The following is a 57,671-nucleotide window of genomic DNA, read 5'->3' on the forward strand; positions in this document are numbered from 1 at the left end:
CCTGCCGTAGTGGTCATAAACAGTGCAAGCCTTCAGGGGCTTGATTTGCCAACGACCCGGCAAGACCTGATCGCCATGCTGCGCGATAACCCGGAGCGGTTTGTTGGGCGTATTGGAACCTATGACGTTCGCAATAGCGGGCTGGGCTATCTGTTTGCCACCCAAGAGGACCGCTCGACCGATGCCTTCTGGCGTTTGAATGAAGTGATGGGGCGGCTTGATACCCGGCTGTATTGCTGTTCTTCGGACATGATAGAGGATGTGGCCGCAGGTCGGCTGGCCTTGGCGTATAACGTGCTGGGCAGCTATGCCGCCGAAGAACTGGCCCTTGGGTCTGGCGGGAATATGCAGGTGATCCGAATGCAGGATTTTTCCAATGTGATGCTGCGCACCATGTTCATTCCCGCCACGGTGCAGGATGCAGAGGGCGCAGGGGCGATGATCGACCTGCTGAGCAGGCTTGCTTTGCGCTCTGAACCCGGACCTTGGGGGCTGCCGTCCTTGAACGAAGCGGGGGAAAGGGCGTCGCTCGGGTTTGGGCCTATTCGCTTGGGTCCGGCACTTCTGACCTATCTGGACCCGTTAAACCGGCGTTCGTTTCTGCTCGAATGGAACAACGCAATGATCCAATGACGGCAGGCGCATTGACGGTCCGCCCCGGCCACCAAGACGCCGACACCCACCGTCGTTGGGCGGGAATGCTGAATGGGGCGAATGACGGATTTCAGAAGGGGGGTTGTGCAAATCTGGCACTAGACGGCTCAGGCAATGGGCCTAAACACCCTGCCAGCGCCAAGTACGAAACCTGCGTTAGTATGAGGTGGAACGCAACCTGCCCGCGTGATTTGCCATTCTATCCAAACACTTTCTTGGGATAAATGGTGCCCAGGAGAGGACTCGAACCTCCACGCCCGTACGGGCACTAGCACCTGAAGCTAGCGCGTCTACCAGTTCCGCCACCTGGGCAGGTTGCGTAGCGCAGCTTTTAGAATTGGCGTGCGGCACTGTCAACGGCTGAAATGCGGAAATTCGTGTGCCCTTTGAAAAAAGCGCAGCACCCTTGCCGCGCCTGCTCTGCGGCTGTATTCACAGGGCGCAACACAGGCGGAGGTCGGCATGTCGAAACTGGTCACGATCTATGGCGGCTCGGGGTTTGTCGGGCGCTATATTGCGCGGCGCATGGCCAAGGCCGGCTGGCGTGTGCGCGTCGCCGTTCGCCGCCCGAACGAAGCGCTGCATGTCAAACCTTACGGCGCGCCCGGACAGGTCGAACCCGTGTTCTGCAATATTCGCGACGATGCATCCGTTCGCGCGGTGCTGCAAGGGGCCGATGCGGTCGTCAATTGCGTGGGCATTCTGGGCGAAGTGGGCAAGAACCGTTTCGACGCCGTGCAGGCCGACGGCGCTGGGCGGATCGCGCGGATCGCGGCAGAGCAGGGGATTGCCACGATGGTGCATATCTCTGCCATCGGTGCGGATGCCAAATCCGACAGCCTGTATCAGCGCAGCAAGGCAGAGGGCGAGGCGCTGGTGCAAGCTGCGATGCCGGGTGCGGTTATCCTGCGTCCTTCGGTCGTGTTCGGAACCGAGGATCAGTTTTTCAACCGGTTCGCAGGGATGGCGCGGTTCAGCCCGTTCCTGCCCGTGGTGGGGGCCAAGACGCGCTTCCAGCCCGTCTATGTCGATGACGTGGCCGCCGCTGCCGAGTTGGCGCTGACACAGGGCGCTGCGCCGGGCATCTACGAATTGGGTGGCCCGGATGTGGCCAGCTTCCGCGATCTGATGGTGCAGATGCTGGCCGAGATCCGGCGCAAACGCGTTTTGGTCCATGTGCCGTTCTTTGCGGCAAAGATCATGGGCACCATCTTCGACATTCTGCAAAAGATCAGCTTTGGACTGTTCACCAACGGGGTGCTGACCCGCGATCAAGTGCGCAATCTGGCGCGGGACAATGTGGTCAGTAAGGACGCGCGTGGCTTTGTAGAACTGGGCCTGACACCGACGCCAATGTCGGCGATCCTGCCGGATTACCTGTATGTCTACCGGGTTGGTGGCCAATACAAGGCGATCCACGAATCCGCAGAGCGTTTGCGCAAAGGTTAGGACGGCGCGCCCAAATAGGCGCGCCGCAAGTGGTTTAGCGCGGCACCAGCACGCTATCGACCACATGGATCACGCCGTTCGACTGGTTCACATCGCTGATGGTCACCCGGCCAGCGTTGCCTGATTCGTCGTAGATCCAAAGGGTGCTGCCGCGCATCTGGGCGCTAAGTGCATCACCCGACAGGGTTTCCATGTGGAAGAACCCGTCTGCGCTGTTGCGCGCGCGGCGCATCAGGTCTTCGCCGGACAGCTTGCCCGCGACGACATGCGCCGTCAGCACTTTTTGCAGCATCCCCTTGTTTTCCGGCATCAGCAGCGTGTCGACCGTGCCAGCGGGCAGGGCATCGAAAGCGGCATTGACCGGGGCAAAGACGGTCATCGGGCCGGGGCCTTGCAGCGCATCGACCAGATCGGCGGCCTGCACGGCAGCAACCAAAGTTGTGTGATCTTCAGAGTTGACCGCGTTTTCCACGATATTGCGGGTTTCCAGCATCGGCGCGCCGCCGACCATGGGGTTGGCGAAAGCGGCGCCGGCGGCCAGCGCGATGGTGGCGGTCAGTGTTGCAAGTTTCATTGTCTCTCTCTCCTGTTATGGCAGATTGCCGGGCGCGTTTCGCGCCCATGCCACGGAAACGAAAGAGACTTCGGCCAAGTTTCAGGATTGCGCAGAACGCAGGTCGTGTCTCGGAGTTGGTGGAAATTCGAGGGCGGCGTAATCTCCGGGTGAACTGACACCCACCCAACCGGCGGCTGCAACCGCCAGGGAGATCACGCCATGAACCAGATTACCGACACTGCGAGCTTTGCGCTACTGGCCCATGAGGCCGGGTTTGACCCGATCGAGGATCGGTTGCGGGCGAACGTCCGTGCGACCATCGAAGCCGTGTTCGAGGAGGAGCTTGCCAGCTTCCTCGGCCGTCTTCGCTATGACCTGGGCGATGGAGTCACGAAAGGGTATCGCCACGGGCACCGAGAACGGCAACTCACCGGCACCTTCGGGACTGAGACGGTCATCGTGCCTCGCGCCCGCGTTGCAGATGAGACAGGCAAGGTAACGGAGTGGCGGTCGAAAGCGCTGCCCCGATACCAGCGGCTGACGAAGAAGGCCGAGGCCCTCATCGCAGCGGTCTATCTCGCAGGTACGAACACCCGGCGCGTCAAGCGAGCGCTGTTCGGGCTGTTCGAGGGTGCCGTCAGCAAGGACGTGGTCAGCCGTGCCTGGCGCAAGGTGAAGGTCGACTGGGACGCCTGGTCCGCGCGTAACTTGGCCGACGAGGATATCGTCCGGCTGATCCTCGATGGCACCGTGATCAAGACCCGGCTGGACCGGAAAGCCACGAACATCTCGGTGCTGGCCGCAATCGGGGTGCGCCGCGATGGTCAGAAGGTGCTGCTTTCCATCAGGAATATGGGCGGGGAGAGCAAGGCCGCATGGCGGCAGTTCCTCGATGACCTCGATGCACGGGGCTTGAAGCGGCCCGAATTCGTGATCGTCGACGGCGCCCCGGGACTGGAGGCCACCCTCGTGGCGCTGTGGGGCGAGGACCTGCCGATCCAGCGCTGCACGGTTCACAAGCATCGCAACCTCCTGGCCCATGCCCCGAAGCACCTCCACGACGAGTTGACCGAGGACTACCGCGACATGATCTATGCCGACACCGCGGCCGAGATTGAGACGCGCCGAAAGGCCTTCCTGCGCAAATGGCGGCTAAAGTGCCGTGCGGTCGCTGACAGTCTGGAGGAAGCCGGAGATCGGCTCTTCACCTTCACCCGCCTCGACCCGTCACAATGGAAATCGGCCCGGACCACCAACGCCATCGAGCGCCTGAACGGGGAATTCCGCCGCCGCATCAAGACCCAGACCGTGCTGCCCTGCGCAGAGACCGTGCCCATGCTGCTCTGGGCGCTGCTCGCCTCCGGCCAGATCCAGATGCGCAAGGTCGATGGCTGGGAAACCTTGTCTCAGCCCCTCGAACCCATGCCTCTTGACCTCGCCGCCTGAGAAACCGAAAGATCACATGCCCGGAGATGGCCGCCAGGAAATTTCCACAGCATTCGCGACACGACCAGAACGCAGATCACAGACGCGTTACCCGCCTCGCAACTCTGCCGTTGCCAAGACCGGCCCTGTGGGCGCGCCGGTGGTTGACCCGCCTGCCGGTTCAAGACTGACGGCCAGAACCTGACCCGCTTGAAGCGCGGCCTCTCGGGTCAGAACGCCATCCTGCAACAGCCCCAAAGAGGACGGCACGCCATCCGCTCCGATCACCCATAGCTCGTAATCCTGCCCCTCTCCGGCAGGCGGTCCTTCGGCGTTTAGGCTTAGCTGCGTGCCATCAAAACGTGCGGCCAGAACCAAGGCGCGATCCTCTGCCACCAGTTCGGCGGTCAGCAGGGGCGCAGGCGGGGTGCGCAATACGGGCGACAGCACCACCAGCCCCAAAGCCAACGCGCCAACAAGCGACCCCGCCCCCAGCCAGCGCCACAGATTGCGGCGGCGCGTCGGGGCCGGAAACAGCCGTGCCTCTATCTGGGGCAACAGGTTGGGGGCGGACAGTTCGGGGAATTCGGCGTTCAAGGGGGCCAGCCGCACTTCCCATGCGCGCACGCGCGCAGCGAATGCCCCGTCGGTGGCAGCACGCTGGTCGGCCGCGCGCCATTCTTCTCGGCCCAGCAAGCCCAGCACATATTCTGCGGCCAGCAGGTCGTCATCATCTTTGGGGGCTGTGGTCATCGGTCCAGACACTCCCGCAGACTGATAAGCGCCCGACGCAGCCATGTGCGCATGGTATTTAGCGGCACGTCAAATTGCGTGGCCAGATCCTGATACGACAAGCCCATCAGATAGGCCCCCTTGACCGCGCGGGCGCGGTCCTCGGGCAATTCGCCGAAACAGGCCAGTACCGCCTGCATCCGGGCGCGCAGCATGGTTGTGTCCTCGACGCCCATTGCTGGGTCGGCGATTGTGTCAAGGATATCGCTATCCTCGCCGCCACTGACCATGCGACGGCCCCGCGCGGCGGGGCGCGCGCGCAGACGGTCCAATGCATGATTGCGGGCTATGGCGCAAATCCAACCCAAGCCAGTGCCTTTCTGCGGATCATAGCTGGCGGCGCGTTGCCATAGGCGAATCATCACCTCTTGCAGGGCATCTTCCGCTTCGGCCCTGTCCCCTAGCATACGCGTCAACAGCCCCATGAGTTTCGGGGCGACCAAAGGATAAAGCGACCGAAGTGCGGACCGGTCCTGCGTGGCAAGCCGTTGCAGCAAGATTGATATGTCATCTGTCACGTGTCGCCCCGCTTGTCTGACGCGAAGGGTAGCACGGCACTGTGGTGAGGCAACTCATTCCCCTTCCAGCCGAAGCCGGATTTCACGCAGAACCGGAATGGTTTGGCGCACCCGCGCGTCGCCCAGCGACTGCGCGATATCGTCAATCAGGGGGCTGATGGCCGCCAAGGCCGCATCGCGCGCCGCCTTTCCCGAGGGGCTGATCGACACCAGCTTGCGGCGGGCATCGTCCCAATCGGGGCGGATATGGACATAGCCGGCCCATTCCAGCTTGGTCAGCGTATTGGTCATGGCCCCGCGGGTGACATGGAATGCGCGCGCCAGTTCGGCGGGGGTGCGTTCGGTTTGCAGGCGCGCCAGCAGGTTCAGCACCCCGAAATGCGACAGTTCCATGCCCTTGGGCAGCACCTTGGATAGCCGGTTGCGCACCAGTTGATCGGCCATCAGCAATTCGCTGAACAACGCATTTCCAACGTCAGAGGTCACGACACCTCCGGTGGTAGAAAGTCGCGGTCATGCTCCAGCGAGGGAACGCGGGCGCGCGCATCCTGGACGCGCGCAAGGTCCAGATCAACCAACGCGACACCGGGGTCGCGCCCCATGTCCAGCAAAACCTCGCCCCATGGCGCGATGACCATGCCATGCCCATGGGTGCGCCGCTCGCGGCCATCGCGGGCCTTGTGCAGCCCGGTTTGCGCAGGGGCCAGAACGAATGCGCCGTTTTCAATGGCGCGGGCGCGCAGCAGGCTTAGCCAATGGGCGGCCCCGGTCACCGGGCTGAACGCGGCGGGAACGCAGATGACCTCTGCGCCGGCTTGTGCCAGGGACCGGTAAAGCATCGGAAAACGCAGGTCGTAGCAGATGCTCAGCCCCAGCCGCGCGAAAGGTGTGTCTACCACCACCGCCCGGTCGCCGGGCCGAAACGCGGCGGATTCGTGGTAGGTTTCGGTTTCCGACACCTGCACGTCGAACATATGAATCTTGTCATATCGCGCTGTGATCGCGCCATCTGGGCCAATCAGGAAGCACCGGTTGGCAAAACGCCCGTCCGCGTCGCCGGTTTTCAGCGCAAGCGACCCGATCAGCACCCACAGCCCCAGTTCTGCGGCCAATGTGCGGATGGCGGCAAGGGTCTGGTCATCCTCCTCTGTCTGCAACACCGCGTTTTGCCCCGCGCGCGATGTCGAGACGCAATTCGTCACCTCGGGCGTCAGCGCGATTTGTGCGCCGTCCGCTTGCGCTTGTCGCAACAGGGCGATGGTGTTGGGCAGGTTCGCAGCCGGATCATCGCTGGAACAAAGTTGCAATAGCGCCGCACGCAGGGTCATGACGGGTCAGCCTTTCAGCAGCGCATCTAGCTTGCCGGCGCGCTCCAGCGCGTAAAGTTCGTCGCAACCGCCAACATGGGTCGCGCCGATGAAAATCTGCGGCACAGTATGCTTGCCGCCTGCACGTTTCATCATCTCGGGGCGGCGGTCGGGGTCGCGGGCAATGTCGATCTCAGAAAAGCTGGCACCCTTCTGGGTTAGCAACCGCTTGGCGGCGTGGCAAAAACCACAAAGAGGCGACGTATAGATTTCAATCGGTTGCATGGCGACCCTTTGTCAGCGCGTGTGTTCTGCGCACTATAGAGGATCATTCCGCTCGTGCAACGCGTGCCAATGCCACAACCCGCACCGATGCCGCACCATGGGCCAGACAACATTCGGCAGCGGCGGCAAAAGTGGCACCGGCGGTCATCACATCATCGACCAGCAGAATATCGCGCCCGCCCAAACGCGGCCCTTGTCGGGGGTGCGGGGCGAAAGCGTCCTGCATGTTGCTGAAGCGCCCCAGCCGCCCGCGTCCGTCCTGCGTGCCGGTGGCGCGGGTGCGGCGCAACAGGTCGGGGCAATGCTCCAGCCCATGCATCCGCGCCAGTGCGCGGCTAAGTTCAGCCGCCTGATTGTAGCGCCGTTTCAAAAACCGTGTCCAATGCAGCGGAATCGGGGCGACCAACATGCCCGGGCGCAACAGCGGGCGCGCGGCGCGCGCCATCCAGCGCGCGGCGGCGGGCACATGGTCCAGCCGGTCGTAATATTTCAGCCCCAGCAGCAGTTTGCGCGCTTTGTCGCCATATAGCAGCGCGGCGCGCCCCTGTTCCCATGGGCGGGCGAGGGTCAGGCATTCGTCGCAATGCACCGGGGTTCCGGGGTCGGTGCCCGGCAGCGGCAGGCCGCAGGCATCGCAACACAGCCCGTCTATGAAGGGCATTTCGCGCCAGCAGGCTGGGCAAAGCATCCCTTCTTCTGCGACCAACATCTCGCAGGTCACGCATTGTGGCGGGTAAAGCACACGCAGCGCCGCACGTCCGGCTTGGTGCAGCGCCTGCCCGGTTGCGTTTTGCATTTTGCCCATTCCCGACCTACATCCCCTGCACCATTAGGATAACGCCGCCATGACCACCCCCCGCCTGACCGACCGCGCGGCATTGCTGCGCAACCGTGCCCGTGCCAAGGGCCCGATGTTTCTGCACGATCTGGCCCGCGAGGAGCTTCAGGATAGGCTGTCGGTGGTTAACAGAACCTTTACCGCGCCAGCCATCGTGACCGGGTTTCCGGGCCATTGGGGGGATCTGTTACCGGGCGCGCGCGTTGTGCCCGATACGCCCGTGCTGGACTTGGTCGAGGGGGCGCATGATCTGGTCATCCACGCCATGGCCTTGCATTGGGCCGACGACCCGATCGGGCAGTTGGTGCAGGCGCGCCGCGCCTTGCAGCCCGATGGGCTGTTTCTGGGGGTTCTGTTCGGTGGGCAGACATTGGCAGAGTTGCGCGCCGTTCTGGCGCAGGCGGAATCGGAATTGCGCGGCGGGCTTAGCGCGCGCATTCTACCCATGGCCGAAATCCGCGATTTGGGCGCGGCTTTGCAGCGGGCGGGCTTTGCCCTGCCCGTCGCAGATTCGTTGCGCCAAAACGTCGCATACCGCGACCTGAATACGCTATTTTCCGATTTGCGCGCGATGGGAGAGCGCAATGCGCTGGCCGCGCGGCCCCGCCAATTGACCCCGCGCGCGCTGTTTTCCAAAGCGCGCAGGCTGTATGCAGGCAGCTTCGCAACCCCCGATGGGGCATGTATGGCAGGGTTCGAGCTGATCTTTCTGTCAGGCTGGGCACCCTCTGCCGACCAGCCCAAACCGTTGCGTCCCGGTTCCGCGACATCACGACTTGCCGATGCGTTGGGAGCCACGGAAGTGCCCTTGCCGGATGCCGTGAAAATTCCGCCGAAAGATTGAATCCGTGCGAAAATCCGCTATGTCCGACACAGTGTTCAGGAGACGGTGAGATGAAAGACGAAGCCATGCTAGATGCAAAGCCCGTTCCGACCATGGCGAAATGCCCGGTCCATATGGACCAGCCCGGCACCGGGCGGCTTGCCCATGCAGAGGCCGACCATCCCGCTGTGCCGCAAGCCAAGATCGGGGTATTGGTTGCCAATCTGGGCACGCCCGACAATTATGACTACTGGTCGATGCGGCGCTACCTGAACGAATTCCTGTCCGACAAGCGTGTGGTCGATTACCCCGCATGGCTGTGGCAACCCCTGTTGCAACTGGTAATCCTGACCAAGCGGCCGTTCACCTCTGGGGCGAATTACAAATCCATCTGGAACATGGACAAGAATGAAAGCCCGCTTCTGACCATCACCAAGGACCAGACCGCCAAGATCGCCGAAGCCGTTGCCGAAAAATATGGCGACAATGTTATGGTTGATTTTTGTATGCGCTATGGCAACCCGTCCACGCCTTCTAAAGTGGATGAAATGGTCAAAGCCGGGTGTGAGAAGATCCTGTTCTTCCCGCTATATCCACATTATGCCGGGGCAACCTCTGCCACGGCCTGCGACCAGTTTTTCCGCGCGCTGATGACGCAGAAATGGCAACCCGCCGTGCGCACCGTTGCGCCCTATTTCGAACACCCGTCCTACATCAAGGCGCTCGCGGCATCGGTGCAGCGGGCTTATGACGCGATGGAGGAAAAGCCCGAAGTGCTGGTGGCATCCTATCACGGAATGCCGAAACGCTACCTGATGGAAGGTGACCCCTACCATTGTCAGTGCCAGAAAACCACGCGCCTGCTGCGCGAGGAACTGGGCTGGCCCGAAGGGTCCATCCAGACCACGTTCCAGTCGGTGTTCGGTCCCGAAGGCTGGCTGCGTCCCTACACGGTCGACCATGTGGCCGATCTGGCCAAGCAAGGGGTGAAGCGGTTGGCGGTGATCGCACCGGCGTTTTCGGCGGATTGCATCGAGACTTTGGAAGAGATCAACGAGGAGATCTGCGAAAGCTTCGAGGAAGCGGGCGGCGAGCACTTCACCTATATTCCGTGCCTGAACGATGATGCGATGCATATTGCCGCGCTGGCAGAGGTGATTGACGAAAACCTGTCGGGCTGGTCGTAAACGTCGCGGCCAGTTGCCGCGCCCGATGTCATAGGTGGAAATAAAAAATGGCGGGCCAAGGCCCGCCATTTTTCACATGTTGTTTCGCAGTGCTTAGCGCGAAGCAGCGGCAGCAGCGACAACCAGCAGCAGCATCAGCGGAACGATGATGCCGGAAGCCGAGGACGACTTCACGTCTTCGACGACAACAGCAGGTTCGATAACCGGCTCTTTGTACTTGCCGCCCATGCCGCCAGCGAAAGCGGTCGTTGCGGCCATCGACAGAGCAGCTGCGAGTGCGATCTTCTTCATAGTAACCTCCAGAATGCGCCGACACATACCATTTGTGCCGACTCCCAAGACGAAATGTCGTATCTTGGGAAAAACCATTTTCTGCTGTCGAACGCAACGTGCCGCTTGTGCCCCTTACCTTAGATTTCGGCTGCGTCGTCAATTTCGCAACACTTTCCGACCATAAGCCTAACCCAAAGCCCGCCCAACGCCATGTTCACGCCGAGTTGTGTTTGAATCGGCGCGTTTAAACCGCTAAGGGTCGGTCGGTCGCCACCCGGAAAGTTCTTATGATGCGTTTTCTTGCTCCGTTGTTGCTAGTTGTTCTTGGTCTGAGCGCCTGCACCACCACGAACACCCCGATGCGGATGGGTCCGGATGGCAAGCCGATTCCCGTGGTCTACCGGATTGGACCAAATGACGCGCCGCGCGTGCGCCAGCGTATGCAGGACGGCATCAACACCATGCGCGCGCAAAACGGACTGCCCACGCTGACCAGCAGTCTGGAATTAGCCAGTGCCGGGGCGACCCACGCGCAGGACATGTCGTTCCAGCAGCGCCCGTGGCATTGGGGCTCGGACGGGTCCAGCCCGATTCAGCGCGCGCAGCGCGCGGGCTATCAAGGCGCGTTCGTGGGCGAATTGATTTCCGAAACCTTCGAGACAGAGATCGAAACCGTCAACGCCTGGATGATCGAGCCGGAAACCCGGCAGGTCATCCTTGACCCACGCGCGACAGAGCTGGGTGTCGGCTGGCATCAGGACGAAAACGGGAAACTGTGGTGGGCCGTGGTCTTGGGCGAAGGGCAGAGTATCATGTCGGTGGTCGATCGATAGGCTTTGTAGCCTATCGGTTCCGCGCTTTGCTTTGGCAGATCAGGAACCATGCGAAACCATGCACTGGTTTCGCATAGTGTGCTTGTGGGTCATTTAGCCCCGGTGCGCGCCTTCGGCCAACGCCGCGACATAGGCCATAACCTCGTCCAGTGGCTTGCCGTCTGCAATCTGCTTGACGATGGCAGATCCGACCACGCAGCCATCGGCCACGCTGGCAATGTCCTGCGCTGTTTCCGGTGTCGAAATGCCAAAACCCACGATCACCGGCAGGTCCGTCGCGGCCTTGATTCGCGCCACCTCTGGCCCGACATTCGCGGCTTGTGCGGTCGCGGCCCCGGTTATTCCGGTGATAGATACATAATAGACAAAGCCAGACGTGTTTTGCAGCACCTTGGGCAGGCGCGCGGCATCCGTGGTGGGCGTGGCCAGCCGGATAAAGTTTAGCCCCGCAGCCTGTGCGGGCAGGCACAATTCGCTGTCTTCCTCTGGCGGCAGATCGACCACGATCAGCCCGTCCACGCCCGCGGTCTTGGCATCGGACAAGAACCGGTCCACCCCACGCGAATAGATCGGGTTGTAATACCCCATCAGCACAATGGGGGTGGTGTCGTTTTCGGCGCGGAAATCGCGCACCATCTGCAAGGTCTTTTCCAGCGTCTGTCCGCCTTCCAGCGCGCGCTGGCCTGCAAGCTGAATGGTGGGGCCGTCTGCCATAGGGTCGGTGAACGGCACACCCAGTTCAATGATGTCCACGCCCGCGCCCGGCAAGCCGCGCATGATATCAAGAGAGGTCGCGGTATCGGGGTCCCCCGCCATGATATAGGCAACAAAGGCCTTGCGGCCTTCGGATTTCAAATTGGCAAAGGTGGTGTCGATTCGGGTCATGGCGTCTCTCTGGTTTTTTACGGGTTTGGTCTAAATCGCGGGCAGAATCAATCGCCAGGCCAAGCAGCGTGTCGGGCTTGTGTCCAAGCGGGTCACACCCTAGAAGCGGGCAAAACGCAGCCTTGGGGGATAGCATGGGCTTTCGCATGGGAATCGTTGGTCTGCCCAATGTTGGCAAATCGACCCTGTTCAACGCGCTGACCAAAACTGCCGCCGCGCAGGCGGCGAATTTCCCGTTCTGCACCATCGAACCCAATGTGGGCGATGTGGCTGTGCCCGATGCGCGACTGTTCAAGCTGGCCGAGATCGGCAAATCGAAAGAGATCATCCCAACGCGGATGACCTTCGTGGACATTGCCGGTCTGGTGCGCGGGGCCAGCAAGGGCGAGGGCTTGGGCAACCAGTTCTTGGCCAATATCCGCGAAGTCGATGCCATCGCCCATGTGCTGCGCTGTTTTGAAGATGACGATGTCACCCATGTCGAAGGCAAGATCGACCCGGTTGCCGATGCCGAAACCATCGAGACCGAGTTGATGATCGCCGATATGGATTCGATTGAAAAGCGTTTGGCCAACCTGACCCGCAAGATTCGCGGTGGCGACAAGGATGCGGTCGAACAAGACGCGCTGTTGCGCCGCGCCCTGACTGCGCTGGAAGATGGTCGGCCCGCCCGCACGGTCGAGGTGGCGGCAGACGAGCGCAAGGCATGGCGCATGTTACAGCTTCTGACCTCGAAACCGGTGCTGTATGTCTGCAACGTGGAAGAAAGCGCGGCCGCCAATGGCAACACCCAATCCGCCCGCGTGGCAGAGATGGCAGCGGCCCAAGGTGCGGGCCATGTGGTGATTTCCGCCCAGATCGAGGAAGAAATCAGCCAATTGGCGGCGGACGAGGCCGAGATGTTCCTGTCCGAAATGGGGCTGGAAGAACCCGGCCTAGACCGGCTGATCCGCGCAGGCTATGCGCTGTTGGATCTGCAAACCTATTTCACCGTCGGCCCCAAGGAAGCGCGCGCATGGACCATCCCGCGCGGCACGTTGGCGCCGCAGGCGGCGGGCGTCATCCATGGCGATTTTGAACGCGGCTTCATCCGCGCCGAAACCGTGGCCTATGACGATTACGTCACCCATGGCGGCGAAGCGGGCGCGAAAGATGCGGGCAAATTCCGGGTAGAGGGCAAGACCTACACGGTGCAGGATGGCGATGTGCTGCATTTCCTGTTCAACGCCTGACAGTTTGACAAGAGCCGCTCTTCAGGTGTCTTGTTAGGGTGTGACAGATCGGGGCGGCAGATGGCCTTGCGATACCAGCGATTGTTATGGGCGTTGGGCGCATTTGCGCTGCTGCTGGCCATCGGGGCCAGCCGCCTTGCCTATGATCGCGCGCTGAAAGCCCAATTCGCCGAACTGAACGAACGGGGGTCCAGCACGCTGACATTGGCGGCATCCAGCCTGTCAGGGTTGTTGTCGCGCTTTGAACGGCTGCCGGGGCTTTTGGCCGAACAGCCGCCCCTGCGCGCCTTGTTGCGCTACCCCGATGACCCGGCCCATCTCGATGCGGCCAATCAGCATCTGCGCGAAAATGCCGAGCGGTCGGGCGCATCGGTGATTTACGTCATGAATAGCGAAGGCGTGACGCTGGCCTCTAGCAATTACGACCAGCCCAGCAGTTTTGTCGGCGGGGATTTCAGCTTCCGCCCCTATTTCCAAGAGGCCATGGCAGGGGGCTTGGGGCGCTTTTACGCGCTGGGCACCACTTCGAACAGGCGTGGCTATTACTTTGGTGCCCCGGTTGAATTCGGGCGCGACCGTCTGGGCGTGGTGGTCATAAAGATTGATCTTGAACAGATCGAACGCGCTTGGGCCTATGAGGATCTGCGCATTATCGTGACCGATACCGAAGGTATCGTGTTCCTGTCCTATCGGCCTGATTGGTTGTTTCATACATTTGGTGCGCTGACACCGGACAACTTGGCCCGCACGCGCGAAACCCGCCGCTATGCTGGCGCCCAGATTGGCCAGATTGACCACACCACCGGAACCGTTCCCGGCGGGCATGCTGTGTTGCGCACAACTGCCGATGATGGCGCGCGCGAAGAGTTTCTGGCCCTGCAAACCCATATGCCGCGCGCGGGCTGGACCATGCAGGTGCTGTTGCCCACCGGTGCCGCCTATGCCCAAGCCCTGACGCTGGTCAGCACCGGCGCGCTGGGGCTGGGCCTGTTGGGGCTGGCGGCCCTTGCCCTGTGGCAGCGCCGGCGGCAATTGGCGGAACGGCTGGCGGTGCAAAGCCGCGCCGCCATAGAGCTGGAAGCCCGCGTTGCCCAGCGCACTTCGGAATTGAAGCGCACCAATATCGCATTGCAAGAGGAAGTGGCCGAACGCCGCATGGCCGAGAACCGCTTGCGCCAGACCCAAGCTGAACTGGTGCAGGCCGGCAAGCTGGCCGCGCTGGGCCAGATGTCGGCTGCACTCAGCCATGAATTCAACCAGCCGCTGGCCGCCGCGCGCAATTACGCGGAAAACGCCGCCGCCTTTCTGGACCGCAACCGCGGGCCAGAGGCGCGCGACGCAATCCACCAGATCCTTGGCATGATCGACCGGATGACCCGAATCAGCCGCCACTTGCGCAATTTCGCCCGCAAACCGAATGAACAGCTTCGCCCGGTGCCCTTGGCAGAGGCCGTTGCGGGCGCGCGCGATGTGCTGGCATGGCGGCTGGACAAGGCGGGCGTCATGCTGGAACTGGCTTTGGGCGATCCGCCACCAATGGTCACGGGCGGGCTGGTGCGTTTGCAGCAGGTGCTGGTGAACCTGATCTCGAACGCGCTGGACGTGACAGAGGGTTCCAACGATCGCCGTTTGCATCTGAGCGCGGCGGCGCGCGGAGAGATGGTCGAAATCTCGTTGCGCGACCACGGCCCCGGCGTGCCCGAAGCCTTGCAAGCGCGTATTTTCGACCCGTTCTTTTCCACCAAGGAGGTGGGCAAGGGGTTGGGGCTGGGCCTGTCGATTACCTATAACATCGTGCGCGATTTCGGTGGCAGCCTGAGCGTGGCAAACCACCCCGAGGGCGGCGCGGTCTTTACGCTGGTGCTGCGCGCAGCCGACCATCCCGCATTGGACGCCGCGGAATGAGTTCCGCGACGGTGTTCCTGATCGACGATGATGCCGATCTGCGTCACTCGACCGAACAGGCTTTGGACCTTGCCGGTTTGACCGCCCAAGGCTTTGCCAGCGCCGAACCGGTTCTTGACCGCATGACCGCAGGGTTTGCGGGCGTGGTCATTACCGATATTCGTATGCCGGGGTTGGACGGGCTAAGCCTGATGACCCGCATTCATGAAATCGACCCCGACATTCCGGTCATCCTGATCACCGGGCATGGCGATGTGCCGCTGGCGGTGCGCGCCATGCGCGAGGGTGCGCATGATTTCATCGAGAAACCCTTTTCCGGTGCGCAGCTTGCCAGCATTGCCGCGCGTGCGCTGGACTACCGCAAGCTGGTGCTGGACAACCGCCGCCTGCGCGCGGTCGCCGGGCAGGCGGACGATCTGGAAGCGCGGCTTGTGGGCCGCTCGAATGCGATGATTGCGCTGCGCCGTCAGATCCGCACCATCGGGCCGTCAGATGCGGATGTGCTGATCGTGGGCGAAACCGGCACCGGCAAGGAAGTGGTCGCCCGCGCGCTGCATGACATGTCGGCGCGCGCGGCGCGGCCTTTCGTGGCGATCACCTGTAGCGCATTGCCCGAAACGCTGATCGAATCAGAGCTGTTCGGGCACGAGGCAGGGGCCTTTCCCGGCGCATTGCGATCACGGTCGGGCAAGTTCGATCATGCCCGCGGCGGCACGATTCTGCTGGACGATATCGGCGCCATGCCGCCCGACCTGCAAGCCAAGTTCCTGCGCGTGGTGGAAGATCGCGTGATCTCTCCGCTTGGGTCGAACGACCTGCGTGAGTTGGATGTGCGTTTCATAGCCACCAGCCGTGTGCCGTTGGAAGCATTGGTCGCCGAGGGCCGGTTTCGGTCGGACCTGCTGTATCGGCTGAACGCGGTCAGCCTGACTGTGCCGCCCCTGCGCGACCGGGCAGAGGATATTCCCGCGCTGTTCACCCAGCTTTTGGCCAGCGCGCAGGCCCGCCACAGCCTAAGCGCGCGACGCCCGAACCCCGCCATGCTGGCGCAGCTTTCCGGGCTGGATTGGCCCGGAAATGTCCGCGAATTGCGCAATGTGGCCGAACGGCATGCGCTTGGCGTGGCCGATCTGGACGCGCCCGCCGCCGATACCGGCACGGGGCGGCTGTCCGATATGATGGCCGCGCATGAACGCAAATTGCTGGTCGATGCGTTGATTCGCCATCGTGGCGCGCTGAAACCCGTCTACGAATCGCTCGGGCTGTCGCGCAAGGCGCTGTATGACAAGCTGATGCGCCACGGCATTGACAAGGCGCAGTTTCAGGACCCGTCCTTGGATGAGTAGCATTCGACACATGACATGCGCGTGATGGGTAGATTTCTACACATCGGCTGTATTTGATTGCGCTAACGTCATTTCCGCCCTTCGCCACGCTTGCAATGGCCCGTGCTGCCCTGTCCTGTTGCCGCGTGCTCTGCGGCCCAAGTGAGGGGGCGGCAGGGACGGCGAAAATACGCATATCCATGGGAGGATCTTCATGCGTTACACCAAATTCACGGCTTTGGCCGCTGCTGCTCTTGTGACCGCATCCATGGCGCAGGCGCAGGACCGTTCCGACTGGCCTGCCAGCTTCACCGTTGGCACGGCAAGCCAGGGCGGCACCTTCTTCGCTTATGGCGCTGGCTGGGCGAACCTTGTGGCCGAAGAACTGGGCATGTCCGGCGGCGCCGAAGTGACCGGTGGCCCAATGCAGAACATGGCGCTGGTCCACACGGGCGACGCGGCATTCGGTATGACCACGATGGGCCCGGCAGCAGAATCGCTGGCTGGCACCAACCCGATTGCCCCCGGTCTGGCAATGGACAAGGCTTGCGCCATGTTCCCGATGTATCAGACGCCGTTCAGCGTGACGGCGCTGTCGTCCTCGGGTATCACCTCGATCTCCGAAATCCCGGATGGCGCGCGCATCGGCTTTGGCCCGGCAGGGTCCACCTCTGACACCTATTTCCCGCGTATGCTGGAAACGCTGGGCGTGAATTTCGAGCGCCGCAATGGCGGCTGGTCCGACTTGGGCGGCCAGTTGCAGGACGGCTTGCTGGATGTGATCGCCTTCGCTGCTGGTGTGCCGGTTCCCGCTGTCAGCCAGTTGGAAGTGCAGACCGACGTGAACATCATCGAGTTCACCGAGGAAGAGCAAGCGGCGATCATTGCGGAATACCCCGTGTCGGCGTTCGAGATCGCGGCAGACACCTACACCACGCTGGAAGCCCCTGCGCGCTCTGTGTCGATGTGGAACTTCGCTGTGGCCAATTGCGACCTGCCGGAAAGCTTTGTCTATGAAGCAACCAATGTCGTGATGTCCGACAACGAGCGGATGGTGAACATTCACCGCGCCGCACGCTCCACGCTGCCCGAGCATTGGGACAAAAACAACGTCCTGAAATGGCACCCCGGTGCGGCTCGTTGGTTCCAGGAAAATGCCGGTGCGGATATTCCCGCCGACATGATCTACGGCGGCTAATAATCTGACCTTAGTGGGCCATCCCTGTTTGCGGGGGTGGCCTTCGTCCGGGGCCCTACAAGGCCCTTTTCCAACTTTGCCAGCAGGTGCTGACCGTGTCTGATAAATCCTCTGACCAGATTACCCCGATTGTCGCCGAAGGTGTCGATGAAGAACCCCTTGTCGGCAACGCCCGTCAGTTCAGCGGCAAGGTGCTGATCGTCGCCAGTCTGCTGTCGGCCTTTTACGCGGCCTTTCACATGGCGGCTTTGAACGGGCTGTCCATTCGGGACTGGACCGGTATGACCATCCCGTTTTTGCCGCGCTTCCCGATGGAGACGTGGAATTTCCGCATTGTCCATGTCGCGGGCGCGCTGCTGCTGGGGTTCATGCTGTTTGCTTCCGTGCGCTTTGCCGAGGATGATGCCAATATTCGTCCCAACCTCTTTATTCGCGGCCTGTCATGGCTGTTGCTGCTGCCCGCGCTCTTTTCGCTTGGCGCTGCCGTCTGGTTCGGCACGTTGATAGAAGGCGGCGTCATGTGGAACGGCATGGATGCCACGCTGAAATTCCGCGAGGTCTACCTGTTCGGCATTCCGTTGATGGTGGCGACCGTGGGCGCGATTGGCTTGTCATGGGTAGAACGCTTGCCGCGCCACGCGTTTTCTGTGACCGACCTTGTCTTGGGCATTTGCGGGATTTCCGTGGCGGTCTACCTGATTGTCATATTCGGCACGCTAATGCGCAATTCCACCGGCACGCCTTTCGCGCCCATCGGCATTTCGATTGCCGCGCTGGCTGGCACGTTGCTGATCCTTGAACTGACACGTCGGGTGGCAGGTCTGGCGCTTGTCATCATTTCGGTCGTGTTTCTGATCTACGTGTTCACAGGCCAATACTTGCCCGGCTTCCTGAATTCGCCCGCAATCTCTTGGGAGCGGTTCTTCAGCCAAGTCTATACCGATGCTGGCATTCTGGGGGCGACCACGTCGGTGTCTTCGACCTACATCATCCTGTTCATCATCTTCGCGGCATTCTTGTCGGCGTCGAAAGTTGGGGATTACTTCGTGAACTTCGCTTTCGCAACTGCGGGGCGCGCGCGGGGTGGCCCGGCCAAGGTGGCGGTTTTTGCGTCGGGGCTGATGGGCATGATTAACGGCACCAGCGCAGGCAACGTGGTGGCGACCGGGTCACTGACCATTCCGCTGATGAAGAAGGTGGGCTATTCCAAGAAAACCGCAGGCGCGGTCGAGGCGGCGGCCAGCACAGGCGGGCAGATCATGCCGCCGATCATGGGCGCAGGCGCCTTCATCATGGCGGAAATCACCGGCATTCCCTATCAGGAAATCGCCATTGCCGCGATCATCCCGGCAGTGCTGTATTTCGCCTGTGTCTACCTGATGGTCGATTTCGAGGCCGCGAAGCTGGGCATGCGCGGCATGCGCAAGGACGAGCTGCCGAAATTGCCCGATCTGATGAAGAAAGTGTTCTTGTTCCTGCCCATCATCATCCTGATCGTGGCGCTGTTCCAAGGCTATTCGGTGATCCGTGCAGGCACTTTGGCCACGATTTCGGCCGCGGTCGTCAGTTGGTTGACGCCCTACCGGATGGACCTGAAAGCGCTTTACAAAGCGTTCGAGAATGCCGGGCAGATGTCGATCCAGATCATCGTGGTTTGTGCCTGCGCAGGTATCATCGTGGGCGTCATCTCACTCACCGGGGTCGGTGCGCGCTTCTCGAACCTGCTGCTGGGTCTGGCGGCAACTTCGCAACTGCTGGCGCTGTTCTTCGCCATGTGTATCGCGATTCTGCTGGGGATGGGTATGCCGACGACGGCCGCCTATGCGGTGGCGGCGTCGGTTGTGGCACCGGGCTTGGTGAACCTTGGCATCCCGCAACTGACGGCGCATTTCTTCGTGTTCTATTACGCGGTGCTGTCAGCCATCACACCGCCGGTGGCACTGGCATCCTTCGCGGCAGCCGGCATTTCGGGCGCAAACCCGATGGAGACCTCTGTGACCTCGTTCAAGATCGGCCTTGCGGCCTTCGTGGTGCCATTCATGTTCTTCTACAACAGCGCGCTCTTGATGCAAGGCACATGGCTGGAAGTGGCACATGTTTTCGTCACCGCATCGCTGGGTGTGTATCTGCTGGCGGCTGCGGTGCAGGGTTGGTTGTTCGGCAAGGTAAACCCGATTCTGCGGTTGGTCATCGGGATCGGGGCGCTTGCCATGATCTCTGGCGGGTGGATCTCGGATGTCATCGGTCTGGGCATCATGGCGCTGGCCTTCGCTATTCAGCGCGGCTTCCTGACGCCCAAGAACGCGGCGCGCGGCGCGGATTGATCCGCGTAAGCAAGCCCCGGCAATACCAAAGGGCCGCCCGGTTGGGCGGCCCTTTGCATTTGTTTCGACGGGCAAGATGCAATCAGCCGAACGCGTCGGGTTCCGACGCCTTGCGCCGCGCGACGTAATCGGCCAGCGCTTCGTTCACGGCGGGGTCAAGGGCGGGTTGCTGGTAGTCGCCCAGCATCTTGTCTACCCGCGCGCTGGCCAGCGCTTGCGTATCGCGCGCGCCTTCTTCGTCCCACGTCTCGAAGGGTTTGTAATCCAGCAGGTCGGAGCGCCAGAACGCATCCTTGAAATTGGCCTGTGTGTGGGCACATCCCAAGAAATGCCCGCCCGGTCCGACCTCGCGCAGGGCATCCATGGCTTGTCCGTTTTCCGACATGTCCACGCCGCGTGCCAGATGGTGCAGCGTGCCAAGCTGGTCGGCATCCATCACGAATTTCTCGTAAGAGGAAACAAGTCCCCCTTCCAGCCACCCGCAGGCGTGAAGCATGAAATTCACGCCCGACAAAAGCGCCATGTTCAGGCTGTTGGCGGTTTCGTAGGCGGCCTGCGCGTCGGGCAGTTTTGACCCGCAAAATGACCCGCCAGAGCGGTAGGGCAAGCCCAGCCGCCGCGCCAATTGCCCCGCGCCATAGGTGATCAGCGACGCTTCTGGAGTGCCAAATGTGGGCGCGCCGCTATTCATGTCAATCGAGGTGACGAAGGCCCCGAAGATCACGGGTGCGCCGGGGCGCACCAACTGGCTATACGCTACGCCCGCCAGCACCTCGGCCAGCACCTGTGTGAGCGTGCCCGCGACAGTGGTCGGCGCCATCGCGCCGCCGACGATAAAGGGTGAAATGATGCAGGCTTGGTTGGCGCGGGCATACACCTCTAGCGCGCCCATCATCACCGAATCGAAGGTCAACGGGCTGTTGATGTTGATGAGCGAGGTCATCACCGTGTTCTGGTCCACGAAATCGGCCCCGAACAGCAGTTTGGACATCTCGACCGAATCCTCGGCGCGCACGGGTTCCGTGACCGACCCCATATAGGGTTTGTCCGACAGGGTCATATGCGCTTGCAACATGTCCAGATGGCGCTTGTTCACGGCCACATCGGTCGGCTCGCACACCGTGCCGCCGGAATGGTGCAGCCATTTCGACATGTAACCCAGTTTCACGAAATTGCGGAAATCTTCCATCGTCGCGTAGCGGCGCCCGCCGCTGGCAGAGCGCACGAAGGGGGGGCCATAGACCGGGGCCATGACCAGGTTGCGACCGCCGATTTCGACGTTGCGGGCAGAGTTGCGGGCGTGCTGGGTGAAGGTTGCCGGTGCCGTGGCGCAAAGCTGGCGTGCCAATCCGCGCGGGATGCGGACGCGTTCCCCCTCGACCTCTGCCCCGGCCTCGCGCCAGCGGTCCAGCGCGGCAGGGTTGTCGACGAAATTCACGCCAATTTCTGCCAGAACGGTTTCGGCATTGGCTTCGATGATCTGAAGCGCTTCCTCGTTCAGAACGTCCAGATTGGGAATGTTGCGTTCAATATATTTCGCGGTTTCCAGACTGACCGCAGAGCGCGCCGCACGCCGGGCCGCGCCGCCGCCCCCACTGCGCCCGCGCCGTCCGCCTGCCCCGCTGCTCATGTCCATCGCCGGTTCTGCCATGTCGCACACTCCCTTGCGCCCGTCCTGAGGGGTCAGGCGGGTATCATGTCCGTTTTACAAAGGGGCACGGCGCTTGCATCGCCAAATTGCGGCGCTTCACGGTGCAAAGCGACATCTGCCTGTTCCAGTGGCTGGACAGAACTGGCTCTAGCGCATAAACGCCCGGTATAGAGGTGGCCTGTGCCACGGGGCGCGACGGTTCGTCCCTTGTTCTGCTGGGGGAAGTCCCCATATGCTAGCCCCCGCCCGGTCGTCATGGCCTTGGGCAAAGTGACAGGAGCCATGCCATGCTGGACATGCCCAATATTCGCGACACGTTGCGCGCGGAATATGACCTTGCCCCGAACCCCGACCTTGCCGCGAACATGCAGGACGAATACGCCCGCATGGCGCGGGTCGTTTCGCCTGCCGATTGGGCGATTCACGCGCCCTATGTCGCCGCGATCAATGCGCTGAAACGGAAGCGCAACGCGACCATCCTTGCGCATAACTATATGACGCCCGAAATATACCATGGCATTGGCGACGTGGTGGGCGACAGCCTGCAACTGGCCATCGCCGCGACCCAGACGGATGCCGATGTGATCGTGCAATGCGGCGTGCATTTCATGGCCGAGACGTCGAAAATCCTGAACCCCGGCAAGACAGTGCTGATGCCCGACATGCAAGCTGGCTGTTCGCTGGCGGAATCGATCACGCCCGCGGGCATTGCCGAAATGCGCGCGCGCTATCCCGGTGCGCCGGTCGTGACCTATGTCAACACCACAGCCGATGTGAAGGCAGCAAGCGATATATGCTGCACATCCGCAAACGCGGTGCAGATCATCCGCGCGTTGGATGCCGACACCATCATCATGACGCCCGATCAATACTTGGCGCAGAATGTCGCCGCGCAGGTGCCTGAAAAACGCATCGTCTGGTGGGAAGGGTCGTGCATTGTGCATGAACAATACACCGCGCAGGACATCCGCGAGTTCCGCGAGTGGAACCCCGGAACCCGCATTATCGCGCACCCGGAATGCCCGCCAGATGTGGTTGCAGAATCCGATTTCTCGGGTTCGACCAAGGGCATTCTGGATTATGTCAGTGCCGAACGGCCCGAACGCGCCATGCTGGTGACAGAATGTTCCATGGCGTCGAATATTTCCGACGCGCACCCCGATGTCGAATTCATCGGCCCGTGCAACATGTGCCCCTACATGAAGAAAATCACGCTGGAAAAGGTGCTGTGGTCGCTGCATTCCATGACGACTGAAATTACCGTGCCCAAGGACGTGGCCGACAAGGCGCGGCTGGCAGTGCAGCGCATGATCGACCTTGGTTCGAAGGGCTAACGGCTTGGAGACGTCGCGCATTGTGATTGTCGGCGCGGGGCTTGGGGGGCTTTATGCCGCGCTCGCCTTGGCGCCGCGCCCGGTCTTGGTCATTTCGCCCGAAACCTTGGGCGAGGGCGCGTCTTCGGCTTGGGCGCAGGGCGGGATTGCCGCGGCCATGGCTGCGCCCGACACGCCCGAAGCCCATGCCGCCGACACGTTGCGCGCAGGCGCGGGCACGGTGGACCCGGACGTGGCGCGCATGGTCACACAAGCCGCGCGCGACCATATTCTGGATCTTGCCCGCCATGGCACCCCGTTTGATCGCGATGCCCAAGGCGGTTTCGTGATGAACCACGAAGCCGCGCATTCCACCGCCCGCGTGGTGCGCGTGCAGGGCGACCAAGCGGGCCGCAAGATCATGGAAACGCTGATTGCCGTGGTGCGGGCCACGCCTTCGGTGCAGGTCATGGAAGGGGTGATCGCGCAGGGGCTTTTGACCGATGGCGACCGCGTTATCGGCCTGCGAATGGCGCAGCTTGCCGGTGAGAGTGTCAGCGCACCCGTCGCGTTGCGCGCGCCTGCCGTGCTGCTGGCGGGTGGCGGGTCTGGCGGGTTATACGCGCTGACCACGAACCCCGCGCGCATTCGCGGGCAGGTGATGGGCATGGCCGCCCGGGCAGGCGCGCGTATGGCCGATATGGAATTCGTGCAGTTCCATCCGACCGCGATGGATGTGGGGCTGGACCCTGCGCCCTTGGCGACCGAAGCGCTGCGCGGGGCAGGGGCGGTGCTGGTCAATTCAGATGGCAGCCGCTTCCTGCAAGGCGAACACCCCGATGCCGAACTCGCGCCGCGCGACATCGTGGCGCGGGCCGTTTTTGCGCAGTCGCAAGCGGGCAAGCGCCCCGCGCTGGATACGCGCGCGGCCTTGGGCGCGCGGGTTCTTACCGACTTTCCATTCGTTGCCTTGGCTTGCCAGCGCGCCGGTTTGGACCCGGTTGCGCAACCGATTCCGGTGGCGGCCGCCGCGCATTACCACATGGGCGGCGTGGCGGTGGACCGGCACGGGCGCAGCTCGCTTGCCGGGCTGTGGGTGTGTGGTGAGGCGGCCTCGACCGGGTTGCACGGCGCGAACCGGCTGGCTTCGAACGGGGTGTTGGAAGCGCTGGTTTTTGCGCGGGCCTGCGCGGAGGATATGCAGCGCATATCCGGCCCAGATAACGCCCCGCCGGTGCAACCAGATTTCGCGGGCGACGGCACGGCGCCGGACCCTGACGCTGTCGCAACCCTGCGCCAGACCATGACCGCGCATGTCGGCGTGCGGCGCACGGGTGCGGGCCTGCAACAGGCGCTTGATACCATCGACCGGCTGGAGCGGGCGCAAGCCGACAGCCCCGATTTTGCCAATATGTGCGCCACTGCCCGGCTTATCGCGGCCAGTGCACTGGCGCGGCGCGAAAGCCGCGGCGCGCATTGGCGCGACGATTTCCCGACATTAGATCCCGCGCAAGCCGCGCGCAGTTTCATCACCCTAGCCCACGCCACGGAGCGCGCATGACCCAACCCTTGCCCGAGTTGTTGTTGGAACCCTTGGTGCGCGCTGCCCTGATCGAAGACCTTGGTCCCAATGGCGACGCCACCACCCGTGCGGTCATTGCCCCCGATCTGACCTATCGCGCGCGGCTGAATGCGCGCGCCTCGGGCGTTGTGTCTGGCGTGCAGGCGGCGGAACTTGCGTTCCGGCTGGTGGACCCGGCCTTGCGCGTGACCGTGCTGCGCGGCGATGGTGCGCAAGTTGCGGCAGGTGATACGATTCTGGCCATTGACGGGGCGGCGGCATCTATTCTGAGCGCCGAACGCGTGGCGCTGAATTTTATGGGGCGCTTGACCGGCATCGCCACCTTGACGGCGGCGTTCGTGGCCGAAACCAGCGGGCACAAGGCGCGCATTACCTGCACGCGCAAGACCACGCCGGGGCTGCGGCTGGTGGAAAAGCAGGCGGTTTTGCATGGCGGCGGCAGCCCACATCGCTACAGCCTGTCAGACGCGATCCTGATAAAAGACAACCATATCGCGGCAGCGGGGGGCGTGCCCCAAGTGCTGCGCGCCGCACGCGACCGTGCAGGCCATATGATGCGCATAGAGATAGAGGTGGATACGCTGGCGCAACTGGAGCAGGTTCTGGCCACAGGCGGGGCCGATGTGGTGTTGCTGGACAATATGGACAGCCAGACCTTGACCGAAGCGGTGGCGTTGGCCAATGGCCGGATCGTGACCGAAGCCTCTGGCAACATGCAGCTAGAGCGCATTGCCGAGGTTGCGGCAACCGGGGTCGATTTCATCTCTGTCGGCGCGCTGACGCATTCGGCCCCGGTGCTGGACCTTGGGCTGGACTTTTAGCGCCCAATTGCACTGCACAAGTTAAATTTTATTGTGGCGATCTTGCCCGGAATGCGGGCACAGGATACTGCGTTGGACATGACCGTTCCAACCCGCCCATTCCGTTCTCATATGCGTTCCGTTCTGGCGCTTGGCCTGCCCTTGGCGGGCAGTCATCTGGCACAGTTCATGTTGGCGGTGACCGATACGATCATGCTGGGATGGTTCAATGTCCTTGATCTTGCGGCCAGTGTGATCGGCGCGGCTGTTTTCTTCGCCTTGTTCACCTTCGGTCTGGGGTTTGCCAATGCGGTCATGCCGCTGGTGGCGACGGCCGCTGCCTCGGACGCGCATGCAGAGGTGCGCCGGGCCACGCGCATGGGGCTGTGGCTGTCGGTTGCCTTCGCTGTGGCGGCCTATCCGATCTTCTGGTTTTCCGGCACCATCCTAAGCGCGCTGGGCCAGCCGCCAGAGGTTGTCCCCTTGGCGCAAGAATACCTGAGGCTGATGGGTGTGGCGCTGCTGCCCGCCCTGCTTGTGGCGGTGCTGAAAACTTACTTGGCCGCCCTTGGGCGCACTCAGGTCGCCCTGTGGCTGACAGTGGCGGCGGTGTTTCTGAACATTGCGCTGAACTGGGTGCTGATTTTCGGAAATTTGGGCTTTCCCGCCATGGGGGTGCGCGGCGCGGCGCTGGCGTCAATCTGGGTGCAGGTTGCGACGGTCGTTGGACTTGCGCTGTATTGCGCCCGCGCAAGCGGCTTGCGGCGCTACACGTTGTTCCAACGCTTTTGGCGCCCGGATTGGCAGGCCATGGGGCAGGTTTGGCGCTTGGGTTGGCCCATTGGTGTGGCGCTGGTGGCCGAAACCGCGCTGTTTTCCGCCGTGGCCGTGCTGGTCGGGCGTGTCGGCACATTGGAACTGGCCGCGCACGGCATCGCGATTGAAATCTCTGCGGCCATGTTCATGATTCATATGGGGTTTTCCAACGCGGGCACTGTTCTGGTCGGGCGGGCGCGGGGGCGCGGCGACACCGAAGCCCTGCGCGCCGGGGCGCGTGCAACCATCGTAATATCCGCCTGCTTGGCGCTGGTGACGATGGTGGTCTATGTGCTGTATGGCGGCTGGCTTGTTGGGCTGTTCCTTGGGCCCGACGAACCGGCCCGCGACCAGATCATCGCGCTGGGCGCTGTTTTGATGATGGTTGCGGCCCTGTTCCAGCTTGCGGATGGCGCACAGGTGGTGGCCATGGGTCTGCTGCGTGGCGTTCAGGATACCAAGGTGCCGATGTGGATTGCGGCATTCAGCTACTGGGGTATCGGGTTTCCGGCCGGATATTTTTTTGGGCTGGTGCTAGAGTGGGGCGCGCCCGGTATCTGGATTGGGCTTGTGCTGGGCTTGGCCACGGCAAGCGTGCTGTTGATGTGGCGCTTCTGGTCCGGGCGCGCGGTTGCGGCCTAAGCCAACAGGCGCTGCCATTCTATTTTGGGGCAGCGGTCCCAGACAACGCGCAGCCCACGGTCCTGCGCCTTGGCCTCGGCAACCGGGTCTTGAACGCCCAGTTGCATCCACACCGTGCGCAGATTGGGCAGATGGGCAAGCGCCGCGTCCACAACCTGACCGACATGCTCTGACCGGCGAAAAATATCAACCATGTCAACCTCGGTTGGGCAGTCCGCAAGCGTGGCGCGGATGGATTCCCCCTCGAACACCTGCCCTGCAAGGCCGGGATTGACCGGGATCACCCGGTAGCCCTTGGAAACAAGAAACCGTGCCACATCATGGCTAGGCCGCGCCTTATTGGCAGAGAACCCAACAAGGGCGATGGTTTTCGTATCTGTCAGGATGGCGCGGATCGTTGCGGCAGACGCATTTTGCATAATCCAATTCTTATCCGTTTGGGCTAGGCCCGCAACAGAAAAACGCCCGGCACAAGGGCCGGGCACAGGTGCGGAACGAGGGACAGTATCAGTGTGGCGCGAGTGTTCCGGCTCAACACCATGTGATAGACATGGGCGTGCTGGCGCGCATTTCCAGAGTTTTGACAAAAAGGTGAAACTTGGTTGCTGGCGGGCGATAGTTGATGACAGGAATTGCCTAGGGCAAAGCAATACACGCGCTTTTGCTCGACGGCGGACTGTCAAATAGTGAATACAAGGCAACCCAAACGCGATTGAAACCCAAGATCCCCGACCGCCAAAACAGGGTTGATGGCTCGATCATGCCGCATGTGACTTTACGCAGCGGCCAATGGCCAGCCCCTCTACATGGCCTTGGAAAGCACCGAAAGAACCCTGTGTTGATTGCCACTGAGATTTGACCCGGTAATCGCCAAAACTGTCATTGAGAATTGACCCATGTGCAACCTTGCCCCGGCTTGAACCAGCTGGGGGCAAATGGAGTGATCGACATGGGATTTTTGAAGGTAATCAGAACATGGGCGCTGCGAGACAAGATGCCCATTCGCGAGATTGCACGGCGCACGGGCATATCGCGCAACACTATCAAGAAATATCTGCGGGAGGGGATTGTTGAACCGGCGTTTCAGACGCCGGATCGTCCTAGGCTCAGGACCCATTGATTTCACCTTTGCGGCGTGATTCACGCTCCGCAAGGAGACTGATCAATGAGCAATCTTTTCTGGCTGACCGACGCCCAGATGGAGCGTCTAAAACCCTTCTTCCCCAAGAGCCATGGCAAGCCTCGCGTTGACGACAGACGCGTTCTCAGCGGGATAATCTTCATCAATCGCAATGGGTTGCGGTGGTGCGACGCGCCCAAGGAATATGGTCCGCACAAGACCTTATACAACCGCTGGAAGCGCTGGAGCGATATGGGCGTGTTCGCCCGGATCATGGCGGGTCTGGCGGCGGAGGGGACTGAGACCAAGACGGTCATGATCGACGCCACATATCTGAAAGCACATCGCACGGCTTCGAGCCTGCGGGTCAAAAAGGGGGGCCTGGCCGCCTGATCGGTCGCACGAAAGGCGGCATGAATACCAAACTGCATGCTGTCACAGATGCTATCGGTCGCCCCATTACCTTCTTCATGTCGGCCGGACAGGTCAGCGACTACACCGGTGCGGCGGCTTTGCTGCGGGAGTTGCCAGAAGCTGATTGGCTGCTTGCAGATCGCGGCTATGATGCGGACTGGTTCAGAGATGCGTTGAAAGACAAAGAGATAAAGCCCTGCATCCCTGGTCGAAAGAAGCGCAAGACCCCTGTGAAATACGACAAGCGACGCTACAAACGGCGCAACCGGATCGAGATCATGTTCGGTCGGCTAAAGGATTGGCGCAGGATCGCCACTCGCTACGACAGATGCCCAAAGGTGTTCCTTTCCGCAGTCGCGCTCGCAGCAACCGTCCTCTTCTGGCTGTGAATATCAATGAGTCTGGAGCCTAGGCCGAGGATGCGTTTGAGGTGGGCGAAGAGCATCTCGACCTTTTTGCGCAGGCGCATGGAGATGGCGTATTGTCTGGTCTTGGCGATGTCGCGGGCGACCTGGCGGGCATCTTCGTGTTCTTCGCGGGTGATGGACCGGAAGTCGGCGTTGGGGCAGCAGCGTGACTTCGAGGGGCAGGCTTGGCAGGTGAGCTTCAAGCAACGATATTTTGCGACGCCCTTACCCGTCGGTCCTCGGTTCGGGTCGGAATAGTTCCGGCGGAACTGCTTCATCTCTTTACCCTCAGGGCAGATGTATTGGTCGTTCTCAGCGTCCCATTCAAAGTCTGCCCGGCTCCAGGTTCCGTCGTTACGGCCCGACTTGTCGAAGACCGGGATATGCGGTGCTATCTTGCGGTCGACCAGCCAGCCCAGCAGCGGCCCGGTGCCGTAGGCGGTGTCTGCAATAAGCCGCTCGGGATACAGGTCGAACCGTTCCTTCACTCTCTTCAACATGGTCTTGGTCGATCCGACTTCTGCCTGCCGGATCGATCTGGTCGCTTCCACGTCGACGATGACACCGTGATCGGTGTCGATCAGGTAATTGTCGGAATAGCTGAAGAAAGCAGGGCCCTTGCGGGCTGCTGTCCACTGACTGGCGGGATCAGAATGCGAGGTGAACTTGGGCTCCACCTCGCTGGCCGCACCGAATGCGGCCTCATCCAGCGTGTCGAGATACTCGCGGACGGCGCGGGGCGCATTTACTGGGTCGATCCTTGCCGCATCCCAGTCTTCCTTTGGCGTGGAGTTCTGTTTGTTCGCATCGGCTTCGATTAGGCTGGCATCAATGGCCATGCGCTGGCCGCTGACCAGACCTTCCGCGATGCAACGCGCGACAGTCGTCTCAAACAGGTGGCGCAGCAGTTCGCTGTCACGAAAGCGCCCATGCCGGTTCTTGGAAAACGTTGAGTGATCCGGGACCCGGTCGCTCAGATCGAGGCGACAAAACCAGCGATATGCGAGGTTCAGATGCACCTCTTCGCAGAGCCGCCGCTCTGACCGGATGCCGAAACAATATCCGACCAGCAGCATACGGATCAGCAGTTCTGGATCGACTGACGGGCGGCCTGTATGGCTGTAGAACTCCGCCAGATGGGCACGGATGCTGCTCAGGTCGACGAACCGGTCGATGGATCGCAGCAGGTGATCCATGGGGATGTGATCCTCAAGCGAGAACTCGTAAAACAGCGCCGGTTGCGCTTCCTGCCTCGGTCCCATCATCGCCGATCCTCCCCTCAATATAGGAATTGAATCAGCAGTTCGGCTCTCGATCAAGGAAGAGTTTTTCAACAAAATACGCCCTTCGCGAGGACAAAACGCCCCGGATCATTTTATCCCGGCAGCGTCGGTAAGGCCGAAGAAGGTTGGGCACGGTGGAAAGAAAGTAGTCTTATGTCCGTCAGACTTCTTCCCTTCCTCCGACCTGGCCGAGTTCTTTGGAACAAAGGTCGCATCATCGGCCAGAAACGCTCGCTCCTGCTGCGGCAGGCCTGATCCATCAGTGTCTGCCTAGATATGGCGTGCAATGCGCGGGACCTCGCGCTGTTCAATATGGCAGTCGACAGCAAACTGCGCGTCACGTTTTCCCCAGACGTCGGAGCAGGTCACGACAGACAAGGGCGGAACTCATTTTCATTTCAGTTCCGTCCAGCAGCAGGTGATGCATTTCATCAAGGCTGACGCGCTTTGCCCAGTCAATTTCACCATCATGGCACTCTGGGGTGAAATTCCCAGGCAGGTCGAGATCGAAGATGATCAGCACCTCGCGCAGAAAGCCGCGCTCGCTGGGATACTGGACCGACATCCGCGAGACGGGCTTCAAGTCAGCCAGTTGCGCGGATGTCAGGCCGGCTTCCTGCCAACTTTCCAGTCGCACCGTCTGTTCGATGCCATGCCCTGCAGCACAACCGCCTGCAACCAAGGTATCGAAGCGGTTGGCGTTCCATTCCGCATGGGCTGCGCGGCGCGACAGCCAGACCTGCGGCGGGCCACTACCCTGCACCAGCCCGTTGACATGGACCTTATGCACCCAAAGGCCAAGAATACGCACCGCGCTGCGATCGATCACGGCTAGTTCCGGCCCCTCGGGGACAAGGCGTAGCGCCATCAACTCGCCTCTTGCTGGACCGATCATGCCCGTCTTGTGCAGGGCCGCGCGGACATCTTCCAGCCTGTCTGACAGTGGTGCGCGCGCGCAGAGTTCCAATCGCGCCCCGTCAGCTTTTGCCCGCAAAAGCCCAAGTTTTTCCAGATATTCAGCCACATCAAAGGGGATCGCACCTGCCGTCAGTTCGGCATCAGGAATATGAAAGCTGCGATAGACAGTACTGATCATTCTGTGCCCACCGGGAAAACAACTGCTGCATCTCGCGCGAAAGACAGCCCCGCAATTTCGCCGAGTTTCAGGCGCTGATCGCTCATGACTGACAGGCTTTGTCCCCCGATATCAAGTGAGATGCGCCAATCGCGCCCCTCAAACAGCGCGCCGGTGACTTTTCCCGTCAAGGCGCCGCTGGTGGGCTCAGTTAGTCGCAAAGCCGCCGGACGCAGCATGACCAGCACATCCGCTTGCGGCGCGATGCCATCGCGCAAACCGTCCAGCGGCACATGCATGATTTGACCAGCGATATTTATCCCGGCGCAATCCGCGCCGTTCAAATCTGCCATCTGACCGGATAACCGTGTCTCAAAACCAGCGAGCGTTGCAATCCAACTGGATCCCGGATGCGCAAAAAGCGTTTCGGGGGGGCCTGCCTGTTCGATCCGGCCTGCCTTCATCACCACCAGCTGATCGGCGAAGGAACAGGCTTCCAATGGGTCATGCGTCACATAGAGAACAGTCTTGCCGACTTCGGCAAACAGGCGCGCAAATTCAAGCCGCATTTCAAGGCGCAACTGCACATCAAGATTTGACAGAGGCTCGTCCAGTAACAAGACATCTGGGTCCGTGGCAAGGGCGCGGGCAATGGCCACGCGCTGCTGCTGGCCGCCCGAAATCTGCGCGGGCAATCGGTCGGCCAAGGCTGATATCTGCATCTTATCCAGCAAACCTGCAACCCGCTCGGCCCGCGCTGACCGGCCCAGATGGCGCAGTCCATAGCCTACGATCTGCGCAACAGTCATATGTGGCCAGAGCGCATAATCCTGAAACACCATGTTCAGCCGTCGTTTCTGAGGTTCGAGCGCCCAGCCCGGGGTCGACAGCAGTTCGCCACCGATCATGATTTCTCCATCATCGGGCACATCCAGACCCGCGACCAACCGCAGAATAGTCGATTTGCCGCATCCCGAGGGGCCGACAAGACAGGCCACAGCCCCATCAGGTACGCTCAGATCAACCCCGTGCAGAATGGTCTGTTCCGCGAAACGCTTGGTCAGCCCGGTTATGGTCAGCATATTCGGCCCTTTCAGCTTGGCGCGCGAAGCAGGCGACGCAGCGCCGCCTTGGCAATGATTGAGATTGTAGCAATGATGGCCACGGTCAGTCCCCCCGCCAGCAGGGTCGCAGCTGTTGCTGCGCCAAATTCTCCCTGCTCAAATGCGCGATTTACATAGACTGGCAGGACCTGCAGGCGCGGCGGCCGCAGGATGGAATTGATCGCAAGGTCAAACACGGCAGAGCCAAAAGCCGTCAGCGTGGCAGAGACCAGCGCTGCTGCCGTTAGCGGCACGACGATTGTGGCAATCCGGCGCGCCAGCCCTGCACCTTGCAGGGCTGCTGCGGCCAGCATGCTGGGTGGGACTTGCGCCATGGCCCCCAGAAGCACGCGCACGGCAATGGGAACAGCCCCCGCAATCCCGGCCAGAACAAGGATGTCTTCTGTCCCATAGAGTGACAGGCCCGCACGATCCACTGCTGGCGCGTTCCATACGAAGATATAGCCAATCCCCAGCACCACACCTGGCACGGCCAGCGACAGGGTGCAGGTCAGATCGATCAGCCGGTTCAGGCGAAACTCGGAAAAGGTTAGAACATAAGCCGCTGCCGCCGCGATCAGGCCCGCGCCCACAGCCGCCCGCGCCGCGATCCAGAGCGAGGTTGAGAGTGCCGACAGGAACGCGCCGCCAGTTTCCAGCACAAAGCCGTAATGCCGCAAGGTCAGATTTGAAAAGCCGATCCCGGCCGAGATACGGTCTGTGAAGGACACAAGCACACTCGCGCCGATGGGAATGATCAACGCAAAGGTCAGCGCAAGCATTGCCGCGCCATTGGCCACAAGACCGGGGCGCAAAGAAGATGCGGCCTGCAACTGCGCCCGCGCGCCCAGAAAGTCATAACGCCGCCGCCGCAACACCCAGAAATAGAGAAGAACCGCCAGCAGCATGATCCCCGTCACATAGAGCGCCAGCACCCCGGCCAGATCAAAGCGGATCGGAGATTGATTGATCGCAACATAGATCGCATAAGTCAGTGTCGGGAAACGGTAAGTTGTGGCCAGTGCTGCCGGAAGCCCGAAATCCCCCAGTACATCAATGAAAATCAGCACTGCACCGGACAGGACGGCAGGCAGCAGCATGGGCACACGCACGCTCCAGAAGACCCGCGCGCCCGATGCCCCACAGAGCCGCGCGGCATGGCCATAATCGTCCATCCGCCATTGCAGCCCCGCTGAGACAGCAATGTAAGCGAAGGGCCAGGATTTCAGCGCCATTACCGCCGCCAAACCCCATGGATTGAAGATCAGATCCGGCACAAAGCTTAGGCCGAGCCACTGATTTGCGATGCCACCGCGACTGGCAAACAGAATCCAGCCCTGCGCAAGGATGAAAGAGGGCAGGATGATGATTGCCCAGGCCGCGACATCCATTGCGGGTCCCAGCGACATGCGCCCTGAATGGCGCAGCACGGCAAGCGCTGTGCCCATCGCACAACCTGCGACCGCCGCGATAGAGGCAAGAAACAGGGAATTCCACAGGGATCGTCGCCAAAGGGGGCGCTCAAATATCTCCAGCAGCAGCGACAGCCCGGCGCGTTCTGCCTGCCCGGTAAAAGCACCGGGCACGAAGGCCTGCGCCACGACTGCAGCCATCGGGGCCAGAACCAGAAGACCCAGAGCCGCGACCACCACCAGCCCCAGCACATCCTCGGGCAGAAGCCGGAAGCGGGCCGGGCGCGGGCTGCGCGCAAAAGACCGGAATGAAAGTGTCATGGTCGGTGTCCCTGATGGGACGGGCGCAGCCAAGGTGGCCACGCCCGCCTGCGCTCAGTTCAGCGCCTGATCCGCGAACCATGTCTTGATTGCGGCCTCATGCTCGACAGCAAACGCGTCAGAGGCAACGACGAAGCGCGATCCCGCGGGCGGGCCATCGGCACGGGGCTCCGCCCCGGTCACGGTGGGTTCGAATTTGCCATCTGTCGGGACAGAAGCGGCCAGATAGCTTTGCGTCGCCGGTTCCAGCAGCCATTCAACAAAAGCCTGTGCGGCCTCTGGCCGCGCGGTTGCCGCAGAAATAGCCGCGCCGCGCACCACGCCCGGCGCGCCCGTCTCGGGCCAGACCACATTTACTGGCACCTCACCGTCTGCCAGCACTGTATAGGCCACCTGCGAGGTGATCAGCGCCAGCGAGATTTCCCCCGAAGCCAAGGCACGCCCGGTTGGGCCATTTGTGCGGAAGACCCGCATGCCGTTGTCAAAGAAACTGGTGAACATCTCCTTGGCCGCGTCTTCGCCCATCATCTCGAAAAAGGCAGCGACACAAGGATAGGCAGGCGCAGCCACGGCCGGATCTGCCATGCCGAACATTCCCTCAAAACGGGGATCGGCAAGATCGGCAAATTGTGTCGGCGGCGTCTCGACCAGATCCGTGCGATAGAGCATCACACATGACGCCGCCAGACCGATCGGGAACCAAGACCCGTTCTCGGCCAGATAGCTGCGGCCGATCTCATTGAGATTGTCGAGATTGGCGGGCACAACATCGCGCATCAATTGCCCCTGCCGGTCGAGCAGTTCGAACGTATAAGAGCCATTGAAGATCAGCGCATCCCATTGCGGATTGGCACTTTCAGCGGCGATGCGGGCCAGCAATTCGCCTCCGGACATCTGCACAACATCAATCTCGCGGCCCGTATCGGACTCGAAGCGTTCGGTGATCACACCTTCAAAATCGTTGGTGTAGAGCACGAGTGGGCCCGTTGCATCCTGTGCAAGGGTGGGCGAGGCAAGGCTGGCTGCGGCGCCAAGCGCGGCAGAGCCGATGAGTTTCTGGATCGGGGTCATGGCGGGGTCACCTTCATTGTCAGTTGCAAGACACGCCAGAGTTAGGCGCACGTCATCGCTACGGGGGCCGCGCGACAGCATTGTAACAGCGTCCGGGCGCAATTCCGGAACCACCCCTTCCGCGATTGGAACCCCGAGTATGCGCGCCTTCACGACAGCAGCGATGGTATCGGCCGCGCGGCGCAGGCCCAGATTCATCGCATGGCGCGGTGGTGAAAGCAGTGTGACCGCCACAGCCTCGCCCCGCCATTGCGGCAAGACACGCGTCAAACGCCCCTCGGCCAGCGCTGCGCGCGCCGCAGCTTCCGGAATGAGTAGCACGCCCGCTTGCGCCTCGGCGAGCGCCAGCAAGGCGACGACATCTGTGCTGGTGACCCGCGGACGCGAATTAAGAATGAAATCGGTCCGCTCTTCTGTGTGCAATGTCCAGTCGGTCAGTCCCGCTTCGGACCCGAAAGCCAGAAAACCCTGCGCAAGTATTTCATCAGGGTCTGAAAGTTGCGTACCCGGAGAGGCCACAAGAATTAGTGGCGTTCGACAGACGCGCCGCTGAATTAGCGCACTGTCGCGCAACGCCCCGCTATGGGCGCGAAGGTACAGGTCTGGCCCATCGCCCGACGCCTCTGGCAGTCGTTCGGTGATCTCAAGATGCACGGCAAGTCCGGGATGGGCGCGAATCAGCAGGGCTATGGCTTCAGCAGCATCCGGGGCGAGCATGGGTGAGACGGAAACCACGACCTGTCCTGTTACTTGCCGATGTGCAGACAGCAGTTGCTCTTCGGCCTGCCGCGCGGCCTCGACCACCCGGCGGGCGAGGGCATAGGTCAACTCGCCTGCAGCCGTCAACGCAAAGACATCGCCTGATCGATGCACAAGACGGGACTTGAGTTGTTCCTCAAGACCCGAAAGACGCCGACTAATGGTCGACTTTGGCAGCCCAAGCGCGCGTGCTGCGCGCAAGATACCGCGGTTTTCGACAATTTCGAAAAACAGCCTCAGATCATTCAGATTGAGTGACATTGCAAAGCTCCAGCTTCCGGAGACGCTGACATATTTTTGTTACAGCAGTTTGACGCGCTCTGGCTTTCATTCCCCAGTTTGGTGGCGCGTGTTTCAAGAACTTTGCGCAGCCTTGTCGAGAGCCGAAGAAAGTCACTCACAACACGTCTGGAGAGCAAGCGTTTCTGAGCTGTGCGCAACCCGTAGATAATGGGATAGCGCTGGAGTACCAAGCTTAGGTGCAGCTTTGGCGATAGTGTACAAATGCAATTCCGCACGACCACAGTCGGCTTTCTGAGCGGGGCGCGAATGACCGCAATCGCCGATTGCCGTGGATGCGAGGCCGCGACCTCACCGTCTGCTCCCCGCCCGTTGCGACCTCGGGCCAGTAGGCTGACCCCGCTCTGGAATTCCCTCCGCCCCGCACGACTACGCCGCCTTCGAGTGTCTCTGATCGCACCGAGAGCAGATGAACCCGCCTCAACTGCGGCGTAGTTCGCTTTCGACAACATGCTGAAAATGCGATACTTTTTGAATGCGTCTCAATTTGGGTGAAGGGCGGGTGGAAAGAGACGCGGGACGTTCAGAGACCGTTTCCGAGCCAAAGGCCAGTCTCCAAAAGTCGGATGGCGCGGCTAAACCCTTTTGAAACAAAAGAAAAAAGGCCCCGCCAGGGACCTCATCTCGGGTTTGCGATGTGCAAGTGGCGGACAGTGAGGGATTCGAACCCTCGAGACGGTTCCCCGCCTACACACTTTCCAGGCGTGCGCCTTCGACCACTCGGCCAACTGTCCAGCCCGCGCGTCTTAGCGCGGTGCCGATGGCGGTGCAAGACCAGTTTTGGCCTAGGGCAGCGCGGCGTGGCGGTTCACGTCTTTGTAGAGCAGGTAGCGGAACGGGTCCGGGCCGCCCGCGTAGCAGGCTTGTGGGCAGAAGGCGCGCAACCACATGAAATCGCCGGCTTCCACCTCAACCCATTTTTGATTCAGATGATACACGCCCTTGCCTTGCAGCACATAAAGCCCGTGTTCCATGACATGGGTTTCGTCGAACGGAATGACCGCGCCCGGCATGAGCGTGACGATGGTCACATGCATATCGTGGCGCAGGTCGGTCGGGTCCATGAAGCGGGTGGTGGCCCAGCCGCCATTGGTGCCCGGCATCTCTGTGGGCGCGATGTCTTGCTCTTGCGCGAAAAACGCGTCGGGGGCGGGCAGGCCATCGACCGCGATGTAGCGTTTACGGACCCAGTGAAAGACGGCGCCGTCGGGCGCGTTGACCAACCATGTGGCCCCGGCGGGAAGATAGCCAAACCCGCCAGAGGTCAGGCTGTGGGTTTTTCCGCCCAGCGCGATCTCGACAGTGCCCTCAACAACGAAAATCGCGCCTTCGGCGTTCGGGTCCGTTTCTGGCCGATTGCTGCCGCCGCCGGGCGAAATTTCGACGATGTATTGCGAAAATGTCTCTGCAAAGCCGCTGAGTGGGCGCGCCAGCACCCAGAAGCGCGTCTTGTCCCAAAATGGCAGGGCACTGGTTACGATATCCGACAGCACCCCGCGCGGGATGACCGCGAAGGCTTCGGTGAACATGGCGCGGTCGGTGACAAGTTGCGATTGCGGGGGCAGGCCGCCCTTGGGCACGAAATAGCGGCGGGCGGGGGCATTGGGCTGGGTCATCGGCGGGCCTTCGATCTGCGTTTTGCCCACCCTAGCTGTGTAGCATCCTGCCGACTAGCGCGGAAAGCCGACAGGTGCTTTTGCTATTTCCGGGCAATCAGCTTGCGGGGCGCAGGCGGATCAATTTGCCATCATCCCCATCGGTCAGAACATAGATAAAACCATCCTCTGGTCCGACGGCCACATCGCGGATGCGCCAGTTCCGGTCCTCTAGCAAGCGGGCAACGGGGGTGATCTGGCCATCCTCTTCGTCGAACAGCGCAAGGTAGCGATGCAGCAGATTGCCGATCAGCAAATGCCCTTGCCATTCTGGAAAGGCGGCACCGTCATAAAACGCCATGCCAGAGGGCGGGTTGTGGTTGTCGCGCCCCGCAGGCCAATGGAACACCGGGGCGACAAAGCCGTCGCCGGGCTGGTGGGGCGGGGCGAATTCGTCGCCGCCGCGGTAGGTTACGCCGTGCGAGGCCAAGGGCCAGCCATAATTGCCGCCGCGTTCGATGATATTCACTTCGTCGCCGCCGGCCTCTCCATGTTCGGCAACCCAAAGCGCGCCGGTATCTGGGTGCACGGCCATGCCCTGAATGTTGCGGTGGCCATAGGACCAAATCGCGCCTGCCGCGCCTTGCTGCGCGACGAAAGGGTTGTCGGCGGGGATCTCGCCGTCCAGCGTCAGGCGGATGACAGATCCGTTTTCGCTGCTCAGGTCTTGGGCGATGTGGTCGGGCCCGAAATTCTTGAAGCCCCGGTCGCCAAAGCCTGCGAAAACATGGTCATCGGCAAAGGCAATGCGCGAGCCGAAATGCGCGCCGCTGTCAATGCCGGGGTGGACCGCGTGCAGCACGTCCAGATCGCGCAGGGCCATGCCGTCCAGCCGCGCGCGGCCCAGATGCGTGGTGGTGCCACCTTCTACCGCGCCGGTCCATGTCATATACAGCCAGCCGCTCTCGGCGAAATCGGGCGCGGGGGCAATGTCCAGAAGCCCGCCTTGACCGTTGACCGCAACATCTGGCGCGCCCGACAATTTAACCAAGCCATCGGGGTGCCACAGCATCACATCGCCGCCGCGCAGGGTTAGCGCAATACGGTCGGTGCCGGGCAGAAAGGCCAGCGCCCAAGGGCGGTCAAGGTTGTCTTGCAAGACCTCGACAGTGTAGTCCTGCGCGAATGCAGGGCTGACAAATACAAGGCCAGCGGCGAAGAGCGGGGCAAGATGGCGGGTCATGACGTCTCCTTCTTTGGGACAAGACAAAAGCCGGAACTGGTGAATTTCAACTCACGATCGCGCGGGATGCCCTGTTTTGCTTGACTCTGGTCGCGCAGGGGCCTATCCGCCACGCAATACCCGGAAGCACCAGCCTTCCGGTCCTTTGGTGTTGCCAAGGATCGCCATCCACCAGCGCGTTGCGCCCGTGGGTGCAAAACCGGTTTGAATGGCCCTTATGGGCGGGAGTGATGCGCATGTTCGAGAACCTGTCAGACCGGCTGTCCGGCGTCTTTGACCGGCTGACGAAACAGGGTGCGCTGTCTGAAGAAGATGTCCGCGCGGCTTTGCGCGAAGTTCGGGTCGCGCTTCTGGAAGCAGATGTGTCGCTGCCTGTAACGCGCGACTTCATCAAGCGGGTGCAGAAAAAGGCGACGGGCGCGTCGGTCACTAAGTCGATCACGCCGGGCCAGCAGGTTGTCAAGATCGTGCATGACGAGTTGATCGCCATGCTGGAAGGCGACGAGGCCGCCGAGGCGCTGAAAATCGACAACCCGCCCGCGCCGGTTTTGATGGTGGGTTTGCAGGGGTCGGGGAAAACCACGACCACCGCCAAACTGGCCCGCCGCCTGAAAGACCGCGAAGGCAAGCGCGTGCTGATGGCGTCCTTGGACACCAACCGCCCCGCCGCAATGGAACAATTGGCAATCCTTGGCACCCAGATCGGGGTCGACACGCTGCCCATTGTCAAAGGCCAGTCGGCGGTTGATATTGCCAAGCGCGCCAAGCAACAGGCCACTTTGGGCGGCTATGACGTGTATCTGCTGGATACCGCGGGCCGCTTGCATATTGACGATGTGCTGATGGACGAAGTGCTGGCCGTGCGCAACGCCGTCACCCCACGCGAAACGCTGCTGGTGGTCGATGGTCTGACCGGCCAAGACGCCGTCAACGTGGCCGCCGAATTCGACGGCAAGGTCGGCGTGTCGGGCGTGGTCCTGACCCGGATGGATGGCGACGGGCGCGGCGGCGCGGCCCTGTCCATGCGCGCCGTCACGGGCAAGCCCATCCGCTTCGTGGGTCTGGGCGAGAAAACCGACGCGCTCGAGGTGTTCGATCCAAAGCGTGTTGCGGGCCGCATTCTGGGCATGGGCGACATTGTCGCGCTTGTGGAAAAGGCGCAGGAAGTGCTGGAGGTCGAACAGGCCGAGCGCATGATGAAGCGCTTCCAGAAAGGTCTGTTCAACATGAACGACCTGAAGATGCAGCTTGACCAGATGTTGAAAATGGGCGGCATGCAGGGCGTGATGGGCGTGATGCCGGGCATGGGCAAGATGCAGAAACAGGTCGAAGCCGCCGGTTTTGACGACAGCATGCTGCGCCAACAAATTGCGCTTATCAATTCGATGACCAAGAAGGAACGCGCCAACCCCGCGATCCTGCAAGCCAGCCGCAAAAAGCGCATTGCCAAGGGCGCCGGGCTGGAAGTGTCGGACCTGAACAAGCTGCTGAAACAACACCGCCAGATGGCCGATATGATGAAGACCATGGGCAAGAAAGGCATGCTGAAGCAGGCCATGTCCGGCATGTTCGGCAAAGGCAAAGACGCGGCAGCCTTGCCCGACCCCGGCCAGCTTGACCCGAAACTGGTGCAGATGGCCGAACGCCAGATGATGGGTGGCGGCAGCCTGCCCGGTGGCCTGTCGGGCATGTTCAAGAAAAAATGATGCCCGCGCTTGCCCATACCCCGGTGCTGGACACCCCGCGCCTTGTGCTGCGCGCTCCTCAAGCGGATGATCTGTCCGCCTTCGTGGCCTATGCGACCAGCGCGCGGACCCGGTTTGTGGGCGGGCCAAAGACTGTGGCGCAAGCGGTTGAGAAATTCGCAGGCATGATCGGGCAATGGGTGCTGCACGGATATGGGCGCTTTACGCTCACCCGGCGCGACACGGGCGCACCCATCGGTCATGTCGGGCCGTTGATGCTGGCAGAGGCCGAGATGCCGGAATTCACTTGGTCGCTGTGGGGTGCAGATGCCGAGGGGCAAGGCTTTGCGCAAGAGGCCGCGCAGGCCGTAGCAGTCTGGGCCTTTGGTCCGCTGGGGCTGACACAGGCCAGCACTATTATCCATGCCGAGAATACGGCCTCGCATCGGATTGCCGCGCGTTTGGGCGGCGTCCAGCGCCCCGATTGGCCCGCGCATTTCGGCGCTGATTTCACAACCTATCACTTCACCAAGGAAGCCGCCCTATGAGTGATGAAAGCGCCCGTGCCGCCGAGATTCTGGCCGACCACCGCGACAGCATTGACCGGCTGGATGCGATCCTCGTCTATACCTTGGGCGAGCGGTTCAAGCACACGCAGGCCGTGGGCCGGCTGAAAGCAAAACACGATCTTCCCCCGTCCGACCCCGCGCGCGAAGAGCGCCAGATCGAACGGCTGGAATGGTTGGCGAAAGAAGCCGACCTCGACCCGGAATTCGCCAAGAAATTCCTGAACTTCGTGATTTCGGAAGTCATCCGTCACCACGAAAATTTACAACGCTAAACCGGCGGGCCACCTGCCCGCCCCGCCAGTCTTGAAGGAGAAACTGACATGGCAACGAAGATCCGTCTGGCCCGTGGTGGGTCCAAGAAACGCCCTCATTACGCGATTGTCGCGTCCGACTCGCGCATGCCGCGCGATGGCCGCTTTCTGGAAAAGCTGGGCACCTATAACCCGCTTCTGCCCAAGGACAGCGAAGACCGCGTGAAAATGGACATGGAGCGCGTGCAGCACTGGCTAAACCAAGGCGCCCAGCCGACCGACCGCATTGCGCGCTTCCTCGAAGCCGCTGGCCTGCGCGAAAAAGCGACCCGCGCCAACATGAAGAAAGCTCAGCCCGGCAAGAAGGCGCAGGAACGCGCCAAGGAAAAAGCTGCCAAGGCTGAAAGTGCCGGCGAAGCTGCCGAATAAGAACGCGTTTTCTGGCCGGGCGGGTAATCTGCCCGGCCAGTATTTTGGCAGTCCCGCGCGGGATCGCATCCGCTAGAAACTGAACTCTCAGGTGTTCAGCTTCACGAATAGCGGTTCCCGAAGATGCCAGACCGTGGCTGTGATGTTCCGCCTGCTACTCACACGCGCAACCGGGCAAGAATAACGTCGGGCGATCCGGCTCTGCCCCAGCCACCCGCTCCAAAACTGCGGGCACATCTTTGGTCGTGGATCATTGGCGAACGCATTCTCCACGGGTTACGGGACCTGCCTTTGCATAGGTTGGCGCAGGCGCTGAGGCCCCGCGACAGGCGCGCCATGCCGTTGCAGCACAGCTGCACCCCCATGAAACATAAGAATGCTGTTGGCAGCCCGCTCGCTTATTTTGATTAGGCTCAGGCCAACCGGATGGAAGAGATTTACACCGCTGTCCGGGCTTGACTTGCATTCCGGCGCGGAATTTGAACAAGGCAGGGTGCATGCAACGCGTGGGGCGACCAATATGACAAGGCCATCAGGATCACAACGCAACAAGCCGGACCGGGTCTGCGTGGGCGCGGTAGCCGGGGCCTATGGAGTGCGCGGCGAGGTGCGGTTGAAAAGCTTCTGCGCCGATCCCGAGGCCATCGGCAGCTATGGCCCGCTTTGGTCCGAGGACGGCGCGCGCAGCTTTGAGGTAACGCTGGGCGCACCGGTCGCGCAGGGTTTTGCCGCGCGGCTTGGCGGGGTGACGACCCGTGAACAGGCCGATGCGCTGCGCGGTATACGGCTATTCGTGGATCGTGACCGCCTGCCAAGCCTGCCGGATGACGAATTCTACCACGCCGATCTGATCGGGCTTGAGGTATTCGACACGGGCGGCGCTTCTCTGGGGCGGGTCAAGGCGGTGCTGAACCATGGCGCAAGCGATTTGTTGGAAGTGGTCAGCCCGGGCCAGAAAGGCGCGGTGCTGCTGCCATTCACCCGCGTTATCGTGCCAACGGTCGACTTGGCGGCGGGGCGGATTGTCGCTGACCCGCCCGAAGGATTACTGGAATGAGTGACACCCCCAAGCGCCGCGCCGCCGGTCGGTTGGCGATCACGCCATCGCTTGCCCCGCGCGACCTTGACCGCCCGCGCTCCCCGGCCATGGCGTGGCAGGCGCGACTTATCACCCTTTTCCCAGAGGCATTTCCCGGCATTCTTGGCTTGTCTCTGACAGGGCGCGCGTTGAAGGACGGGCTTTGGGGGCTGGAGACGATCGACCTGCGCCCTTTTGGCATTGGCAAACACCGAAATGTCGATGACACACCGGCAGGCGGCGGGGCGGGCATGGTGCTGCGGGCCGATGTGCTGGACCGCGCGATTGACGCGGCGCAACGCGGCGTTCCAACGGATCGCGCCGCTTGGCCGCTGGTCTATCTGTCGCCGCGCGGTCGGCCCTTCACCCAAAGCATGGCGCGCGACTGGTCTTGCGCCAAGGGGGTAACCCTGCTCTGTGGCCGTTTTGAAGGGGTCGATCAGCGAGTGCTGGACCACTATGCGATTGAAGAAGTGTCCTTGGGCGATTTCGTTCTGACCGGGGGCGAATTGGCAGCGCAAGCGATGATCGACGCGACGGTGCGCCTGCTGCCCAACGTGTTGGGCAATGCAGCCTCGACCGAAGAGGAAAGCTTCAGCGCGGGCTTGCTTGAACATCCGCAATACACCCGCCCTGCGGAATGGATGGGTCAATCCATCCCGCCGGTTCTGCTATCTGGCAACCATGCAGAGATTGAACGCTGGCGGCAAGCGCAGTCAGAAGCAATCACCCGCGCGCGCCGCCCGGATTTATGGGCTGCCTGGAAGGATGGCGCGCAGGACTAGGGTCTTGCGCGAAATCTTGAAAAGATTTCGGTCCGATTTCTTTGGAAGAAATCGGCGTCCTGCGTTGCGTCAGCCAACGAACGGGGGCGCGGTTGCAAAAGATGATGATTTGCCCAGAGTTCTCGGCAACCTGAAAACCCCGGCGATCTATCTCGCGCATAAAAAGGTCAATGCCAACAAACCGCTCTATATCGCGCGCCTTGCGTCGGATCACAGCACCTTGTTGCACGGCCTTAGAGGCGAAAAGGTCATGTAGCCAGACCTCTGGAGAGAGTGGAGAGTTGCCATTGTTCATGCGCGAAGCATGGCGAGAAGCGGTTAAAGTTCCGTAAATGGCGCTGTTCGGGGGCAATTATTTTCGGCGCCGCTTCACCCCGCCGCGCTGCCCGGGTTTTCCGGCGGTCGAGCGTGGCTTCACGGCGCTGTCAACCGCATCATCCACTGCCGATTGCCGCGCCAGCGGGTCGTCGGCGATGGCAAGTTCCACAGCTTCCAGCCGTTTGATTTCATCACGCAGACGGGCGGCTTCCTCGAATTCCAGGTTCTCGGCGGCCTTGCGCATATCCGTGCGCAGCCCCTCCAGATGCGCCTGCAAATTCGCACCGGGTTTGACCTTGTCGACCTTCGCCGTGACCCGCGCCATGTCCGTATCGCCCTGATACAGCCCCGCCAGCACATCCTCGACATTCTTGCGCACCGTTTGCGGCGTGATGCCATGGGCCTCATTATAGGCAATCTGCTTGTCACGGCGACGGTTGGTTTCATTCAGCGCGCGTTCCATGCTGCCGGTGATGCGGTCGGCGTACATGATGACCCGGCCATCGGCGTTGCGCGCAGCCCGCCCGATGGTCTGGATCAGCGAGGTTTCGGACCGCAGGAAGCCTTCCTTATCGGCGTCCAGGATGGCGACAAGCCCGCATTCGGGAATGTCCAAACCTTCGCGCAGCAGGTTGATGCCAACCAACACATCGAAGGCGCCCAAACGCAGGTCGCGCAGAATTTCAATGCGCTCGATCGTGTCGATATCGCTATGCATGTAGCGCACGCGGATGCCCTGTTCATGCAGGTATTCGGTCAAATCCTCGGCCATGCGCTTGGTCAGCACGGTGCAGAGCACGCGCAGATCCTTTGCCGCGACCTTGCGGATTTCGTCCAGCAGGTCATCGACCTGCGTGGCAACGGGGCGGATTTCGACCTGAGGGTCCAAAAGCCCGGTGGGCCGGATTACCTGTTCGGTAAAGACGCCGCCGGCCTGTTCCAGTTCCCATGCCGCAGGCGTGGCCGACACGAACACCGATTGCGGGCGCATGGCGTCCCATTCCTCAAACTTCAGGGGTCGGTTATCCATGCAGCTTGGCAACCGGAACCCGTGTTCGGCCAGTGTAAACTTGCGCCGGTAGTCGCCTTTATACATCCCTCCGATCTGCGGCACAGAAACGTGGGATTCGTCGGCAAACACAATCGCATTGTCGGGGATGAATTCGAACAGGGTGGGCGGCGGTTCGCCCGGCGCGCGCCCCGTCAGATAGCGCGAGTAATTTTCGATCCCGTTGCATACGCCGGTCGCTTCCAGCATTTCCAGATCAAACTTGGTGCGTTGCTCCAGCCGTTGCGCTTCCAGCAATTTGCCTTCGGCCACGAACTGGTCCAGCCGCTGTTGCAGCTCATGCTTTATGCCCTTGGTGGCCTGCTGCATGGTCGGGCGTGGGGTTACATAGTGGCTGTTTGCATAGATGCGGACCTGCTCGAACGTGTCCGTCTTGGCGCCGGTCAGCGGGTCGAATTCGATGATCGCTTCCAGCTCTTCGCCAAAGAAGGACAGCCGCCACGCGCGATCATCCAAATGCGCGGGCCAAAGTTCGATCACGTCGCCGCGCACGCGAAAACTGCCGCGCTGAAAGGCGGCGTCATTGCGCCGATAGGCCTGCGCCACCAGTTCGGCCATGACCTTGCGCGGATCGTAGACCTCGCCCACTTTCATGTCTTGGGTCATGGCGGAATAGGTCTCGACAGAGCCGATGCCGTAAATACATGACACCGACGCCACGATAATCACATCATCGCGTTCCAACAGCGCGCGGGTGGCCGAGTGGCGCATCCGGTCGATCTGTTCGTTGATCTGGGATTCCTTCTCTATGAAGGTATCCGACCGCGGAACATACGCTTCAGGTTGGTAATAATCGTAATAGCTGACGAAATACTCGACCGCGTTATCGGGGAAGAAGCCCTTGAATTCGCCGTAAAGCTGCGCGGCCAAGGTTTTGTTGGGGGCCAGAATGATCGCGGGGCGCTGCGTTTCTTCTATGATCTTGGCCATGGTGTAAGTCTTGCCGGTGCCGGTCGCACCCAACAAAACTTGGTTATGCTCACCATCGCGCACGCCTTGGGCCAGTTCCGCGATCGCGGTGGGCTGGTCACCGGCGGGCTGAAACGGGCTGGCCATGCGGAACCGTTTGCCCCCTTCCAGCTTGGGGCGTGTCAGCACATCTGGGCGGTCTGTCAACTGGTTGGCGTTGTTATGCGGCATCGGCGGGTATCCTTCGTCTGCCTTAAAGGTGGGCGCGCGGCGCATGGGGTCAACCCGGTTCTTGCATGGCCAGCCGGGGCGCGCTAGCCATATCGCAAACGGAGCGCCCATGTCCGAAACCCTGACCCGCACAAAGCAGATACTTGCCGATCTGGTGGCCTTCCCGTCGGTGTCCGCCGATGGCAACCGCGCAGTAACCGAACATATTGCCGCGCTGCTGGCCGATGCGGGCGCGCGTTTCTGGACCGAGAGCGACGCCACCGGCACCAAGCTGAACCTGTTCGCCACCATCGGGCCGGATGTATCCGGCGGTGTGGTCCTGTCGGGCCATACCGATGTGGTGCCGGTCGCGGGCCAGCCATGGTCCACCGACCCTTTCACCATGGTCGAACGCGACGGGCGGCTCTATGGCCGCGGCACTTGCGACATGAAGGGCTTTGTCGCGGCCTGCGTGGCCATGGCGCCCATCTTCGCCGCGCGCGATCTGAAAGTGCCGGTGCATTTCGCCTTCACCTATGACGAGGAAATCGGCTGCCTTGGCGCCCAAGCGCTGACGGCCACGCTGGTCGCGCGCGGGGTCACACCCGCGGCCGCGATCATCGGCGAGCCGTCGATGATGCAGCCGGTTGACGGCCATAAGGGATGTTTCGAATACACCACGCGATTTACCGGGCTGGAAGGCCATGGGTCCAGCCCCGATCTGGGGGTGAATGCCGTGGAATATGCCGCGCGCTGGGCCTTGCGGCTGGCAGAGTTGCGCGAGGTTTTGAAAACGCGTGCGCCGGCAGGCAGCGCTTTCATGCCGCCGCATAGCACGATCAATATTGGCGTGCTGGCTGGGGGCTTGGCGCATAATGTCATTCCCGGCGCGGCGCGGTTGGAATGGGAAATGCGGCCGGTTGCGCCAGAGGATGCGGATTTCGTGAAGGCGGAACTTGCAGTTCTTCGCACGCAGATGCTGGCAGAGATGCAGGGGGTTTTCCGGCAAGCGGCGATAGAGACAGAAACCATCGCCGAGGTCGTCGGCCTGACGCCGGATGTGGGCAGCGCAGCCACACGACTGGTGATGGAACTGACCGGCGCAAACCGCGCCGGGCTGGTCCCGTTTGGCACCGAAGCCGGGCTGTTCCAGCAGATCGGCATCCCGTCGGTTATCTGTGGTCCGGGCGATATCGCCCAAGCCCACAAGCCGGACGAATTTCTGTCGCTGGACCAGCTTGCCGCTTGCCTTGCCTTCTTGAACAGGCTGGCGGACCGGCTGGAACGTGGCGCGCCCTAAAGCGTGTCCTGCTGCATTTGCGCGGCCATTGCAGCGCCCACGCTGCGCGAAATTTCGACGAAGACCGCATCAAACGCGCGGAACATGGCGCGGTTGAACGCATCCCCCTCGGGGCTGGCGGCATAGTCGATATAGCTTTGCATGTCTTCGGCGCTTAGCGGTTGATACGCCAGCAGGAAATAGGATTCGGCCCAATCTGTGACATCATCGCGAATGTCCTGTTCCTGCGCCCAGACCAAGGTCAGCAGATCGGCCCCCGCCATGCCATCCATCCAGCCCGCATCCACCATGCCCCGGTAATAGGCCAGCGAGGTGTTCAAACCCAACGAGACGTTAAGCTCGATCAGGTCATTGACCGCGATACGGTCGCGCGCACGCGCCAGCGCGGCGGCCCGTGCACTTCCGTCCGGTGCAGATCGCGCAGCATCAAGCGCCATGCGGGCGCTGTCTTCAATCTCTTCAGACAGCAAGGCGCGCCGCGCACTCACTTCCAATTGCAGCACGCGCTGCCCCAGATCGCTTTGCGCGAACTCAAGCGCGTCGGCGCGCGTTTCTGGGGATAGCGCGGCATCAAGGGCGCCGATGAAATCATCGTGCATCCGCTCTGCATTGTAGATACGGTTGACAGCACCTTCCCACCCGGCACGACCGGCGGCATCTTGCGGCACGGTCGGATCGCTTAACGCAGCGATACGGCCTTCCTCTGCCATAATGTCAAACAGCTCTGGCAACAGATAAGCGTCGGACAGGCTATCGGCGCGCAGGTGCTGCACCGGCAAGACAAGCGCCGACACGACCCCCCAAAGCGCAACTATGGCAATTCTCAGCATGTGGACTCCGCTGTGTAACAGTGTTGCGGCAAGGATAGGCTGAATAGCGCGTTCGACCAAAACACTTTCCTGCGCGCAGGGCAGCGCTGGGCGCGGATTTTCCTCTTGCACCGCCCGGTTTCACGCATTAAGCCGCACCCGACCGCGGAGAGGTGCCGGAGTGGTCGAACGGGGCGGTCTCGAAAACCGTTGTCCCTTCACGGGGACCCAGGGTTCGAATCCCTGTCTCTCCGCCATTACTTTTACTAGAGCACTGAAATGCAAGCCTACTTTGTGCTTGGGCGGATGCTCTGATTTCAAATCTTGCGATGGCAAGTCTTGTGAAAGCAGAGCCTTCTCGGCACGCTATAGAACGCGTTTGGGCCGTCGTTAATCCATAAAAAATCAAGTGAACCAACCGCAAGAGTCATCGCAAGCGCGACAAAGATCGCGCTGACGCGATGCAAAATGCGCTAGGCCAGCCCTTTGGGGGGCTAGGCCCGCGCTGCGCGTGCTTGCCCTGCTGCCGGACTGAACGCTTGGCTGACAGGTGGGGTGCGCCTGTTTTAGCTTACCCGCAGATCAGAGATATGTGCCACAACCCGTGCTGGCGTGTTCTCGCTATTAGAGGAGACGGCGACGGCAACCAGACGCTCGAACGGCATACCGAAGACCCGCGGGAAATCGCGCGCCAAATCGACCGATTCCGAAAAGCGCCCGGTTTGGGCTGGTCGCGTGATCAGGTTGCGCAAGCGGTCCGGCGCATGGGGGCTTGGCACGACGGAACCCACAGGACGGCTGCCACCCCAAGTATACATCAACACCTGCGCTGAGCGGTTGGTTATAAGCTGCCGAATGCTGGTATTCGGCCCGACCCGTTCGGCTGCCTCGGCATTCATATTGACAAAGAACATGCCCAGATTTCGGTCGTCATTGCCGATCTGCGACAAGTCAGAGGGCGGCACCGAGCTTTCGACATGCCACGACCAAGAAGCGCGCGAGGCAACACGCATGTCCTCGGGGAGAATGCGGTAGAGAATGGAGGACGATCCGTCCGACACCACGCTCAGTTGCGATGGTCGTCGTTCAAACCGGTTGGGAGAGAGGCTGCGAAACGTCAGATGTTCCCAAGCGTCATCGAATGGCACTGTATTGGCAACAGCTTGTCCGGGCGCAAACAGTGCTGCGCCAAGGGCAGCGCCCGTGCTGGTGACAATGGCCTGCCTGCGGGTCAGTGCGCGTTTTGACATGTTGCTCCTCCTTCATCATCTAGTCTTAGGTTCACCCCGTCTACGCGCACCGAATTCTGTGCGTTTCGCCCTTGCCCATCACGTTCGCGTCATCCGGTGCTTGTGCCTTAGGCCGCGTGGCCAGCGCCTTATCTTATGCCGACCCATCCGCGATCATCCGTAAACGCGCGCGCAGCAGAGATTTGGGCCATTTCGTAGCCGCGTGGCAAAGCGTCGATTTCCGGCAGGGGGTTGGACGCGGCGGCAAGCATCACGTTCCCGCGCCCGTTTGGACCCGTTGGGCCTTGGACGGCGATCACATGCGGATATAGCGCATCTAGAATGGCATATGTGCCACGGACCAAGGGGCCGTCCGGAGTGTCGATAAGGTTGACATAGATCGGCCCGTCCACGATCTCGCGCAGTCTTGCGAAGGTTTCTTGCGTGACCAGATGGGCGGGAACCGCTTCCGACGAAAACGCATCCATCACCGCCGCGTCGTAGCGGCGCGTGGTTTCATTCAGGTAAACCCGACCATCGGCGTGGACAATGCCAAGGCGACCGGGGGGTGCCGCCTCTGCCTTGGTCGAGGTTTCATACCCCGTCGCCGCGATCATCTGGGCGGCCTGCGGCAAGTGTTCGCGAACCACATCGGTAATCAGCGGGTCAATCTCGACCGCAATGGCATGTGCTTGGGGGCGTGACGACAAAAGACGCGTTGGCAGTGTGTAACCGCCCCCACCGACGAACAGGACCGATGGCGCGGGCCCTAGATCGGCGTTCATCCGGGCCCAGATCCAGCGTGTATAGGGGATCACAAGTTCCTGTGGGGCGTTGCCCATATCGTCATCGCGCAGAATGTGTTCGGCAGCCTGATGTGTTCGGTCCGAATACAGGCTGATGGTCCGCCCGGTCCGCGTGATGTCAATGCATGACAGGCCAGATTCGTAGCGGCAGATCGGCCCAAGTGCCGCACTGGCCAGAACAAGTGCTGCAACTGGCACCAAGGGTGCCATGGATGCGGTATCTTGTTTTGGCCCATTGCCTTGCCCGCTATCTTTCAGGAAGGGCACGCATAGAAGCGCCGCGACACCGCAGGCTGCGAATGTTGCCACCGACCCGGCGTAGGGCAGGGCGACAAAGCCTGCCAGCACCGCGCCCAGTATCGCGCCCAGCGACCCCGCCGCCAGCACCAATCCCAGCGACGACCCCTCGCGGCCGGGCCGCGCCTCTACTGCCAGTCGGGCCAGAAGGGGCGAGGGGGCGCTAATCAGGACAGAGGCCGGGAAGAACGCAATCACCACACTGAGCAGCATGCCTGTCGTCCCGCGCGCGCCAAGGCTATAGACCAGACCCAGTATCGTCGGCGACAAGGCGGCCAGAATGGCCGTTCCGACAAGCACGGCCCGCACATTGCGCAGCGCAACGGGGCGTTCGCGTTCGGCCATGAACCCGCCAAGCGCATTGCCCAAGGAAAACCCCGCCAGCACTGTGGCAATGACAGCAGTCCATGTCACCAGCGAGGTGCCAAAGAACGGCGCCAGCACCCGACCGGCGGCAATCTCATAGGTCAGGCCCAAGGCTGACAGGACCAATATCAGGATGATCGCCGTCCAGAATTTCATCAGCTTTCCTTATGTTTCAGGACCAGTGCGCATGGACAGATATAGATCATCCGTGTTGCGATATAGGCTTCGTCGCGGTTTAAGCCGGTCAATACCGCAAATTCATGCGGGGCAGGTGCCGATCTGGGGCCATTTAGGGCTGCACGGCATCAGCGGTATTCGGGGCCTGCGCGTTGCAGAGTTCCCACCGCGTGCAGGCCAAAGACCGCGCATGATCCGACCGCTTGGTTCGGTTTCGCCCGATGACATGTCTGGCGGCGCATCTTAGTGAAAATCGCGGCTGGGGAACAGTTTGCGCGCCTGCTCTCGGGGGTGGCGGGCATGGCTTGCGATATTGGGGACGGGGCAGCGGGTTTCATCTGCGCGGCCATCATTGGCGGCAATGGGCGCTGGCCCCCCAAGTTGGCCGAGCAGGCCCGAGATGTCGTCAATTTGTTCGGCGATGATATGGGTCACTTGCCCCTCGCGCTGCACCCGGCCTGTGACGCGCAACAGCCGCCCGCCGATGACCGCGCGGCGGAAGCGGTCATATAGGGCTTTCCACACCACGACATTGGCGCAGCCGGTCTCATCTTCCAGCGTCAGGAACACCACGCCCGATGCCGTTCCGGGGCGCTGGCGGGTAATGACCAGCCCCGCGATGGTGGCGCGGCGGGGGGCTTGGGACAGCTTGTCATGCGGCAGGGTGTGCGGCAGCCGTGGGCGCAGCAGTTCCAGCGGATGGGCCCGCAAGGACAGGCGCAGCGACAGGTAATCTTCGACCACCGCTTCGCCCAATGACATGTCGGGCAGGGTGACAGCGGGTTCTTGCCCGCCTTCGCCATCCAGCCCGAACAGCGGCAAAGGGGCTGGCGCGCGCAAGGCCCGGACCTGCCAAAGCGCGGTGCGGCGCGACAGGCCAATGGCGGTGAAGGCGTCACCCTCGGCCAGCCGTTCCAGCGTATCGGGGGGCACGCCTGCACGCCGCCACAGGCTGTCTATGTCCGGGTAGCCATTGCCGCGCGCGGCCACGATCCAGTCGGCATCTTCCTGCCCCACGCCCTTGATCTGGCGAAAGCCCAGCCGCAAGGCCAGCGCGCCATCCGCGCGCATCTCCAGCGTGCAATCCCATTCGGAATGGTTGATCGAGACGGGGCGAATTTCGACCCCATGTTCGCGCGCGTCGCGCACCAATTGGGCGGGGGCATAGAACCCCATCGGCTGGCTGTTCAGCAGTGCGCAGGTGAACACCGCCGGATGGTGGCATTTCAGCCAGGCCGAGATATAGACCAGCCGCGCGAAGCTGGCGGCGTGGCTTTCGGGAAAACCGTAGCTGCCGAAGCCTTCGATCTGCGCAAAGCACCGCGCCGCGAAATCGGGGTCATAGCCGCGCGACAGCATGCCGTCGATGAACCGATCCCGAAACCCGCCGATTGTGCCCATGCGTTTGAACGTGGCAAGGGCACGGCGCAGTTGGTCGGCCTCTGCCGGGGTAAAGCCGGCGGCAACCACGGCAATCTGCATGGCCTGTTCCTGAAACAGCGGCACGCCATAAGTGTGGCCCAGCACTTCCATCATTTGCGGTCCAAGGTCTTCAACCGCTTCTTTCCCTTGGCGGCGGTTAATGAACGGGTGCACCATGCCGCCCTGAATGGGGCCGGGGCGGACAATGGCGACCTCGCAGACCAGATCGTAAAAGGCGCGCGGGCGCATGCGCGGTAGAAAGTTTAGCTGCGCGCGGCTTTCCACCTGAAACACGCCAATCGCATCGGCCCGGCAGAGCATGTCATAAACCGCCGGATCTTCGGGCGGAACATTGGCAAGGTTCAACCGTTGGCCCCGGTGCTGCGCCAGCAGGTCGAAGGATTTGCGGATCGCGGTCAGCATCCCCAGCGCCAGCACATCGACCTTCAGCAGCCCCAACGTGTCGATGTCGTCCTTGTCCCATTCGATGATGGTGCGGTCTTCCATGGCCGCGTTCTCAATCGGGCACAGATCATCCAGCCGCCCCTTGGTTATAACAAACCCGCCCACATGCTGCGACAGGTGGCGTGGAAAACCGATGATCTCTGCAATCAGTGCAAGCGCCTGCCCCATGCGGCGGTCGTCCGGGTCCAGCCCAGCCTCGCGCAGGCGGTCGGCATCGGGGGGGGCGGCGGACCAGCCCCAAAGCTGGCCCGACAGCCGCCCGATCACATCGGCGCTTAGGCCCATGACCTTGCCCACCTCGCGGATGGCCGCGCGGGTGCGAAAATGGATAACCGTCGCGGTCAGGCCCGCGCGGTCGCGCCCGTAGCGGTCATAAATCCACTGGATGACCTCTTCACGGCGTTCATGCTCGAAATCCACGTCAATATCGGGCGGCTCGCCGCGTTCCTTGGAAATGAACCGCTCGAAAATAAGCGTGATCGATTCGGGCGGCACTTCGGTCACGCCCAGCAGGTAGCACACGACCGAATTGGCGGCAGACCCGCGCCCTTGGCACAGAATGCCGCGCGACCGGGCGAAGGCGACAATGTCATGCACGGTCAGGAAGTAGGGGGCGTAATCCAGATCCGCGATCAGGCGCAACTCGCGGGTGGTGCGTTCGACAATCTTGGGCGGCGCGCCTGCGGGGTAGCGGCGGCGCAGCCCCTCGGCCGCCAACCGTTCCAGCCGGGCTTGGGCGGGTTCGCCATTCTGTGCCTCGTCAGGGTATTGGTAGCGCAGCTCATCCAGCCCAAAGGCACAGGCATCGGCAATTTGCACCGTGCGGCGCAGCGCGGCGGGGTGGTCGCGGAACATGCGCGCCATTTCCGCGCCGCCTTTCAGCCGGTGTTCGGCATGGGGCAAGCGGTGTTGACCGATGCTGTCTATGGTCAAGCCCAGCCGCAGGCAGGTCAGCACATCGGCCAGCGGGCGGCGGGCGGCGCTATGCATCAGCACATCGCCCAGCGCGACCATGGGCAGGCCGGTCGCCTGCGCCCATGCGGCCATTTGCGCCAGCCGTGCCGGGTCGCGCCCGTCATAACGGGGCGCGGCACCAAGGTAGCACTGGCCGGGGAAATGGCGCAGCATGGCGCGCAGGTCGTCGGGCAAGGGCGCTTGCAACGGGTCGGGCGGCAGCGCGATCAGGATCATGCCGTGGCAGCCCGCATATAGATCGGCGCGCGCAAGCTGGCACTGGCCCTTGGGCGCGCGGCGCTTGCCAAGGGTCAAAAGCCGGGTCAGCCGCGACCATGCCGCCAGGTCGGTGGGCAGGGCCAGCCAATGGGTCGCGCTGTCGGTCAGCACCAGCCGCGCCGCCGGAATCAGCCGGGGCAGGGGGTGGTCGGACAGCGCCAGCGGTGCGGCATTGGGCGCGGTGGTCTGGCGGCTGGATGGGTCGGTCTGGCGCTGGGCGCGCACGCCTGCGGCTTGCGCCACCCCCGCGGCGCGCAGCCGCGCCAGTTCCTTCAGCGCCGCATAGGCCCGCACCACGCCCGCCACCGAATTGCGGTCAGTGATGGCAATGGCGTGCAGCCCCAGCTCAGCCGCGCGCGTGACCAGTTCTTCCGGGTGCGACGCGCCCCGCAAAAAGCTGAAATTCGTTGTCACGCAAAGCTCTGCATAGGCGGGGTCGGACATGGTGGGCCTTGGGTTTGTTCCTGATTTGTTCATATATCTGGCGCGCTCCCCAAGTCGAGTCCCCATGCCCGCGTGCAAACCCCTTGCGTTCGGGCGCGCATGGGCCTATATCGGCGTTCAACAGCGGCGTGTCGAAAGATACCCACCGGAAATTTCAACGGGCCGCACGGCCCGTTTTTTGTTTTCCGCACCCCAAGGAGGGGTCATGTCCGACCTGATCGCGAAAACCACGCTCGACCAGCGGCTGGCGGCCATCGTGTCCCCGGTGATCGAAGGTCTGGGCTTTGAACTGGTGCGCCTGCGGGTGATGTCGGGCAAAAGCCGAACGCTTCAGATCATGGCTGACCGCCCTGATGGCGGCATCGAAGTGCAGGATTGCGCCGATATTTCCACCGCCATCTCTGCCGTGCTGGATGTCGAAGATCCGCTGGAAGATGCCTATACGCTGGAAGTGTCCAGCCCCGGCATTGACCGTCCCCTGACCCGGCTGAAAGATTTCGACGTCTGGAACGGGTATGAGGCGCGGATCGAGACGACCGAACTGATCGACGGTCGCCGCCGCTTCAAGGGTCTGCTGGCGGGGGTCGAAGGTGACGAGGTGCTGATCGAACTGGAAGAAGGCGACGAAACCGTCACCATCGGCCTGCAATTCGACTGGCTGTCGGATGCCAAACTGGTCCTGACGGATGACCTGATCGCGGAAATGCTGCGCGCCCGCAAAGCCAGCGGCGCCATAGACGAATCGCAATTCGACGAGATTGAAACCGACGCGCCGGACGACCACGCGCGCCCCGAGGAGAGCTGAGATGGCCATTACATCTGCAAACCAGTTGGAACTGCTGCAAACCGCCGAAGCTGTGGCGCGCGAAAAGATGATCGACGCCGAACTGGTGATAGAGGCGATGGAAGACAGCCTCGCCCGGGCGGCGAAATCGCGCTACGGGGCGGATATGGACATTCGCGTATCCATCGACCGCAAAACCGGCGTGGCCACCTTTACCCGCGTGCGCACCGTGGTCGAGGATGATGCGCTGGAAAACCACCACGCCGAACTGACCGTCAAACAGGCCGCGCCCTATCTGGATGACCCCAAGGTCGGCGACGAGATCATCGACGAAGTGCCGCCCGTCGAACTTGGCCGTATTGCCGCGCAATCGGCCAAGCAGGTCATCTTGCAGCGCGTGCGCGAAGCCGAGCGTGACCGTCAGTATGAGGAATTCAAGGATCGCGCGCGCACCATCATCAACGGTGTCGTGAAGCGCGAAGAATATGGCAATATCATCGTCGATGTGGGCGCGGGCGAAGCGATCCTGCGCCGCAACGAAAAGATCGGCCGCGAAAGCTACCGCAACGGCGACCGCATCCGCTGCTATGTCAAGGATGTGCGCCGCGAAGCGCGCGGGCCGCAGATCTTCCTGTCGCGCACCGCGCCCGAATTCATGGCCGAATTGTTCAAGATGGAAGTGCCGGAAATCTATGACGGCATCATAGAGATCAAGGCCGTCGCCCGCGACCCCGGCTCGCGCGCCAAGATCGGCGTCATCTCCTACGATTCGGGCATTGACCCGGTCGGCGCTTGCGTCGGTATGCGCGGCAGCCGTGTGCAGGCCGTGGTGAACGAGCTTCAGGGCGAAAAGATCGACATCATTCCGTGGACCGAAGATCAGGCCACTTTCCTTGTGAATGCGCTGCAACCGGCAGAGGTCAGCAAGGTCGTGATCGACGAGGAAGCTGGCAAGATCGAAGTGGTCGTGCCGGATGAACAATTGTCGCTGGCGATTGGCCGTCGCGGTCAGAACGTGCGCTTGGCCAGCCAGTTGACGGGTCTGGACATCGACATCCTTACCGAATCGGACGAATCAGCCCGCCGTCAGGCCGAATTCGCCGCCCGCACCAAGCTGTTCATGGATGAATTGGACATTGACGAAATGATGGCCCAGCTTCTGGTCGCGGAAGAATTCACCGCGCTGGAAGAGGTCGCTTATGTCGAGCTGGACGAATTGCTGGCGATTGACGGCTTCGACGAAGAAACCGCCGAGGAGTTGCAGACCCGTGCGCGCGAGCGTCTTGAAGCGGTCGCTGCTGCCGCGCTGGCAAATGCGCGCGAATTGGGTGCCGAAGACAGCCTGATTGAATTCGACGGCCTGACCCCCCAGATGGTAGAGGCCTTGGCGAAAGACGGCATCAAGACGCTGGAAGATTTCGCCACCTGCGCCGATTGGGAATTGGCCGGTGGTTGGACCACCGTCAATGGCGAGCGCGTCAAGGATGAAGGCTTGCTGGAACCCTTCGACATGAGCCTTGAAGAAGCGCAAACGCTGGTCATGACCGCGCGCGTTTTGCTAGGGTGGGTCGACCCGACCGAGATGGACGCCGAAGCCGGGGAAGCCGAAGACGACGCCGAGGCAGAAGAAGAAACGCGCTAGGATCAACCACATGGCACGCGGCGGGCGCAAAGAAGAACGCGACGGGCCCGAGCGGCGCTGCATCGCCACGGGGCAAAGCCAGCCCGCGCGCGGGCTGATCCGTTTCGTGGTCGGACCCGATAGCCAGATCGTTCCTGACGTGGCGGGCAAACTGCCGGGTCGGGGCATTTGGGTCAGCGCCGATCGCGCGGCCTTGGATCTGGCGGTGAAAAAGAAGCTCTTTGCCCGCGCGGCGCGTCAGCAGGTCATGGTTCCCGAAGGGTTGGCCGAGCTTGTCACCGCGCTGGTGCGGCAAAGGGTGATCGACCTGTTGTCGCTTGCGCGTAAAAGTGGGCAGGCCATTGCGGGTTATGAGAAATGCCGCGAACTGGCCATGACGGGCGAGATGGCGGTGCTTATTCAGGCCGCCGACGGATCGACCCGCGGCAAAACCAAATTGCGCCCGCCCGAGGGTGACGCGACCTATATCGGCTGGCTGACAGCCCAGGAACTGGGTTTGGCTTTTGGTCGTGAACATGTGATACATGCCGCGCTTCGTGCTGGCGGATTGCGGCGACCTGTTGTAGAGGAAGCGGCAAGACTGGCAGGACTGCGCACAGATATCGGTGGATATGCCACCGGAGAGGATAAGACGGACGCATGAGCGATACAGACGGTAAAAAGACACTCGGACTGGGC

50 protein-coding genes, 3 tRNA genes and 2 pseudogenes (2 of these 55 cut by a window edge) are annotated in these 57,671 nt (G+C 61.9%); 30 read left to right on the forward strand and 25 right to left on the reverse strand.

Features of this window, described 5'->3' with window-relative positions:
- Positions 1-633 carry the 3' portion of an ABC transporter substrate-binding protein gene (locus AWT76_RS00380; RefSeq protein ID WP_072244225.1) on the forward strand. Its footprint begins 393 nt before the window's first position, so the window shows 633 of its 1,026 coding nt (coding positions 394-1,026); its start codon lies beyond the left edge, outside the window; the stop codon is at positions 631-633.
- 246 nt (positions 634-879) lie between these two features.
- Here AWT76_RS00380 and AWT76_RS00385 read toward each other — a convergent pair.
- Positions 880-966, reverse strand: a tRNA-Leu gene (locus AWT76_RS00385).
- Positions 967-1,116: 150 nt separating this feature from the next.
- Between AWT76_RS00385 and AWT76_RS00390 the strand changes: the two genes are divergently transcribed.
- Complete coding sequence (locus tag AWT76_RS00390; protein ID WP_072244226.1) at positions 1,117-2,103, forward strand: complex I NDUFA9 subunit family protein; 987 nt, start codon at positions 1,117-1,119, stop codon at positions 2,101-2,103.
- A 34-nt stretch (positions 2,104-2,137) separates the two neighbouring features.
- Here AWT76_RS00390 and AWT76_RS00395 read toward each other — a convergent pair whose 3' ends face one another.
- Entirely contained in the window at positions 2,138-2,677 is a 540-nt protein-coding gene (locus AWT76_RS00395; protein WP_072244227.1) for a fasciclin domain-containing protein, read from the reverse strand.
- A 201-nt stretch (positions 2,678-2,878) separates the two neighbouring features.
- On the opposite strand from AWT76_RS00395, the gene AWT76_RS00400 reads away from it, so the two are divergent.
- Positions 2,879-4,105 carry an IS256 family transposase gene (locus tag AWT76_RS00400; protein WP_072244228.1) on the forward strand — a complete coding sequence of 409 codons (1,227 nt, stop codon included), beginning with the start codon at positions 2,879-2,881 and terminating at the stop codon, positions 4,103-4,105.
- Between the two features lie 87 nt (positions 4,106-4,192).
- Here the strand turns inward: AWT76_RS00400 and AWT76_RS00405 are convergent, their stop codons facing one another.
- From AWT76_RS00405 to AWT76_RS00430, 6 genes are read right to left on the reverse strand one after another with little or no spacing between them, the layout of a single operon-like run.
- Entirely contained in the window at positions 4,193-4,837 is a 645-nt protein-coding gene (locus AWT76_RS00405; protein ID WP_072244229.1) for an anti-sigma factor, read from the reverse strand.
- Positions 4,834-5,394, reverse strand: coding sequence for a sigma-70 family RNA polymerase sigma factor (locus AWT76_RS00410; RefSeq protein ID WP_072244230.1), 561 nt, complete (start codon positions 5,392-5,394; stop codon positions 4,834-4,836). Before AWT76_RS00410 ends, AWT76_RS00405 begins: the two co-directional genes overlap by 4 nt.
- A 54-nt stretch (positions 5,395-5,448) precedes the next feature.
- Entirely contained in the window at positions 5,449-5,838 is a 390-nt protein-coding gene (locus AWT76_RS00415) for a MarR family winged helix-turn-helix transcriptional regulator (RefSeq protein WP_072244640.1), read from the reverse strand.
- A gap of 38 nt (positions 5,839-5,876) precedes the next feature.
- Positions 5,877-6,716 carry a carbon-nitrogen hydrolase family protein gene (locus tag AWT76_RS00420; protein ID WP_072244641.1) on the reverse strand — a complete coding sequence of 280 codons (840 nt, stop codon included), beginning with the start codon at positions 6,714-6,716 and terminating at the stop codon, positions 5,877-5,879.
- Positions 6,717-6,728: 12 nt separating this feature from the next.
- A complete protein-coding gene (gene grxC, locus AWT76_RS00425; protein ID WP_072244231.1) occupies positions 6,729-6,986 on the reverse strand; it encodes a glutaredoxin 3 in 258 nt (85 codons plus the stop codon).
- Positions 6,987-7,029: 43 nt separating this feature from the next.
- Entirely contained in the window at positions 7,030-7,782 is a 753-nt protein-coding gene (locus tag AWT76_RS00430; protein ID WP_072244643.1) for a double zinc ribbon domain-containing protein, read from the reverse strand.
- 49 nt (positions 7,783-7,831) lie between these two features.
- Between AWT76_RS00430 and AWT76_RS00435 the strand changes: the two genes are divergently transcribed.
- Together AWT76_RS00435 and hemH are read left to right on the forward strand one after the other, a co-directional pair.
- Complete coding sequence (locus AWT76_RS00435; RefSeq protein WP_072244232.1) at positions 7,832-8,668, forward strand: methyltransferase domain-containing protein; 837 nt, start codon at positions 7,832-7,834, stop codon at positions 8,666-8,668.
- Between the two features lie 113 nt (positions 8,669-8,781).
- Entirely contained in the window at positions 8,782-9,834 is a 1,053-nt protein-coding gene (gene hemH, locus AWT76_RS00440; RefSeq protein ID WP_245638749.1) for a ferrochelatase, read from the forward strand.
- A gap of 93 nt (positions 9,835-9,927) precedes the next feature.
- On the opposite strand, the gene AWT76_RS00445 is transcribed toward hemH, so the two are convergent.
- Positions 9,928-10,125: a hypothetical protein gene (locus AWT76_RS00445; protein ID WP_072244233.1), complete on the reverse strand. Its 198-nt coding sequence runs from the start codon at positions 10,123-10,125 to the stop codon at positions 9,928-9,930.
- A gap of 269 nt (positions 10,126-10,394) precedes the next feature.
- On the opposite strand from AWT76_RS00445, the gene dalA reads away from it, so the two are divergent.
- Complete coding sequence (dalA, locus tag AWT76_RS00450) at positions 10,395-10,940, forward strand: divisome-associated lipoprotein DalA (protein ID WP_072244234.1); 546 nt, start codon at positions 10,395-10,397, stop codon at positions 10,938-10,940.
- Between the two features lie 93 nt (positions 10,941-11,033).
- Here dalA and trpA read toward each other — a convergent pair whose 3' ends face one another.
- Complete coding sequence (trpA, locus tag AWT76_RS00455; RefSeq protein WP_072244235.1) at positions 11,034-11,825, reverse strand: tryptophan synthase subunit alpha; 792 nt, start codon at positions 11,823-11,825, stop codon at positions 11,034-11,036.
- Between the two features lie 134 nt (positions 11,826-11,959).
- On the opposite strand from trpA, the gene ychF reads away from it, so the two are divergent.
- The 5 genes from ychF (at position 11,960) to AWT76_RS00480 (ending at position 19,809) form a co-directional block, all read left to right on the forward strand.
- A complete protein-coding gene (gene ychF / locus AWT76_RS00460; RefSeq protein WP_072244236.1) occupies positions 11,960-13,057 on the forward strand; it encodes a redox-regulated ATPase YchF in 1,098 nt (365 codons plus the stop codon).
- A gap of 60 nt (positions 13,058-13,117) precedes the next feature.
- Positions 13,118-14,962 carry a sensor histidine kinase gene (locus AWT76_RS00465; protein ID WP_082700034.1) on the forward strand — a complete coding sequence of 615 codons (1,845 nt, stop codon included), beginning with the start codon at positions 13,118-13,120 and terminating at the stop codon, positions 14,960-14,962.
- Positions 14,959-16,308: a sigma-54-dependent transcriptional regulator gene (locus tag AWT76_RS00470; RefSeq protein WP_072244237.1), complete on the forward strand. Its 1,350-nt coding sequence runs from the start codon at positions 14,959-14,961 to the stop codon at positions 16,306-16,308. Before AWT76_RS00465 ends, AWT76_RS00470 begins: the two co-directional genes overlap by 4 nt.
- Before the next feature lie 193 nt (positions 16,309-16,501).
- Positions 16,502-17,485 (forward strand): TAXI family TRAP transporter solute-binding subunit, encoded by a 984-nt coding sequence (locus AWT76_RS00475; protein ID WP_072244238.1) that lies wholly within the window; start codon positions 16,502-16,504, stop codon positions 17,483-17,485.
- Between the two features lie 89 nt (positions 17,486-17,574).
- Positions 17,575-19,809 carry a TRAP transporter permease gene (locus tag AWT76_RS00480; protein WP_407071400.1) on the forward strand — a complete coding sequence of 745 codons (2,235 nt, stop codon included), beginning with the start codon at positions 17,575-17,577 and terminating at the stop codon, positions 19,807-19,809.
- Positions 19,810-19,891: 82 nt separating this feature from the next.
- On the opposite strand, the gene AWT76_RS00485 is transcribed toward AWT76_RS00480, so the two are convergent.
- Positions 19,892-21,460, reverse strand: coding sequence for a trimethylamine methyltransferase family protein (locus AWT76_RS00485; protein ID WP_176699297.1), 1,569 nt, complete (start codon positions 21,458-21,460; stop codon positions 19,892-19,894).
- Positions 21,461-21,747: 287 nt separating this feature from the next.
- Here AWT76_RS00485 and nadA point away from each other — a divergent pair, with 287 nt between their 5' ends.
- From nadA to AWT76_RS00505, 4 genes are all read left to right on the forward strand, one after another.
- Positions 21,748-22,794 carry a quinolinate synthase NadA gene (gene nadA / locus AWT76_RS00490; RefSeq protein WP_072244239.1) on the forward strand — a complete coding sequence of 349 codons (1,047 nt, stop codon included), beginning with the start codon at positions 21,748-21,750 and terminating at the stop codon, positions 22,792-22,794.
- Positions 22,795-22,798: 4 nt separating this feature from the next.
- Positions 22,799-24,334 (forward strand): L-aspartate oxidase, encoded by a 1,536-nt coding sequence (locus tag AWT76_RS00495; RefSeq protein ID WP_072244240.1) that lies wholly within the window; start codon positions 22,799-22,801, stop codon positions 24,332-24,334.
- Positions 24,331-25,176: a carboxylating nicotinate-nucleotide diphosphorylase gene (nadC, locus tag AWT76_RS00500; RefSeq protein WP_072244241.1), complete on the forward strand. Its 846-nt coding sequence runs from the start codon at positions 24,331-24,333 to the stop codon at positions 25,174-25,176. Before AWT76_RS00495 ends, nadC begins: the two co-directional genes overlap by 4 nt.
- Positions 25,177-25,254: 78 nt before the next feature.
- Complete coding sequence (locus AWT76_RS00505) at positions 25,255-26,613, forward strand: MATE family efflux transporter (RefSeq protein WP_072244242.1); 1,359 nt, start codon at positions 25,255-25,257, stop codon at positions 26,611-26,613.
- On the opposite strand, the gene AWT76_RS00510 is transcribed toward AWT76_RS00505, so the two are convergent.
- Positions 26,610-27,032, reverse strand: a complete 423-nt coding sequence (locus tag AWT76_RS00510; protein WP_072244243.1) for a CoA-binding protein — start codon at positions 27,030-27,032, stop codon at positions 26,610-26,612. The two genes, AWT76_RS00505 and AWT76_RS00510, sit on opposite strands and share 4 nt — an antisense overlap.
- Positions 27,033-27,562: 530 nt before the next feature.
- On the opposite strand from AWT76_RS00510, the pseudogene AWT76_RS00515 reads away from it, so the two are divergent.
- A pseudogene (locus AWT76_RS00515) lies at positions 27,563-27,715 on the forward strand (helix-turn-helix domain-containing protein); the annotation flags it as partial.
- Between the two features lie 63 nt (positions 27,716-27,778).
- Positions 27,779-28,536 (forward strand): IS5 family transposase gene (locus AWT76_RS16425; RefSeq protein ID WP_141655833.1). Its coding sequence is split into 2 segments (ribosomal slippage): positions 27,779-28,115 and positions 28,115-28,536, totalling 759 coding nucleotides; the frame shifts between segments, so codons are not numbered across the junction.
- Between the two features lie 17 nt (positions 28,537-28,553).
- On the opposite strand, the pseudogene AWT76_RS00530 reads toward AWT76_RS16425, so the two are convergent.
- From AWT76_RS00530 to AWT76_RS00575, 8 genes and pseudogenes are all read right to left on the reverse strand, one after another.
- Positions 28,554-29,819, reverse strand: a pseudogene (locus AWT76_RS00530) (IS1182 family transposase); the annotation flags it as partial.
- Between the two features lie 355 nt (positions 29,820-30,174).
- Entirely contained in the window at positions 30,175-30,933 is a 759-nt protein-coding gene (locus tag AWT76_RS00535; RefSeq protein ID WP_072244244.1) for an NUDIX domain-containing protein, read from the reverse strand.
- Positions 30,930-31,994, reverse strand: coding sequence for an ABC transporter ATP-binding protein (locus AWT76_RS00540; RefSeq protein ID WP_072244245.1), 1,065 nt, complete (start codon positions 31,992-31,994; stop codon positions 30,930-30,932). The genes AWT76_RS00535 and AWT76_RS00540 overlap by 4 nt, the downstream gene beginning before the upstream one ends.
- Before the next feature lie 11 nt (positions 31,995-32,005).
- Positions 32,006-33,748, reverse strand: a complete 1,743-nt coding sequence (locus tag AWT76_RS00545) for an ABC transporter permease (protein ID WP_072244246.1) — start codon at positions 33,746-33,748, stop codon at positions 32,006-32,008.
- Between the two features lie 54 nt (positions 33,749-33,802).
- Positions 33,803-35,839, reverse strand: coding sequence for a LysR family transcriptional regulator (locus AWT76_RS16430; protein ID WP_082700036.1), 2,037 nt, complete (start codon positions 35,837-35,839; stop codon positions 33,803-33,805).
- A 683-nt stretch (positions 35,840-36,522) separates the two neighbouring features.
- Positions 36,523-36,612 (reverse strand) — tRNA-Ser (locus AWT76_RS00565).
- Positions 36,613-36,663: 51 nt separating this feature from the next.
- Entirely contained in the window at positions 36,664-37,494 is an 831-nt protein-coding gene (locus tag AWT76_RS00570) for a bifunctional allantoicase/(S)-ureidoglycine aminohydrolase (RefSeq protein ID WP_072244653.1), read from the reverse strand.
- A 97-nt stretch (positions 37,495-37,591) separates the two neighbouring features.
- On the reverse strand, positions 37,592-38,716 hold the full coding sequence (locus AWT76_RS00575; protein WP_072244247.1) for a PQQ-dependent sugar dehydrogenase: 1,125 nt from the start codon (positions 38,714-38,716) through the stop codon (positions 37,592-37,594).
- A 236-nt stretch (positions 38,717-38,952) separates the two neighbouring features.
- Here AWT76_RS00575 and ffh point away from each other — a divergent pair, with 236 nt between their 5' ends.
- The 7 genes from ffh (at position 38,953) to AWT76_RS17215 (ending at position 43,769) form a co-directional block, all read left to right on the forward strand.
- Positions 38,953-40,422, forward strand: coding sequence for a signal recognition particle protein (ffh, locus tag AWT76_RS00580; protein ID WP_072244655.1), 1,470 nt, complete (start codon positions 38,953-38,955; stop codon positions 40,420-40,422).
- Positions 40,422-40,949 carry a GNAT family N-acetyltransferase gene (locus tag AWT76_RS00585; protein WP_072244248.1) on the forward strand — a complete coding sequence of 176 codons (528 nt, stop codon included), beginning with the start codon at positions 40,422-40,424 and terminating at the stop codon, positions 40,947-40,949. The genes ffh and AWT76_RS00585 overlap by 1 nt, the downstream gene beginning before the upstream one ends.
- Complete coding sequence (locus AWT76_RS00590) at positions 40,946-41,242, forward strand: chorismate mutase (protein WP_072244249.1); 297 nt, start codon at positions 40,946-40,948, stop codon at positions 41,240-41,242. Before AWT76_RS00585 ends, AWT76_RS00590 begins: the two co-directional genes overlap by 4 nt.
- 48 nt (positions 41,243-41,290) lie before the next feature.
- Positions 41,291-41,650, forward strand: coding sequence for a 30S ribosomal protein S16 (gene rpsP, locus AWT76_RS00595; protein ID WP_072244250.1), 360 nt, complete (start codon positions 41,291-41,293; stop codon positions 41,648-41,650).
- A 520-nt stretch (positions 41,651-42,170) separates the two neighbouring features.
- Positions 42,171-42,707: a ribosome maturation factor RimM gene (gene rimM / locus AWT76_RS00600; protein WP_072244658.1), complete on the forward strand. Its 537-nt coding sequence runs from the start codon at positions 42,171-42,173 to the stop codon at positions 42,705-42,707.
- On the forward strand, positions 42,704-43,513 hold the full coding sequence (gene trmD, locus AWT76_RS00605) for a tRNA (guanosine(37)-N1)-methyltransferase TrmD (protein ID WP_082700038.1): 810 nt from the start codon (positions 42,704-42,706) through the stop codon (positions 43,511-43,513). The genes rimM and trmD overlap by 4 nt, the downstream gene beginning before the upstream one ends.
- Before the next feature lie 4 nt (positions 43,514-43,517).
- The gene (locus AWT76_RS17215) at positions 43,518-43,769 is read left to right on the forward strand and encodes a hypothetical protein (RefSeq protein WP_176699298.1); all 252 of its coding nucleotides are present in this window, start codon (positions 43,518-43,520) and stop codon (positions 43,767-43,769) included.
- Between the two features lie 96 nt (positions 43,770-43,865).
- Here AWT76_RS17215 and uvrB read toward each other — a convergent pair whose 3' ends face one another.
- Positions 43,866-46,040 carry an excinuclease ABC subunit UvrB gene (gene uvrB, locus AWT76_RS00615; RefSeq protein WP_072244661.1) on the reverse strand — a complete coding sequence of 725 codons (2,175 nt, stop codon included), beginning with the start codon at positions 46,038-46,040 and terminating at the stop codon, positions 43,866-43,868.
- Positions 46,041-46,149: 109 nt separating this feature from the next.
- Between uvrB and argE the strand changes: the two genes are divergently transcribed.
- Positions 46,150-47,319, forward strand: a complete 1,170-nt coding sequence (argE, locus tag AWT76_RS00620; protein ID WP_072244251.1) for an acetylornithine deacetylase — start codon at positions 46,150-46,152, stop codon at positions 47,317-47,319.
- On the opposite strand, the gene AWT76_RS00625 is transcribed toward argE, so the two are convergent.
- Positions 47,316-48,149 carry a DUF2059 domain-containing protein gene (locus tag AWT76_RS00625; protein WP_072244252.1) on the reverse strand — a complete coding sequence of 278 codons (834 nt, stop codon included), beginning with the start codon at positions 48,147-48,149 and terminating at the stop codon, positions 47,316-47,318. The genes argE and AWT76_RS00625 overlap by 4 nt on opposite strands.
- A gap of 146 nt (positions 48,150-48,295) precedes the next feature.
- Here AWT76_RS00625 and AWT76_RS00630 point away from each other — a divergent pair.
- Positions 48,296-48,385, forward strand: a tRNA-Ser gene (locus AWT76_RS00630).
- 309 nt (positions 48,386-48,694) lie between these two features.
- Here the strand turns inward: AWT76_RS00630 and AWT76_RS00635 are convergent.
- From AWT76_RS00635 to AWT76_RS00645, 3 genes are all read right to left on the reverse strand, one after another.
- The gene (locus AWT76_RS00635) at positions 48,695-49,378 is read right to left on the reverse strand and encodes a DUF3047 domain-containing protein (RefSeq protein WP_082700039.1); all 684 of its coding nucleotides are present in this window, start codon (positions 49,376-49,378) and stop codon (positions 48,695-48,697) included.
- A 128-nt stretch (positions 49,379-49,506) separates the two neighbouring features.
- Positions 49,507-50,982, reverse strand: coding sequence for a fused MFS/spermidine synthase (locus AWT76_RS00640; RefSeq protein WP_072244253.1), 1,476 nt, complete (start codon positions 50,980-50,982; stop codon positions 49,507-49,509).
- A 264-nt stretch (positions 50,983-51,246) separates the two neighbouring features.
- Positions 51,247-54,567, reverse strand: a complete 3,321-nt coding sequence (locus tag AWT76_RS00645) for an error-prone DNA polymerase (protein ID WP_245638738.1) — start codon at positions 54,565-54,567, stop codon at positions 51,247-51,249.
- Between the two features lie 205 nt (positions 54,568-54,772).
- On the opposite strand from AWT76_RS00645, the gene rimP reads away from it, so the two are divergent.
- The 4 genes in view from rimP to infB are tightly spaced (at most 10 nt apart) and all read left to right on the forward strand, a layout consistent with a single transcriptional unit that may run on beyond the window.
- Positions 54,773-55,372 carry a ribosome maturation factor RimP gene (rimP, locus tag AWT76_RS00650; protein ID WP_072244255.1) on the forward strand — a complete coding sequence of 200 codons (600 nt, stop codon included), beginning with the start codon at positions 54,773-54,775 and terminating at the stop codon, positions 55,370-55,372.
- Between the two features lies 1 nt (position 55,373).
- Entirely contained in the window at positions 55,374-56,993 is a 1,620-nt protein-coding gene (gene nusA / locus AWT76_RS00655; protein ID WP_072244256.1) for a transcription termination factor NusA, read from the forward strand.
- Positions 56,994-57,003: 10 nt separating this feature from the next.
- A complete protein-coding gene (locus AWT76_RS00660; RefSeq protein ID WP_072244257.1) occupies positions 57,004-57,636 on the forward strand; it encodes an RNA-binding protein in 633 nt (210 codons plus the stop codon).
- Positions 57,633-57,671, forward strand: the start of a protein-coding gene (gene infB / locus AWT76_RS00665; protein WP_072244258.1) for a translation initiation factor IF-2. 2,478 nt of this gene lie beyond the right edge of the window; the window shows 39 of its 2,517 coding nt (coding positions 1-39); it begins with the start codon at positions 57,633-57,635; its stop codon lies off the right edge, out of view. Before AWT76_RS00660 ends, infB begins: the two co-directional genes overlap by 4 nt.

This window comes from Roseibaca calidilacus, from assembly GCF_001517585.1.
In the GTDB taxonomy this organism is placed as follows: domain Bacteria; phylum Pseudomonadota; class Alphaproteobacteria; order Rhodobacterales; family Rhodobacteraceae; genus Roseinatronobacter; species Roseinatronobacter calidilacus.

Coding starts and splice junctions, on each gene's coding strand:
- AWT76_RS00435 (WP_072244232.1), top strand. CDS start 7,832: ATGACCACCCCCCGCCTGACCGACCGCGCGGCATTGCTGCGCAACCGT.
- AWT76_RS00590 (WP_072244249.1), top strand. CDS start 40,946: ATGAGTGATGAAAGCGCCCGTGCCGCCGAGATTCTGGCCGACCACCGC.
- AWT76_RS00400 (WP_072244228.1), top strand. CDS start 2,879: ATGAACCAGATTACCGACACTGCGAGCTTTGCGCTACTGGCCCATGAG.
- AWT76_RS00660 (WP_072244257.1), top strand. CDS start 57,004: ATGGCACGCGGCGGGCGCAAAGAAGAACGCGACGGGCCCGAGCGGCGC.
- AWT76_RS00535 (WP_072244244.1), bottom strand. CDS start 30,933: ATGATCAGTACTGTCTATCGCAGCTTTCATATTCCTGATGCCGAACTG.
- AWT76_RS00625 (WP_072244252.1), bottom strand. CDS start 48,149: ATGCTGAGAATTGCCATAGTTGCGCTTTGGGGGGTCGTGTCGGCGCTT.
- grxC (WP_072244231.1), bottom strand. CDS start 6,986: ATGCAACCGATTGAAATCTATACGTCGCCTCTTTGTGGTTTTTGCCAC.
- rpsP (WP_072244250.1), top strand. CDS start 41,291: ATGGCAACGAAGATCCGTCTGGCCCGTGGTGGGTCCAAGAAACGCCCT.
- AWT76_RS00585 (WP_072244248.1), top strand. CDS start 40,422: ATGCCCGCGCTTGCCCATACCCCGGTGCTGGACACCCCGCGCCTTGTG.
- AWT76_RS00475 (WP_072244238.1), top strand. CDS start 16,502: ATGCGTTACACCAAATTCACGGCTTTGGCCGCTGCTGCTCTTGTGACC.
- AWT76_RS00570 (WP_072244653.1), bottom strand. CDS start 37,494: ATGACCCAGCCCAATGCCCCCGCCCGCCGCTATTTCGTGCCCAAGGGC.
- hemH (WP_245638749.1), top strand. CDS start 8,782: ATGGACCAGCCCGGCACCGGGCGGCTTGCCCATGCAGAGGCCGACCAT.
- rimP (WP_072244255.1), top strand. CDS start 54,773: ATGTCCGACCTGATCGCGAAAACCACGCTCGACCAGCGGCTGGCGGCC.
- AWT76_RS00575 (WP_072244247.1), bottom strand. CDS start 38,716: ATGACCCGCCATCTTGCCCCGCTCTTCGCCGCTGGCCTTGTATTTGTC.
- AWT76_RS00510 (WP_072244243.1), bottom strand. CDS start 27,032: ATGCAAAATGCGTCTGCCGCAACGATCCGCGCCATCCTGACAGATACG.
- AWT76_RS00545 (WP_072244246.1), bottom strand. CDS start 33,748: ATGACACTTTCATTCCGGTCTTTTGCGCGCAGCCCGCGCCCGGCCCGC.
- AWT76_RS00390 (WP_072244226.1), top strand. CDS start 1,117: ATGTCGAAACTGGTCACGATCTATGGCGGCTCGGGGTTTGTCGGGCGC.
- AWT76_RS00635 (WP_082700039.1), bottom strand. CDS start 49,378: ATGTCAAAACGCGCACTGACCCGCAGGCAGGCCATTGTCACCAGCACG.
- AWT76_RS00640 (WP_072244253.1), bottom strand. CDS start 50,982: ATGAAATTCTGGACGGCGATCATCCTGATATTGGTCCTGTCAGCCTTG.
- AWT76_RS00470 (WP_072244237.1), top strand. CDS start 14,959: ATGAGTTCCGCGACGGTGTTCCTGATCGACGATGATGCCGATCTGCGT.
- rimM (WP_072244658.1), top strand. CDS start 42,171: ATGACAAGGCCATCAGGATCACAACGCAACAAGCCGGACCGGGTCTGC.
- AWT76_RS00395 (WP_072244227.1), bottom strand. CDS start 2,677: ATGAAACTTGCAACACTGACCGCCACCATCGCGCTGGCCGCCGGCGCC.
- AWT76_RS00430 (WP_072244643.1), bottom strand. CDS start 7,782: ATGCAAAACGCAACCGGGCAGGCGCTGCACCAAGCCGGACGTGCGGCG.
- trpA (WP_072244235.1), bottom strand. CDS start 11,825: ATGACCCGAATCGACACCACCTTTGCCAATTTGAAATCCGAAGGCCGC.
- AWT76_RS00485 (WP_176699297.1), bottom strand. CDS start 21,460: ATGGCAGAACCGGCGATGGACATGAGCAGCGGGGCAGGCGGACGGCGC.
- AWT76_RS00465 (WP_082700034.1), top strand. CDS start 13,118: ATGGCCTTGCGATACCAGCGATTGTTATGGGCGTTGGGCGCATTTGCG.
- argE (WP_072244251.1), top strand. CDS start 46,150: ATGTCCGAAACCCTGACCCGCACAAAGCAGATACTTGCCGATCTGGTG.
- AWT76_RS00645 (WP_245638738.1), bottom strand. CDS start 54,567: ATGTCCGACCCCGCCTATGCAGAGCTTTGCGTGACAACGAATTTCAGC.
- AWT76_RS00445 (WP_072244233.1), bottom strand. CDS start 10,125: ATGAAGAAGATCGCACTCGCAGCTGCTCTGTCGATGGCCGCAACGACC.
- AWT76_RS00505 (WP_072244242.1), top strand. CDS start 25,255: ATGACCGTTCCAACCCGCCCATTCCGTTCTCATATGCGTTCCGTTCTG.
- dalA (WP_072244234.1), top strand. CDS start 10,395: ATGATGCGTTTTCTTGCTCCGTTGTTGCTAGTTGTTCTTGGTCTGAGC.
- ychF (WP_072244236.1), top strand. CDS start 11,960: ATGGGCTTTCGCATGGGAATCGTTGGTCTGCCCAATGTTGGCAAATCG.
- AWT76_RS16430 (WP_082700036.1), bottom strand. CDS start 35,839: ATGTCACTCAATCTGAATGATCTGAGGCTGTTTTTCGAAATTGTCGAA.
- AWT76_RS00540 (WP_072244245.1), bottom strand. CDS start 31,994: ATGCTGACCATAACCGGGCTGACCAAGCGTTTCGCGGAACAGACCATT.
- nadC (WP_072244241.1), top strand. CDS start 24,331: ATGACCCAACCCTTGCCCGAGTTGTTGTTGGAACCCTTGGTGCGCGCT.
- ffh (WP_072244655.1), top strand. CDS start 38,953: ATGTTCGAGAACCTGTCAGACCGGCTGTCCGGCGTCTTTGACCGGCTG.
- AWT76_RS00405 (WP_072244229.1), bottom strand. CDS start 4,837: ATGACCACAGCCCCCAAAGATGATGACGACCTGCTGGCCGCAGAATAT.
- nusA (WP_072244256.1), top strand. CDS start 55,374: ATGGCCATTACATCTGCAAACCAGTTGGAACTGCTGCAAACCGCCGAA.
- nadA (WP_072244239.1), top strand. CDS start 21,748: ATGCTGGACATGCCCAATATTCGCGACACGTTGCGCGCGGAATATGAC.
- AWT76_RS00415 (WP_072244640.1), bottom strand. CDS start 5,838: ATGGCCGATCAACTGGTGCGCAACCGGCTATCCAAGGTGCTGCCCAAG.
- uvrB (WP_072244661.1), bottom strand. CDS start 46,040: ATGCCGCATAACAACGCCAACCAGTTGACAGACCGCCCAGATGTGCTG.
- trmD (WP_082700038.1), top strand. CDS start 42,704: ATGAGTGACACCCCCAAGCGCCGCGCCGCCGGTCGGTTGGCGATCACG.